This window comes from Mesorhizobium sp. WSM4819 (assembly GCF_055811215.1).
In genome coordinates this window covers 1-51120 of the sequence record NZ_JBVVQO010000047.1, presented here as the reverse complement: position 1 = coordinate 51120, position 51120 = coordinate 1, and the positions used below count along the sequence as shown (strand labels likewise).

General features: G+C 62.2%; 40 protein-coding genes and 2 pseudogenes. 27 read left to right on the top strand and 15 right to left on the bottom strand.

Features of this window, described 5'->3' with window-relative positions; translation table 11 throughout:
• Window positions 1–173, top strand: a pseudogene (tdh, locus tag AC0L18_RS29045) (L-threonine 3-dehydrogenase); the annotation flags it as partial.
• A gap of 63 nt (window positions 174–236) precedes the next feature.
• Here tdh and AC0L18_RS29040 read toward each other — a convergent pair.
• Window positions 237–692 (bottom strand): MarR family winged helix-turn-helix transcriptional regulator, encoded by a 456-nt coding sequence (locus AC0L18_RS29040; protein WP_473495239.1) that lies wholly within the window; start codon window positions 690–692, stop codon window positions 237–239.
• A 79-nt stretch (window positions 693–771) separates the two neighbouring features.
• Here AC0L18_RS29040 and hmgA point away from each other — a divergent pair, with 79 nt between their 5' ends.
• The 4 genes from hmgA to AC0L18_RS29020 all read left to right on the top strand — a co-directional run bounded on the left by hmgA (window position 772) and on the right by AC0L18_RS29020 (window position 4364).
• Window positions 772–2085 carry a homogentisate 1,2-dioxygenase gene (gene hmgA, locus AC0L18_RS29035; protein WP_473495238.1) on the top strand — a complete coding sequence of 438 codons (1314 nt, stop codon included), beginning with the start codon at window positions 772–774 and terminating at the stop codon, window positions 2083–2085.
• An 11-nt stretch (window positions 2086–2096) separates the two neighbouring features.
• Entirely contained in the window at window positions 2097–2987 is an 891-nt protein-coding gene (locus AC0L18_RS29030; RefSeq protein ID WP_473495242.1) for an MBL fold metallo-hydrolase, read from the top strand.
• Window positions 2988–3060: 73 nt separating this feature from the next.
• Window positions 3061–4074 carry a fumarylacetoacetate hydrolase family protein gene (locus AC0L18_RS29025; protein ID WP_473495237.1) on the top strand — a complete coding sequence of 338 codons (1014 nt, stop codon included), beginning with the start codon at window positions 3061–3063 and terminating at the stop codon, window positions 4072–4074.
• Entirely contained in the window at window positions 4071–4364 is a 294-nt protein-coding gene (locus tag AC0L18_RS29020; protein WP_287329494.1) for a hypothetical protein, read from the top strand. The genes AC0L18_RS29025 and AC0L18_RS29020 overlap by 4 nt, the downstream gene beginning before the upstream one ends.
• Before the next feature lie 153 nt (window positions 4365–4517).
• Here the strand turns inward: AC0L18_RS29020 and AC0L18_RS29015 are convergent, their stop codons facing one another.
• The 3 genes from AC0L18_RS29015 to hppD all read right to left on the bottom strand — a co-directional run bounded on the left by AC0L18_RS29015 (window position 4518) and on the right by hppD (window position 6297).
• Window positions 4518–4892, bottom strand: coding sequence for a type II toxin-antitoxin system VapC family toxin (locus AC0L18_RS29015; protein ID WP_095485688.1), 375 nt, complete (start codon window positions 4890–4892; stop codon window positions 4518–4520).
• Entirely contained in the window at window positions 4889–5116 is a 228-nt protein-coding gene (locus tag AC0L18_RS29010; RefSeq protein ID WP_091600557.1) for a type II toxin-antitoxin system Phd/YefM family antitoxin, read from the bottom strand. The genes AC0L18_RS29015 and AC0L18_RS29010 overlap by 4 nt, the downstream gene beginning before the upstream one ends.
• A gap of 68 nt (window positions 5117–5184) precedes the next feature.
• Window positions 5185–6297: a 4-hydroxyphenylpyruvate dioxygenase gene (gene hppD, locus AC0L18_RS29005; protein ID WP_473495236.1), complete on the bottom strand. Its 1113-nt coding sequence runs from the start codon at window positions 6295–6297 to the stop codon at window positions 5185–5187.
• A gap of 140 nt (window positions 6298–6437) precedes the next feature.
• Between hppD and AC0L18_RS29000 the strand changes: the two genes are divergently transcribed.
• Entirely contained in the window at window positions 6438–6905 is a 468-nt protein-coding gene (locus AC0L18_RS29000; RefSeq protein WP_023803215.1) for an Lrp/AsnC family transcriptional regulator, read from the top strand.
• Here the strand turns inward: AC0L18_RS29000 and AC0L18_RS28995 are convergent.
• The 4 genes from AC0L18_RS28995 to aztA all read right to left on the bottom strand — a co-directional run bounded on the left by AC0L18_RS28995 (window position 6902) and on the right by aztA (window position 10014).
• Window positions 6902–7240: a protein tyrosine phosphatase family protein gene (locus AC0L18_RS28995; RefSeq protein WP_473495235.1), complete on the bottom strand. Its 339-nt coding sequence runs from the start codon at window positions 7238–7240 to the stop codon at window positions 6902–6904. The two genes, AC0L18_RS29000 and AC0L18_RS28995, sit on opposite strands and share 4 nt — an antisense overlap.
• Window positions 7241–7386: 146 nt before the next feature.
• Window positions 7387–8307 carry a zinc ABC transporter substrate-binding protein AztC gene (gene aztC, locus AC0L18_RS28990; protein WP_473495234.1) on the bottom strand — a complete coding sequence of 307 codons (921 nt, stop codon included), beginning with the start codon at window positions 8305–8307 and terminating at the stop codon, window positions 7387–7389.
• 19 nt (window positions 8308–8326) lie between these two features.
• Window positions 8327–9202 (bottom strand): zinc ABC transporter permease AztB, encoded by an 876-nt coding sequence (gene aztB / locus AC0L18_RS28985; protein WP_473495241.1) that lies wholly within the window; start codon window positions 9200–9202, stop codon window positions 8327–8329.
• On the bottom strand, window positions 9202–10014 hold the full coding sequence (aztA, locus tag AC0L18_RS28980; RefSeq protein ID WP_473495233.1) for a zinc ABC transporter ATP-binding protein AztA: 813 nt from the start codon (window positions 10012–10014) through the stop codon (window positions 9202–9204). The genes aztB and aztA overlap by 1 nt, the downstream gene beginning before the upstream one ends.
• A gap of 223 nt (window positions 10015–10237) precedes the next feature.
• Here aztA and AC0L18_RS28975 point away from each other — a divergent pair, with 223 nt between their 5' ends.
• On the top strand, window positions 10238–10582 hold the full coding sequence (locus tag AC0L18_RS28975) for a RidA family protein (RefSeq protein WP_473495232.1): 345 nt from the start codon (window positions 10238–10240) through the stop codon (window positions 10580–10582).
• Window positions 10583–10759: 177 nt separating this feature from the next.
• On the opposite strand, the gene hutC is transcribed toward AC0L18_RS28975, so the two are convergent.
• Window positions 10760–11521 carry a histidine utilization repressor gene (gene hutC, locus AC0L18_RS28970; RefSeq protein ID WP_473495231.1) on the bottom strand — a complete coding sequence of 254 codons (762 nt, stop codon included), beginning with the start codon at window positions 11519–11521 and terminating at the stop codon, window positions 10760–10762.
• A complete protein-coding gene (locus AC0L18_RS28965) occupies window positions 11518–12870 on the bottom strand; it encodes a formimidoylglutamate deiminase (RefSeq protein ID WP_473495230.1) in 1353 nt (450 codons plus the stop codon). The genes hutC and AC0L18_RS28965 overlap by 4 nt, the downstream gene beginning before the upstream one ends.
• Window positions 12871–12970: 100 nt before the next feature.
• Here AC0L18_RS28965 and hutI point away from each other — a divergent pair, with 100 nt between their 5' ends.
• From hutI to AC0L18_RS28925, 8 genes are all read left to right on the top strand, one after another.
• On the top strand, window positions 12971–14206 hold the full coding sequence (gene hutI, locus AC0L18_RS28960) for an imidazolonepropionase (protein ID WP_473495229.1): 1236 nt from the start codon (window positions 12971–12973) through the stop codon (window positions 14204–14206).
• Complete coding sequence (hutH, locus tag AC0L18_RS28955) at window positions 14203–15744, top strand: histidine ammonia-lyase (RefSeq protein ID WP_473495228.1); 1542 nt, start codon at window positions 14203–14205, stop codon at window positions 15742–15744. The genes hutI and hutH overlap by 4 nt, the downstream gene beginning before the upstream one ends.
• Before the next feature lie 86 nt (window positions 15745–15830).
• Window positions 15831–16649, top strand: a complete 819-nt coding sequence (gene hutG / locus AC0L18_RS28950) for an N-formylglutamate deformylase (protein WP_473495227.1) — start codon at window positions 15831–15833, stop codon at window positions 16647–16649.
• Between the two features lie 40 nt (window positions 16650–16689).
• A complete protein-coding gene (hutU, locus tag AC0L18_RS28945) occupies window positions 16690–18360 on the top strand; it encodes a urocanate hydratase (RefSeq protein ID WP_473495226.1) in 1671 nt (556 codons plus the stop codon).
• An 8-nt stretch (window positions 18361–18368) separates the two neighbouring features.
• On the top strand, window positions 18369–18959 hold the full coding sequence (locus tag AC0L18_RS28940) for a HutD/Ves family protein (protein ID WP_473495224.1): 591 nt from the start codon (window positions 18369–18371) through the stop codon (window positions 18957–18959).
• Window positions 18960–19203: 244 nt separating this feature from the next.
• Window positions 19204–27762: a glycoside hydrolase family 94 protein gene (locus AC0L18_RS28935; protein ID WP_473495223.1), complete on the top strand. Its 8559-nt coding sequence runs from the start codon at window positions 19204–19206 to the stop codon at window positions 27760–27762.
• A gap of 360 nt (window positions 27763–28122) precedes the next feature.
• Window positions 28123–29895, top strand: coding sequence for a glucan ABC transporter ATP-binding protein/ permease (locus tag AC0L18_RS28930; protein WP_128170259.1), 1773 nt, complete (start codon window positions 28123–28125; stop codon window positions 29893–29895).
• 249 nt (window positions 29896–30144) lie between these two features.
• Entirely contained in the window at window positions 30145–30909 is a 765-nt protein-coding gene (locus tag AC0L18_RS28925) for a heme ABC transporter permease (protein ID WP_473495222.1), read from the top strand.
• An 88-nt stretch (window positions 30910–30997) separates the two neighbouring features.
• Here the strand turns inward: AC0L18_RS28925 and AC0L18_RS28920 are convergent, their stop codons facing one another.
• Complete coding sequence (locus AC0L18_RS28920) at window positions 30998–32056, bottom strand: D-TA family PLP-dependent enzyme (protein WP_473495221.1); 1059 nt, start codon at window positions 32054–32056, stop codon at window positions 30998–31000.
• A gap of 146 nt (window positions 32057–32202) precedes the next feature.
• Here AC0L18_RS28920 and AC0L18_RS28915 point away from each other — a divergent pair, with 146 nt between their 5' ends.
• The gene (locus AC0L18_RS28915; RefSeq protein WP_287283427.1) at window positions 32203–32907 is read left to right on the top strand and encodes a D-lyxose/D-mannose family sugar isomerase; all 705 of its coding nucleotides are present in this window, start codon (window positions 32203–32205) and stop codon (window positions 32905–32907) included.
• Here AC0L18_RS28915 and AC0L18_RS28910 read toward each other — a convergent pair.
• On the bottom strand, window positions 32904–33089 hold the full coding sequence (locus tag AC0L18_RS28910; protein WP_473495220.1) for a hypothetical protein: 186 nt from the start codon (window positions 33087–33089) through the stop codon (window positions 32904–32906). The two genes, AC0L18_RS28915 and AC0L18_RS28910, sit on opposite strands and share 4 nt — an antisense overlap.
• Window positions 33046–33636 carry an RDD family protein gene (locus AC0L18_RS28905; protein ID WP_473495219.1) on the bottom strand — a complete coding sequence of 197 codons (591 nt, stop codon included), beginning with the start codon at window positions 33634–33636 and terminating at the stop codon, window positions 33046–33048. Before AC0L18_RS28905 ends, AC0L18_RS28910 begins: the two co-directional genes overlap by 44 nt.
• Window positions 33637–33704: 68 nt before the next feature.
• Here AC0L18_RS28905 and AC0L18_RS28900 point away from each other — a divergent pair.
• The 11 genes and pseudogenes from AC0L18_RS28900 to AC0L18_RS28850 all read left to right on the top strand — a co-directional run bounded on the left by AC0L18_RS28900 (window position 33705) and on the right by AC0L18_RS28850 (window position 48759).
• Window positions 33705–34360: pseudogene (locus AC0L18_RS28900) on the top strand (ABC transporter ATP-binding protein).
• Window positions 34361–34363: 3 nt separating this feature from the next.
• The gene (locus AC0L18_RS28895; RefSeq protein WP_473495218.1) at window positions 34364–35245 is read left to right on the top strand and encodes a branched-chain amino acid ABC transporter permease; all 882 of its coding nucleotides are present in this window, start codon (window positions 34364–34366) and stop codon (window positions 35243–35245) included.
• A 63-nt stretch (window positions 35246–35308) separates the two neighbouring features.
• Window positions 35309–35938 carry an FMN-binding negative transcriptional regulator gene (locus AC0L18_RS28890; RefSeq protein ID WP_473495217.1) on the top strand — a complete coding sequence of 210 codons (630 nt, stop codon included), beginning with the start codon at window positions 35309–35311 and terminating at the stop codon, window positions 35936–35938.
• Between the two features lie 28 nt (window positions 35939–35966).
• A complete protein-coding gene (locus AC0L18_RS28885) occupies window positions 35967–37031 on the top strand; it encodes an ornithine cyclodeaminase (protein ID WP_473495216.1) in 1065 nt (354 codons plus the stop codon).
• A gap of 330 nt (window positions 37032–37361) precedes the next feature.
• Entirely contained in the window at window positions 37362–41171 is a 3810-nt protein-coding gene (metH, locus tag AC0L18_RS28880) for a methionine synthase (protein WP_473495215.1), read from the top strand.
• Window positions 41172–41340: 169 nt separating this feature from the next.
• Complete coding sequence (locus AC0L18_RS28875; RefSeq protein WP_473495214.1) at window positions 41341–41688, top strand: YybH family protein; 348 nt, start codon at window positions 41341–41343, stop codon at window positions 41686–41688.
• Window positions 41689–41974: 286 nt separating this feature from the next.
• Entirely contained in the window at window positions 41975–42841 is an 867-nt protein-coding gene (locus tag AC0L18_RS28870; protein WP_473495213.1) for a class I SAM-dependent methyltransferase, read from the top strand.
• Window positions 42842–43217: 376 nt separating this feature from the next.
• Entirely contained in the window at window positions 43218–45830 is a 2613-nt protein-coding gene (locus AC0L18_RS28865) for a bifunctional diguanylate cyclase/phosphodiesterase (RefSeq protein WP_473495240.1), read from the top strand.
• A gap of 447 nt (window positions 45831–46277) precedes the next feature.
• Window positions 46278–46505 (top strand): hypothetical protein, encoded by a 228-nt coding sequence (locus AC0L18_RS28860; RefSeq protein ID WP_023803181.1) that lies wholly within the window; start codon window positions 46278–46280, stop codon window positions 46503–46505.
• Complete coding sequence (locus AC0L18_RS28855) at window positions 46483–46896, top strand: hypothetical protein (protein WP_473495212.1); 414 nt, start codon at window positions 46483–46485, stop codon at window positions 46894–46896. Before AC0L18_RS28860 ends, AC0L18_RS28855 begins: the two co-directional genes overlap by 23 nt.
• Window positions 46897–47358: 462 nt before the next feature.
• Window positions 47359–48759, top strand: a complete 1401-nt coding sequence (locus AC0L18_RS28850) for a phospholipase D family protein (protein WP_473495211.1) — start codon at window positions 47359–47361, stop codon at window positions 48757–48759.
• Window positions 48760–48926: 167 nt separating this feature from the next.
• Here AC0L18_RS28850 and AC0L18_RS28845 read toward each other — a convergent pair whose 3' ends face one another.
• Window positions 48927–50009, bottom strand: coding sequence for a histidine kinase dimerization/phosphoacceptor domain -containing protein (locus AC0L18_RS28845; protein WP_473495210.1), 1083 nt, complete (start codon window positions 50007–50009; stop codon window positions 48927–48929).
• A 735-nt stretch (window positions 50010–50744) separates the two neighbouring features.
• On the bottom strand, window positions 50745–51120 hold a 376-nt coding region (locus tag AC0L18_RS28840; protein ID WP_473495209.1), incomplete at its 5' end, for a YihY/virulence factor BrkB family protein.

Sequence of the window (51120 nt, the reverse complement as noted above, 5' to 3'; positions counted from 1 at the left end):
AGGGCATCTATGGCCGCGAGATGTTCGAGACCTGGTACAAGATGATCGCGCTGGTGCAGGGTCCGCTCGATGTCAGTGGGCTGATCACCCACCGCATCGGCGTGGACGACTTCCAGACCGGCTTCGAGGCGATGAAGAGCGGCAATTCCGGCAAGGTGGTGATGGACTGGTGAGATGTTGGCCGGGTGCCGTTCCGGAAACGTTGGAGGGGTGGGAATGATCGCTGCGTAGCAGTTTCATAGCTGCGTCGTTGATCTATCCAATGCCCCCTTAAGTGCCGCCATCCCTTCCGTGACCGCCGCTCGCTCGCTCGCGGTCAGCCTTCCCAGCAAGTCCCGCTCGAACGCTTTTGCCAACGGCACCATCTCGCGATAGGCGGCAAGGCCCGCTCCGGTCAGCGTCAGATGCTCGACACGGCGGTCTTTTTCATCAGGTTTTCGCGTCAGCCAGCGGCGTTGTTCGAGCTCGGCGACGGCGCGCGAAACCTTGGTCTTATGCATGGCCGACTGTTCGCCGAGCGCTGTTGCCGTCATCGTGCCGTGCTGGCCGAGACCGGCCAGCGTGCGCCATTCGGGCCGCGTCAGGCCGTGGCGGTCCTTGTAAACCCTGGAAAATTCGCGGCTGACAGCATCGGCAAGGCGATAGAGCCGGTAGGGCAGGAAGCTTTCGAGTTCGAGGGTGTCAGCCTCCATGGTCTGCTCCATCACGATTGATAGTTACATTTTCAATGGTTACAAACGAAACCAATTTGGTCAATCCAGGGAGGATGCAATGGCCTTTTCCTACATGCCGGGGTTCGGCAACGACTTCGAAACCGAGACTTTGCCCGGTTCGCTGCCGCAAGGGCGGAATTCGCCGCAGCGGCCGGCCTACGGCCTTTATGCCGAGCAGCTTTCGGGCTCGCCCTTCACGGCGCCGCGCGGCACCAACGAGCGTTCCTGGCTTTATCGCATCAGGCCGAGCGTCAGGCACACCGGCCGCTTCAAGGCGGCGAATTATCCGCTGTGGAAAAGCGCGCCGAATGTCGGCGATCACGAACTTGCGCTTGGCCAGTACCGCTGGAGCCCGGTGCCGATGCCGAAGGAACCGACCGACTTCATTGCCGGCATGCGCTCGATCACCACCGCCGGCGACGTGCTCGGCCAGACCGGCATGGCCGCCCATGTCTACGTTGCCAACCGCTCGATGGCCGACGACCATTTCTTCAACGCCGACGGCGAGTTGCTGGTCGTGCCGCAAGTGGGGGCGCTGCGCTTCGTCACCGAGATGGGCGTCATCGAATTGCGACCGGGCGAGATCGCCGTGCTGCCGCGCGGCCTCGTGTTCAAGGTCGAGCTGGTCGATGAAACAGCGCGCGGCTATGTCTGCGAGAACTACGGCGCCAAGCTGACGTTGCCGGATCGTGGCCCGATCGGCGCCAATTGCCTGGCCAATCCGCGCGATTTCAAGACGCCTTGCGCCTGGTTCGAGGACAAGGAGACGCCGTGCCGGCTGATCGTGAAATGGTGCGGGCAGTTTCACGTCACTGAACTCGATCATTCGCCGCTGGATGTGGTGGCGTGGCACGGCAACTACTCGCCCTACAAATATGATCTTGCAACGTTTTCGCCGGTCGGCGCGATCCTGTTCGACCATCCCGATCCGTCGATCTTCACGGTGCTGACCGCGCCGAGCGGCGAAGAGGGCACCGCCAACATCGACTTCGTCATCTTCCCGCCGCGCTGGCTGGTGGCCGAAAACACGTTTCGCCCGCCCTGGTATCACCGCAACATCATGAGCGAGTTCATGGGCCTGATCCACGGCCAGTACGACGCCAAGGAAGAGGGCTTCGTTCCCGGTGGCATCAGCCTGCACAATCTGATGCTGGCCCACGGGCCTGACGCAACAGGTTTTGAGAAAGCCTTCCACGCGGATCTGAAACCGGTCAAGCTCGACAACACCATGGCCTTCATGTTCGAGACGCGATTCCCACAGATGCTGACCCGCTACGCCGCCGAGGTTGAAACCCGGCAGGACAATTACATCGACTGCTGGGCCGATCTGAAGAAGCGCTTCAACGGCACGCCCGAGGGCGACTGGTCTTGAGCGCTGATCCAATGCGGGATCGGCTGGTGCTGCTGGGCTCGAAGGGCGGCCCGGCGCTCCGGCCGGGCGGGCCGTGGCCGAGTTCGTCGCTGCTGAAATTCGGCGGGCGTACCATCGTCGTGGATTGCGGGCTTGGCGTGACGCACGGGCTGGCCGAGACCGGCATCGGCCTGAAGTCGCTCGACTTGGTCTTCATCACGCATCTGCATTCCGACCATGTGCTGGAACTCGGTCCGCTGATCCACACCGCCTGGACGGCGGGTCTGGCGACACCGGTCACCGTGTTCGGCCCGCCCGGCACCGGCCATTACTGGCAGTGCTTTTGCCAGGCGATAGAATTCGACATCGAGATACGCATAGTCGACGAAGGCCGGCCTGATATCGCAGATTTGGTTTCGATCATCGAGTTCGGCGAAAGCCGGGTGATGGAGGAGCGCGGCCTGAAGGTTTTGGCGCTACGCGTCGACCATCCGCCGGTGAACGACTGCTTTGCGCTGCGCTTCGAGCATGCCGGACAGAGCGTGGTGTTTTCCGCCGATACGGCGTTCTTTCCGCCATTGGCGGATTTCGCCAAAGGCGCCGACATTCTCGTCCATGAAGCCATGCTGGAAGACGGCATCGAGCGGCTCGTCGCGAAAACCGGCAATGGCGCGCGGCTGAGGGAGCATCTGCTCGCCAGCCATAGTTTTGCTGAGGAGGCGGGGCGCATCGCCAGTGACGCAGGAGCCAAAAGACTGGTGCTCAACCACCTCATCCCGGCCGATGATCCCGAGATCGGCGAGGCCGATTGGATCGCCGCCGTCAGGAAAACATGGGCCGGAGACTTGACGATCGCCCGCGACGGCCTTGTTGTGGGACTGGAGCATGATCCCGAACCGAAGGACCGCGTTAGCGAAAAGTGAGAACCGGTTTTCGGAAGAGATTATAAGACCAAAATTCAAGCGGCACCAAAGCCGCATCAGGAGAGGAAACCGCATGAAGCTTGCCACATTGAAGGACGGGACGCGCGACGGAAAGCTGGTCGTCGTCTCGCGCGACCTGACGCGGTTCACCGATGCCTCGTTTCTGGTGCCGACGCTGCAGTCGGCGCTCGACGACTGGAACCGGATTGCGCCGCATCTGGCGACAATAGCGGAATCGCTGGAGAACAATGCGGTGCCGTCAGCGCGCTTTCACGAGCATGATGCCCATTCGCCGTTGCCGCGCGCCTACCAGTGGGCTGATGGCTCGGCCTATGTGAATCATGTCGAACTGGTGCGGAAAGCGCGCGGCGCCGAAATGCCGGCAAGCTTCTGGACCGATCCGCTGATCTACCAGGGTGGTTCGGACAGTTTCATCGCGCCGCGTGATCCGATCCGCACGGTCGACGAGGCTCTTGGCGTCGACATGGAAGGGGAAGTCGCTGTCGTCGTCGACGATGTGCCGATAGGCGCAAGCCTCGATGCGGCAAGAGCCGCGATCCGGTTGGTCATGCTGGTCAATGACGTCACGCTGCGCTCCCTCACGGCGCCAGAGCTTGCCAAGGGCTTCGGCTTCTTCCAATCAAAGCCGTCCTCGGCGTTTTCGCCCGTCGCGGTGACGCCGGACGAACTTGGCGAGGCCTGGGATGGCGGTAAGGTCAACCTGCCGCTGCTGGTCGATCTCAACGGCAAGCCGTTCGGCCGCGCCAACGCCGGCGTGGACATGACATTCGATTTTCCGGCGCTGATTGTGCATGCCGCGAAAACCCGGCCGCTGGCCGCCGGCACCATCATCGGTTCGGGCACGGTCTCCAACAAGCTCGACGGCGGGCCTGGCAAGCCTGTCTCGGCGGGCGGCGCCGGCTATTCCTGCATAGCCGAGTTGCGCATGATCGAGACCATCGAGGCCGGCGAACCGACAACCCCGTTCCTGGGCCTTGGCGACATTGTGCGCATCGAGATGAAGGACAGGGTCGGACATTCGATTTTTGGTGCGATCGAGCAGAAGGTCGAGAAATACGGAGAATGACAGGCGAGACTGTCTATCTTCTTTGCGGTGTCTGGGCTCTTCTCATGCTGGCGATCTTCATCCAGGCGGTCCGGCTGAGCTATCGCATCGAGGCGCGCTCGCCCGGGCTTACCAACCGCAGCGGCTTTCCGCGCAACGCGATGATTTTCCACACGGTGACCAACACGAACGTCGCGCGGGACGAGGAGACGCAAGCCATGCGCCGGCGCATGAACCGGCTGCTGCTGATCGTTCTCGCCGGATTCGCACTTCTGTGGGCGGGCGTGTCCTTGGTCCAGTCAGCGGAGTGATCTAGCTTAATCGTTCCAAACGCGGGGGGATCCAAGATGCCTTACACCGCTACTTACCTTTGGTTCGTGGGAATTTCGCGGCAACTCGATGAGTTTTTGCTCGACTATGATTTGAAGTTGAGGTAGGCGGAGGTCGAGCGGCTGAATCTGTGATCAGACCAACGCAACGTCATAGGCTGAAAAATGCCGATCCGCAGTGACCAACGTCAGGCCTTCAATTTGAGCCTGTGCGATGAGCAGACGGTCGAAAGGATCGCGGTGATGGAGCGGCAAATGCTCAAGCCTCGCCGCGTGTAGTTCATTCACACTGAGGATCGGAATGCCGTTCGATCGCAAGATTTCCACTATGTTGCCTGTGAGCGTGACTTTGCCGAGCGATTTCTTGATGGCGATCTCTGCTACCGAGACGGCGCTGACGACCACATCCTCGCCCGCAAGAAAGATGTCGCGATGGTGGTCCGAAAGGCGCGAGTCTGCGTTCAGTACCCAAAGCAGAATATGAGTATCCACCAGATATTGGTGGCTCATTTAATGTACTCGTCCCATTCGGGACCGAGTTCATCAAAATCATCCGATATCCGAATTTGGCCTTTCAGGGCTCCAAAAAGGCCCTTGCTCCCGCCAGCCCGGGCGGGAGCGCTCAAGGTTGCCACAACCTCGCCATGCCGCGTCAGATGGATCTCTTCACCGGCCTGCGCACGTTTCACCAACTCGGAGAGTTGGGCCTTCGCTTTTGCCATCGGAACATTCATGGTCAGACCTCTTATGACCAGAATTTAGGTCATAATTGATCGAACCGCAAGGAATTTGAAGGCGTCGCCTACTCCGCCGCCTGCACCTTCAGCACCCCGCGCTTGATCTGGTCCTGCTCGATCGATTCGAACAGCGCGCGGAAATTGCCCTCGCCAAAACCCTCGTCGCCCTTCCTCTGGATGAATTCGAAGAAGATCGGCCCGATTACGGTTTTCGAGAAGATCTGCAGCAGGATCTTGGTCGCGCCGCCGTCAACCACGCCTTCGCCGTCGATCAGGATGCCGTGCTTTTTCATCCTCTCGATCGGCTCGTCATGGCCGTGCACGCGGGTATGAGACATCTCGTAATAGGTTTCCGGCGGGCCGGGCATGAACTTCAGCCCGTTGGCTGCCAGCCTGTCGGTGGCGCCGTAGATCTCGTCCGTGCCGACGGCGATGTGCTGGATGCCTTCGCCATTGTACTTCTTCAGATATTCGGCGATCTGGCTGGTCTCGTCCTTGGACTCGTTGAGCGGGATGCGGATCTTGCCGCAGGGCGAGGTGATGGCGCGGCTGACCAAGCCGGTGATCTTGCCGTCGATGTCGAAGAAATGGATCTGCTTGAAGCCGAACAGGTCACGATAGAAATCCCACCATTTGTCCATATTGCCGCGATAGACATTGTGGGTGAGGTGGTCGAGATAATAGAAGCCGACGCCTTCCGGCTTCGGGTCGCGCTCGCCCAGCCAGTCGAATTCGGCTTCGTAGGCCGAGCCTTTGTCGCCGTAGACCTCGATGAAATAAAGCAGCGAGCCGCCAATGCCTGATATCGCCGGCACATCGAGCGCCTTGTCGACGCCTTCATAGGGTGTGGCGCCCTTGGCGACAGCATGGTCGAACGCGTGCTTGGCATCGACCACCCGCCAGGCCATCGAGGAAGCGCAGGGGCCGTGCTTGTCGACGAATTTCATCGCATGCGAGCCGAGTTCGGCATTGACGACATAGTTGATGTCGCCCTGCCGCCAGACGGTGATGTTCTTGGTGCGGTGCTTGGCTACCGGTAGATAGCCCATGCGGGTAAAAAGGTCGGCGAGCTTTTCCGGTTCGGGATGCGCGAACTCGACGAATTCGAAGCCGTCGGTGCCGGCGGGATTGGCCTTGCTGATCGTTGCGGGCGGTGCATCGTGCGGGAAGGGACCCATGGTGTTGTCCTCCTAAAGCTGCTTGGCCGCAAAGGGCCATTTTGACGCTACTATAGCGCGGAGCAGGCGCATGGTGCTTGCATTCAAACGCTTTAAACGAATAGATCATGCGGGAATTGTGCATGGTGGATGAAAAAATCATGGATGAGGCGCGCATTGACCAGTTTGACCGCAAGATAATGGCTCTCTTGCAGGGCGACGCACGGCTGACCAACAACGATTTGTCGGAACGGGTGAACCTGTCGGCGTCGCAATGTTCGCGGCGCCGCCAGAGGCTGGAGGAGGACGGCTATATCAGGGGCTATCGCGCGGTGCTCGACCGCGACAAGCTCGGCTTCTCACTGGTCAACGTCATCTCGGTGACGCTCGCCACCCACAACCGCGACAATGCGCGGCGCTTCGGCGAGTTGGTGGCGCGGTTGCCGCAGGTGCAGGAGGCGCACGCGCTGACCGGCGAGATGGATTACATCCTGAAAGTGGTGACGCCCGATCTGAAATCGCTGTCGGAATTCGTCAACGGCGTGCTCCTGCCGCACGAATCCGTGCAGCATGTGAAGACGGCGATCGTGCTGGAAACGCTGAAGGAAACCGGCGCGCTGCCGATTTAGCCCTTCGACTGTTGGATCAGCCCAAAAAGATTGGTGCAGCGTGCGCCGGAACGGCAATAGGCGAAGACCGGGCCTTCGAGCTCATCGAGCGCCTCAGCCTGGTCCTCGACATTTTGGGCCGTGATCTGGCCGCTGATGACCGGGATGTAGCGAAAGGTAAGCCCGGCGGCTTCGACTGCCGCTTTGACGGTGTCCGCCGAAGGCTGGCCGGGCTGCTCGTCATCAGGCCGATTGCAGATGACGCTCTTGAAGCCGGCGGCCTGGATGGCGGCGACTTCTTCGGGCTGGATCTGGCCGGAGACCGAATAGTCCTCGGTGATCTGACGATATTCCATGTTTCCTCGCAAAACTGGTTTGGCCGCAGTCTTAAGACTCCCCGACGAGATCGGCAATCCGCGCAGAATGCAATCCCACTGCGCAGATAGTTATTTTCGACGGAGAATCCAACCGAGCCGACGCGGCCCGGCTGGCCAGGAAGGCATCAGCTTCCGAGGATCGCGCCTTTGATCTGGGCGATGTTGTTGTGCATCAGGTCGATATAGGTCGAGGCCGGGCCGTCGAGCTGCGACAGCGCATCCGAATAAAGCGTGCCGCCAACCTTGGTGCCGGTCTCGCTGGCGATCTGCTCGATCAGCCGCGCGTTGCTGATGTTCTCGATGAAGACCGCCGCCGCCTTGTCCTGCTTCACCTGGCTGACCAGCTTGGCGACGTCGGCAGCGGACGGCTCCGACTCGGTCGAGACCCCTTCGGGCGCCAGGAAGGTGAGGCCATAGGCCTTCTCGAAATAGCCGAAGGCGTCATGCGAGGTGATGACGACGCGTTTCTCCTTCGGGATCGACTGGATCGCCGTCTGCACTTCGCCCTCAAGCGCGTCGAGTTTCTTGGTATAGGCGGCGGCATTGGCCTTGTAGCTGTCGCAACCCCCAGCGTCGGCGGTGCAGAAGGCGTCGGCGATGTTCTTCACATAGATCTTGGCATTGGCGACCGATTGGAAGGCATGCGGATCGGTATCTTCGCCTTCAGCGGCATCGGCATCGGCGAATTCGGGTTTGAAGTTGATCGGCGTGACGCCCATGGTCAAAACGGCGATCGTCGCCTTGGTGGCGCTGGCGTCGACCAGGCGCTGCAAGAAGCCTTCGAAATGCAGGCCGTTGACCAGCACCACATCCGCACCCGCCATCGCCACCGCGTCAGCCGGGCTCGGCTCGTAGACATGGGCATCGCCATCCGGCCCGACGATGGTGGTCAGATTGATCCGGTCGCCGCCGACATTTTTGGCGAAATCGGCAATGATCGTGAAGCTGGCGACCACTTTCAACGGCTCCGCGAGGGCCGACGACGCGCCAAAGGCTGACAATGTCATAACGCCCACTGCCAGGGCGGCGCGGATCGATTTCAGCATGGACAGCACTCCTTTGGGATCAGGCGGTTCTGTGGCGGTGATGGATAATGCGGGCGCGCAGGATGCCGCGCGTGCCGAACAGGATCGAGGCAAAATAGACGACGCCGGTCGACAGGATGATGGCCGGACCGGAAGGCAGCGACACGTGGTAGGACAAAAGCAGCCCGGCGACGCAAGAGGCAAAGCCGATCAGCACCGCCAGCACGCACATCGGCTCGACGCGCATGGTCCAGAAGCGGGCGGCAGCCGCAGGCAGCATCATCAGCCCGACCGATAGCAGCGTGCCGAGCGCCTGGAAGCCGCCGACCAGGTTGAGCACGACGAGGCCGAGGAAGATGAAATGCACCGGGCTGCCCAGCCGGCTGACCGAACGCAGGAACAGCGGGTCGAGACATTCGGCGACGAGCGCCCGCCAGAAGATGGCGAGGCTGACCAGCGTGACCAGCACGATGCCGCCGATCAGCGTCAGCGCTTCATTGTTGAGCGCAAGCACGGTGCCGAACAGCACGTGCATGAGATCGACGCTGGAGCCGCGGATCGACACCATCAGCACGCCGATCGCCAGCGAAATCAGGTAGAAGGCCGCCATCGAAGCGTCCTCGCGCTGGATGGTGAAGCGCGAGACGGCGCCGGCGCCGAGCGCGACGATGATGCCGGCAATCAGCCCGCCGATGGTCATCGGCAGGATTTCCAGCCCATAAAACAGGAACCCGGCGGCAGCACCCGGCAGGATGGCGTGGGCCATGGCGTCGCCGGAAAGGCTCATGCGCCGCAGCATCAGGAACACGCCGACCGGGCAGGCGCCGAGCGACAGCATCAGCGAGCCGGCAAGCGCCCGCTGCATGAAGGCGAATTCGGCGAACGGAGCGATGAAAAGACCGTAGAGCGTGTCCATCATGCGGCCCGCGGCCCGGAGCCGTGATGATGGTCGTGCGCATGGTTGTGCCCAGGGTCGTGCCCGTGATCACCGTGCTTGTCGGGCTCGCACCAGGGCGCGTTCTCCTCCCAGGCTTCGTGGAAGCGGCGCGCGCGCAACAGGTTTTCCGGCCGCAGCGTTTCCCTGGTTTCGCCCCAGGCGATTGGCTGGCGCGCCAGCAGCAGCGTCTCGGGGAAATTCTGGCGCACCAGTTCCAGATCGTGGACGACAACCAGGATCGTACGTTCCTCGCCATGCCAGCACTTGATCAGTGCGATCAGGTCGCCGACGGTCTTGGTATCGACGGCGTTGAACGGTTCGTCGAGCAGAATGAGATCGGCGTCCTGCAGCAGCACGCGGGCGAACAGCGTGCGCTGCAGCTGGCCGCCCGACAGCGTGTCGATCGGGCGTTTCTCGAAGCCGCCGAGGCCGACGGCCATCAGCGCCTGGCTGACCGAATCGCGATCTTCCCTGGTGTAGCGGCCGAGCAGCCCGCGCCGTGGCCACAGGCCGAGCGAAACCAGATCAACGACCCGGGCGGGAAAGGAGCGGTCGAGTTCCGACTGTTGCGGCAGATAAGCTGCGCGCACGCCGGGCGCCCGGACAACCGTGCCGGCCATCGGTTTCAACACGCCGACGATACCCTTCATCAGGGTCGACTTGCCCGAGCCATTGGCGCCGACGACGGCAGTCAGCGACCCGCGGCGGATCGTGCCATCGAGATGATGGATCGCCGGATGGCTGTTGTAGCCCAGCGTCAGGTCGCGGAATGTCAGGCAGGTTTTGGTCATGTGACGATCCGTGGGACACGACTAATACGGCAGCGGCGGTGGATATGTGATGTTATTACATTAGTCAACAAGTTAATCCGGCGGAATTGCGGCGACCGGAGCAATTTGCGTGTGCCTATTTTCGCCCCACGCCTGCTGGCTCAAGAGGATTCGCTCATGCAACCTTGCCCCCAGCGAACCGCGACTCTAAAGAGGCGCGACCCACAAAGGAAGGAAACGTCCAATGAGCATTCGTCGCATCGATGTTGGCCCACGCATGAGCCAGATCGTCATCCACGGCAACACCGTCTATCTGGCTGGTCAGGTCGGCGAACCGGGCGGAAACGTCGGCACCCAGACCAGGGACATCCTGGCGGCCATCGACGAATTGCTGGCCAAGGCCGGCACCGACAAGACCAAGATCCTGCAGGCGATCATCTGGCTGGCCGACATGAGCACCTTTGCCGAGATGAACACGGAATGGGACAAGTGGGTGCCACAGGGCCATACCCCGGCCCGCGCCACCGGCGAGGCCAAGCTTGCCGGGCCGGAATATCTGGTCGAGATTATTATTACTGCAGCGATTTGAGATGCGGCTCTTAACCCTCCCCCTTGAGGGGAGGGTCGCGGAGCAAATGCCGCATGGCGGCATTTAGTGACGCGGGGTGGGGTGGTGCAACTTCGCCGACCCCACCCCGTCTCGCAATCTCCGCTGCGCTCCGACTGCTCGCCGACCCTCCCCTCGAGGGGCCCTCGAGGGGGAGGGTTACCCCTGCGACGGCGTGAACCGCGCGACCAGCGTGTGGCTGTCGGCCGCATAGGTGAAACGGACATGGGTGACCGGGTGCTCGGCGCTCCATGTCCGTCGCTCGACCACCAGGCAGGGGGCGCCGGACTCGATTTCGAGTGCGGTCGCAATGTGTCTGTCGGCGGCGACGGCGCGGATGCGGTGCTCGGCGGCACTCCATGGCACGCGGGCGATCAGCCACGGCCCAGGCGCGACGGCAAAAAATTCCTCGTTGGCAGCCTCGGCCACAGCGGCCAGGTTGATCAGCCGCTGTTCGTGGGCGAACGGCCGCTTGCCAGCGAAATGCCTGCATTCCAGCGCCAGCACCGGCCCGTTGGAGTCGAGTTCCAGCAAGGCGCGATCCTCGGCGCTGCTGCGCCTTTTATGTCGCGCCACACGCTCGTAGCCATAGGACAGGCCGAGCGCCTCGACCTCGATCCTGATGTCATGGATTTCCAACACCGCGGCTTGCGACTTCGGCCGCCGGACAAAGCTGCCAGAGCGGCGGCGGCGCTCTATCAGCCCCGCCTTGGCAAGCTGCGACAGCGCCTTGTTCACCGTCATGCGCGAACATTTGTACTCGGCCGTCAGTTCGTGCTCGAACGGGATGCGGTAGCCGGGCGCCCAGGCGCCGGACAGGATTCGTTCGCTGATGTCGGACAGGATGCGTTGATGCAGCGAGAGGGGCTCGCCGCCGTCCGCATCCCCGACGTCCGCCTCCATTGTCTGGATCATGCTCATGGCGAAAGCGCCGTCATCACCTTGCGAAAACGCTCGGCAATAGAATCGCGCCTTGCATGCCTGCCACTGCTAACGAGTTTCTTGCCATGCACCCAGACACAATCGACCTTGGAACCGTTGGCGAAGATCCAGGTGTCGAGCACTGCATCGCCCGTCTTGCCGGCAAGCGACGGGTGCTTGCCATCGAGCGAGATGAAATCGGCTGGGGCGCCAGCGGCGATCCGCGAGGGACTTGCGCCGAGCGCTGCGCTGCCGCCGTCGAGCGCGGCATCGAACAGTGCGCGCCCGGTCGAACCGCCGGCGACCGCCAGCAGGTTGCGGGCACGGTGGGCGAGGCGCTGCGAATATTCGAGCTGCCGCAATTCGTCCGGCAGGCCGATCAGCACGTTGGAGTCGGAGCCGACGCCGAAGCGGCCGCCATGCTGTTTGAACAAAGGTGCTGCAAAGGTGCCGTCGCCGAGATTGGCCTCGGTGATCGGGCAGAGGCCGGCGATTGCTCCGCTTTTCGCCATGGCCGCCGTCTCGGTCTCGGTCATGTGGGTGGCGTGGATCAGGCACCAGCGACTGTCGACCCTGGCATTGGCGAGCAGCCATTCGACCGGTCGCGCCCTGGACCAGGCAAGGCAGTCCTCGACCTCCTTCACTTGCTCGGCAATGTGGATGTGGATCGGTCCGCCGGGTGCCATTGTCGCGATGTATTCCAACTGCTCCGGTGTCACGGCGCGCAGACTGTGCGGGGCGATGCCAACGACCGCGTGATTCAAGGTGCGAACGGTTTCGTGACATTTCTCAACAAGCCGCGAGAACCGATTCATATCGTTGATGAATCGCCGCTGGCCTCCGTTCGGCGCTGCGCCGCCGAAAGAGGAATGTGCATAGAAGACCGGCAGCAGCGTCAGCCCGATGCCGGTGTCGGCAGCCGCGGCGGTGATGCGGTCGGCCATTTCGGCGACGTTGGCGTAGGGCTGGCCGTCGCGGTCGTGATGCAGATAGTGAAACTCGCCGACGCGTGAGAACCCAGCCTCCAGCATCTCGACATAGAGCTGCGCGGCGACCGCCTCGACCTGATCCGGCGTCATCGACAGCGCGAAGCAATACATCACCTCGCGCCAGCTCCAGAAGCTGTCGGCTGAAGGGCCGCGCAGCTCGGCTAGACCGGCCATGCCGCGCTGGAAGGCGTGGCTGTGCAGGTTCGGCATGCCTGGCAGCAGAATGGCATGGCGTTCGTCGCCGGGCTGGGATGCGGTGTTCGGCTCGACCGTGGCGATGTGGCCATCACTGACGACGATCCGGGCATTGGAATGCCAGCCGTCGGGCAGAAGCGCCTGTTCCGCAAAGATCGCAGTCACGTTTTTCTCTCCGATTCCCAGTGTCCCGTGCAATGATACCACTTGCAGTGCGTTTCAATATGTATATACATAACCGCGGCTGATTGAAACGGAAAAGATGATGGCTGGAGAGAGCAAAAGCCGGGCAGGGGAGATCCGCCTCTGGCGCAATGCGCGACTGGCGACCATGGCCGACAGCGCCGCCGGACTGGGTATCGTAGAAGACGGCGCGATCGCCGCGCGCGATGGCCTGATCGTCTATGCCGGCCCGGAAGCCGACCTGCCGGCAGCGTTCAGCCAGAACGCCAAGAATGTCGATTGCGAAGGCCGCTGGATCACACCCGGCCTGATCGACTGCCATACTCATCTGGTCCACGCCGGCAATCGCGCCAACGAATTCGAGATGCGGCTGGCCGGCGCCACCTATGAAGAGGTCACCAGGGCCGGCGGCGGCATCGTCTCGTCGGTCAAGGCGCTGCGCGCTGCCAGCCAGCAGGAATTGGTTGCGCAGTCACTGCCGCGCCTCGACGCGCTCATCGCTGAAGGCCTCACCACCATCGAGGTCAAGTCGGGCTACGGGCTCGATCTCGAAAACGAGAAGAAATCGCTGCGCGCCGCGCGGCTCTTGGGCGAAAACCGTCCAGTAACGGTAACAACGAGCTTCCTCGGCGCGCATGCCCTGCCGCCTGAAGCGAAAGCCGACAAGGACGCTTTTATCGATCTGGTCGCAAACGAAATTTTGCCGGCCATCACTGCCGAGGACCTGGCCGACGCGGTCGATGGTTTTTGCGAAGGCATCGCCTTTTCGCCCGAGCAGATTTCTCGCGTGTTCGACGCGGCGAAAGCAGCAGGCCTGCCGGTAAAACTCCACGCCGACCAATTGTCCAACCTGCACGGCGCAGAACTTGCGGCGCGCTATGGCGCCCTGTCGGCCGACCATCTCGAATACACTGACGAGGCGGGTGCGGCGGCGATGGCGAGGGCCGGGACCGTGGCGACGATCCTGCCCGGCGCCTACTATTTCATCCGTGAGATCAAGAAGCCGCCGATCGGCCTGTTTCGCCAGTACGGCGTCACAATGGCGGTCGCCACCGACTGCAATCCCGGCACCTCGCCGCTGACCTCGCTGCTGCTGACCATGAACATGGCGGCGACTTTGTTTGGTCTGACTGTTGACGAATGCCTTGCCGGTGTCACCCGCGAGGCCGCCCGCGCGCTCGGACTGCTCGGACGAACCGGCACGCTGGAGGCTGGGAAATCGGCCGACCTGGCGATCTGGGACATCGAGCGCCCGGCCGAGCTCGTCTACCGCATGGGCTTCAACCCGCTTCATGCCCGCATCTGGAGGGGACAATGAGTGAACTCAAACTCAAGCCGGGCAACACGACGCTGGCCGACTGGCGCGAAATCTATCGTGGCGCGATGCCGAAGCTGGACGCGGCCTGCTGGCCAAAGATCAAGGCCAGCGCCGAGGCCGTTGCACGCATCGTCGCCAAGGGTGAGCCGGTCTATGGCATCAACACCGGTTTCGGCAAATTGGCCAGCGTCCGTATCCCCGCCGCCGATCTCGAGACGCTGCAACGCAACATCGTGCTGTCGCATGCCGCCGGCGTCGGCGAACCGATGCCGGTCGCTGTTTGCCGGCTGATGATGGCACTGAAGCTGGCCAGCTTGGCGCAGGGCGCCTCCGGCGTGCGGCCGCAGACCATTGAGCTGCTCGAAGCGATGCTCGCCAACGACGTCATTCCGGTGGTGCCGGCGCAAGGCTCGGTCGGCGCATCCGGCGACCTTGCGCCACTGTCGCACATGACGGCCGTGATGATCGGCGTCGGCGAATGTTTTACCCCGCATGGCCGGTTCCCGGCCAAGGTCGCCTTTGTCTCGCACGGGCTGGAGCCGGTCACTCTTGGCGCCAAGGAAGGGTTGGCGCTGCTCAACGGCACACAGTTTTCGACCGCCTATGCGTTGGCCGCCTTGTTCGACGCCGAAGTGCTCTACCAGTCGGCGCTGGTCGCCGGTGCGCTCTCGACCGATGCCGCCAAGGGTTCCGACGCTCCCTTCGATCCGCGCATCCACCTGCTCAGGAGGCATCCTGGCCAGATCGAGACGGCAGAGGCGCTGCGCAACCTGATGGCCGGCAGTGCCATCCGTGAATCGCACCGGGTCGGAGACGAACGCGTGCAGGACCCGTACTGCTTGCGCTGCCAGCCGCAGGTGATGGGTGCAGCGCTCAGCGTGCTGCGCCAGGCCGCCGGCACGCTGGGCACCGAGGCCAACGGCGTCACCGACAATCCGCTGATCTTCGCCGAGGACGACACAGCACTTTCCGGTGGCAATTTCCACGCCGAGCCAGTCGCCTTCGCCGCCGACATGATCGCGCTCGCCGTCTGCGAGATCGGCTCGCTGTCGGAACGGCGCATCGCGATGCTGGTCGATCCGGCGCTGTCGGGCATGCCGGCCTTCCTGACCCCGAAGCCAGGCTTGAATTCCGGCTTCATGATCCCGCAAGTGACGGCGGCGGCACTCGTCTCGGAAAACAAGCAAAAGGCCTATCCGGCCAGTGTCGATTCGATCCCGACCTCGGCCAATCAGGAAGACCACGTCTCGATGGCGGCACATGGCGCGCGCCGGCTGATCGGCATGATCGAGAATGCGACGGCCGTCATCGGAATCGAATTGCTAGCCGCCACGCAAGGCTGCGATTTCCATGCGCCGCTGGCATCGAGTGCGCCGCTCGAAGCGGTGCGCAGACTGGTCAGGGCCGAAGTGCCGCATCTCGACAATGACCGGCATTTCCATCCCGACATGGAAAAGGTCATCGCCATGGTGCGAGATGGGCGAATGATCGAGGCGGTGGATGGCGTGGCGCTGCCCCCGGTGACGGGAGTGCTGTAATGGATTGTTTCGCCTATGGAGCCGGTATGAACACGCTGGCAGGACAGAGGGGGGCGCCGTAGAGCGCCGTCGCCGGAGGATTTCTCATGACTTTACCCTCCTGGCTCACCGTAACGCCCGGCACCGCCCCGCTGCTGGTCTCGATCCCGCACACCGGCATCGATCTCACCGGCCTCGAGAACCGGCTGGTGTCGCCTTGGCTCGGCCGCCGCGACGCCGACTGGTGGATCGACAAGCTGTATGAGTTTGCCGAAGACCTCGGCGCGACGGTGGTGCATACCGCGATCTCGCGCACCGTCATCGACGTCAATCGCGACCCCTCCGGCGTCTCACTCTATCCCGGCCAGGCAACCACCGGCCTGTGCCCGACCGAGACCTTCGATGGCGATCCGCTCTATCGCGAGGGTGAGGAGCCTGGACCGTCAGAGGTCGATGAGCGCCGCGAAAAGTACTTTGTGCCTTACCATGCCGCCATGCAGGCCGAGATCGGCAGGCTGCGCGCCCTGCACCAGAAGATCGTGGTCTATGACTGCCACTCGATCCGCTCGGTGCTGCCGCGGCTGTTCGAGGGCACGTTGCCGGTGTTCAACCTTGGCACCAATGACGGCAAAAGCGCCGATCCGGGCTTGCAGGCAATGGTCGGCCAGATCCTCGCCGAGACCGGCGAGAGTTTTGTCGTCAACGGCCGCTTCAAAGGCGGCTGGATCACGCGCCAATTCGGCCAGCCGCAAAACGGCGTTCATGCGTTGCAGATGGAACTGTCCAACCGCGGCTATATGCGCGAGCCCGAGGGCAAAGGTACGCCCGACAATTGGCCGGTGCCTCACGACCCGGCATTCGCCGCGCCGATCCGCGCCACGCTGAAGCGGATCCTGGAAAGCGCGATTGCCTGGGCCGGGCGCTGACGCATCGCCGCGCAGCTCATTCGAAAGGAAAAGTGACGCCATGACCGATCCTCGCCACAACATCCGCGAAGTCCGCAGCCCGCGCGGCAGCGAGCTCAATGCCCGCACATGGCTGACTGAAGCGCCGTTGCGCATGCTGATGAACAATCTCGATCCCGACGTCGCCGAAAACCCCAACGAACTGGTCGTCTATGGCGGCATCGGCCGAGCGGCCCGCACCTGGAACGACTTTTATCGCATCGTCGCCTCTCTGAAGACGCTTGGAGACGACGAGACGCTGCTGGTGCAGTCGGGCAAGCCGGTCGGCGTGTTTCGTACCCACACCGATGCGCCGCGCGTGCTGATCGCCAATTCCAACCTCGTGCCGCACTGGGCGACATGGGAGAAATTCAACGAGCTCGATAAGAAGGGCCTGATGATGTACGGCCAGATGACGGCCGGCTCGTGGATCTACATCGGCACCCAAGGCATCGTGCAGGGCACCTACGAGACCTTTGTCGAGGCTGGCCGCCAGCATTACGACGGCAACCTCAGGGGCAAATGGATCCTGACCGGCGGCCTCGGCGGCATGGGCGGCGCCCAGCCGCTGGCCGCGGTCATGGCCGGCGCCTGCTGCCTGGCGGTCGAATGCGATCCCGACCGCATCGATTTCCGGCTGCGCACTCGCTATGTCGACGAACGCGCCGACACGCTCGACGAGGCGCTGGAAAAGATCGAGCGCTGGACCAGGGCCGGCGAGGCGAAATCGGTCGGCCTGGTCGGCAACACCGCAGACATCGTGCCGGAACTGGTGCGGCGTGGCGTGCGCCCCGACCTGGTCACCGACCAGACGTCGGCGCATGATCCGCTCAACGGCTATCTGCCCAAGGGCTGGTCGCTCGCCGAATGGCGCGAGAAGCGCACCAGCGACCCGAAGGCGGTCGAAAAGGCGGCGCGCGCGTCGATGCGCGTACATGTCGAGGCGATGGTGGCGTTCTGGAATGCCGGCGTGCCGACGCTCGACTATGGCAATAACATCCGCCAGGTGGCGAAGGAGGAAGGGCTCGATAATGCCTTTGCCTTCCCGGGTTTCGTGCCGGCCTATATCCGGCCACTGTTTTGTCGCGGCATCGGTCCGTTTCGCTGGGCAGCCCTCTCCGGCGATGCCGAGGACATCTACAAGACCGACGCCAAGGTGCGCGAGCTGACGCCCGGCAACACCCACCTGCACAACTGGCTCGACATGGCGCGTGAGCGCATCGCCTTCCAGGGTCTGCCGGCGCGCATCTGCTGGGTTGGTCTCGGCGACCGCCACCGGCTCGGCCTCGCCTTCAACGAGATGGTGGCGAAAGGCGAGCTCAAGGCGCCGGTGGTCATCGGCCGCGATCATCTCGATTCAGGCTCGGTCGCCTCGCCCAACCGCGAGACGGAATCGATGAAGGACGGCTCCGACGCCGTGTCCGACTGGCCGCTGCTCAATGCGCTGCTCAACACCGCGTCCGGCGCAACCTGGGTATCGCTGCATCATGGCGGCGGCGTCGGCATGGGGTTTTCGCAACATGCCGGCATGGTCATCGTCGCCGACGGCACACGCGAAGCGGCCAAACGCCTGGAGCGGGTGCTATGGAACGACCCCGCAACCGGCGTCATGCGCCACGCCGATGCCGGCTATGATCTCGCCATCGACTGCGCCAGGGAGCACCAGCTCAACCTGCCAGGCATCCTCGGCTGAACCGCGTCTTGCGCATCCTGCGGGCAGCCGAATACCGGTCCATGCCGTGGAAGAACGGCGGCGGGGTGACGACTGAAATCGCCGTCTCGCCCGCAGGTGCTGCGCTCGACGATTTCGACTGGCGCGTCTCCATGGCGCGCGTCGAAAGCGGCGGGCCATTCTCCGAGTTTGCCGGAGTGGACCGAAGCTTGGCCGTGCTGGAAGGCGAGGGGATCATCCTTGAGATCGCCGGCCGCCCGGCGGCTACGCTGACCAAAACGTCCGCCCCGCTTTCCTTTGCGGCCGATGTGCCGACGCAAGCGGCGCTGATCGCCGGTCCGATCACCGATCTCAACGTCATGATGCGGCGTGGACGGATGACTCATGCCGTCGATCGCCTGGTCATTTCAGCTCCGACGGACATCCAGTCAGCCGCCGATGCGACCCTCATCCTGTGTGTTGACGGCGAGGTCACGGTGGCCGGCGCGGCGCTTGTCCGCATCGGACCGCGCGACGCGCTGTTGCTCGGGCCGGACGACGCTCTGTCACAGCGCGTCGAGCCTGCGCGACCAGCGACGCTGTTCGTGATCCGCATCGATCGCGTTGCGGCAAACGATTAACGCCTGTTTCGAAACATGATCACAACACCGGCGAAATATGCCGTAAGCTCAAGCCCAGATCACGAAAAAGCCTGAATCCTTCCGTCGATCAACTCCCGGCGGGAGGGAGGTGGTTCGTCTGCAGGTCTGGTGCGAAAATAAAACTTTCGGCCCTTGTTTCGATGCAACCAATCCATTTCAATCGGTTCTAGGGACATTGCCGTGGCGGTGACGCCGCTAACGCGTCCCCCATGCGGAATTTTCAATGAATATACAGACAGACCCCACCCAATTGGAAAAGACGAGCGCGAGCTTTCCGGCCATCACGGAAGAGCCGATACGCTCCAATTTCCTGCCGGAAGAGCGCCTGCGCACGCTGGGTACAAGCCTCGCCAAGGGTGACGTCAAGGATCTGTTCGGCCTGGAGCCGTTCGATTTCCAGCCACGCGTCCGCGACAGCGCCAGCAAGATCCTCGAAGTCTACCGTTCGACCAATGCCGCGCAGGCGAGAGGCGAGACGATCACGCCGGCGGCGCAATGGCTGCTCGACAACAATTATCTGGTCGAGGAAACCATCTTCCAGGTCAAGCGTGACCTGCCACGCCGCTTCTATCGTCAGTTGCCGACCCTGAAACTGTCCGACGGCGCCAGCGTGCCGCGCGCCCTTGCGCTGGCCTGGACCTATGTCGCCCATTCGGACAGTTCGGTCTCGGCGACCATGTTCAAGGCGATCGTCGAAGGCTTTCAGGCCGTCGAGCCGCTGAAGATCGGCGAGCTCTGGGCGCTGCCATCGCTGCTGCGCTTCGTTCTGATCGAAAATCTTCGCCGGATCGCGGTTCGGGTCAGTCGTACCCGGCAGATGCGCCAGATTGCCAACGAGGTCGCAGACCGCGTGCTGGCACTCGATGAAACCGCCGACCGTCAGGCGATCCTTTCGAACTACGTCGCCCATGCACAAGACACCACCTTTGCCACTCAATTGCTCTACCGTCTGCGCGACGGGTCGCAAAATGCCGGCAGGGCGCTGGAATGGCTGGAGGGCGAGCTTGAAAGGTCCGGCTCCGATGCCGAGGAAATCATCATCAGCGAACATCGCACGTTGTCCAGCGGCAACGTGACCACCGGCAACATCATCCGCGGCCTCAGGCTCATCAACGATATCGACTGGACGGTTTGGTTCGAAGATGTCAGCCGCATCGATACCTTGCTGCGCGAGCGCACCGATTTCGCCGCACTCGATTTCTTCTCGCGCGACCAGTACCGGACCGCGATCGAGGAAATGGCGCGCCGCTCCGATCGTTCCGAATTCCGCGTTGCTGAAAAAGCGATCGAACTCGCCGGCCATGCCGCTGTCGCCGATACCACCGTCACCGGTCCGACCGCTCACGCCGACGTCGGGTTCTTTCTGGTCGGCCCGCGCCGGCTGGAACTGGAAAAGGCGATCGGCTATCGGCCGACGGTCAGCGTCACGATCAAACGGGCGTTCCGCAAGACCGGATGGCTGGGCATTGTCGTGCCGGTGTTCGCGCTGACGGTGCTGCTTCTTGTCCTCTCCGGCAACGCCCTTGCCAGTCTCGGCCTGTCCATACCGTCGATCGTCCTGATGCTGGCGCTGTTTGCCGTGCCGGCCAGCGAAGGCGCGCTTGCCTTCTTCAACACCGTCGTATCGTTGTTCCTAAAGCCGACGCGCCTCGTCGGCTACGACTATAAACGCGGCATGCCGCCCGAGGCGCGCACGCTGGTGGTGGTGCCGTCGCTGATCGGCTCGCGCGACGACGTCGAGGAGAACATCCGCAACATCGAAGTGCACCACCTGGCCAACACGGCGGACGAAATCCATTTCGCTCTGCTTTCGGACTGGCCGGACAGCAAAACCGAAATCGATGCGGCGGATATCGAGATCCTCCAATATGCTCGCGACGAGATCGCGCGGCTGAACGCCCGCTATCCCAGCGAAGGCGCGCCGCGTTTCTACGTCCTGCACCGCCGGCGGCTCTACAATGAATCCCAGGGCGCCTGGATGGGCTGGGAACGCAAGCGCGGCAAGCTCCACGAACTGAATCTTCTGCTGCGTGGCGACAGCGACACCACCTTTCTGCCGCTGGACGTGCCGTTGCCCGAAAACGTCATCCATGTGATGACGCTGGATGCCGATACGCGCACCACCCGCGATGCCGTCGCCAGTTTGGCTGGAAAGCTTTGCCATCCGCTCAACCGCCCGCATTACGATGCGGCAAAGCGCGTCGTCACCGCCGGCTATACCATCCTGCAGCCGCGCATCACCGCGTCGCTGACCAGCGGCGACGACGCATCCTTCTTCCAGCGGGTCTTTTCTGCCAATCGCGGCCTCGATCCCTACGTATTTGCCGTGTCGGACATCTACCAGGACGTCTTCGGCGACGGCTCCTTCACCGGCAAGGGGCTCTATCACGTCGACTCCTTCGAGGCGGCGCTGAAGGGCCGCATCGAAGAAAACACCGTGCTTAGCCACGATCTGCTCGAAGGCGCGTTGGCGCGCGCGGCACTGGTCACCGACGTCGAACTGGTCGAGGACTATCCGACCCGCTATTCGGTCGACGCGTCGCGCCACCATCGCTGGGCGCGGGGCGACTGGCAGCTTCTGGGCTTCATTCTCAATCCGCGTTCGGGCGTGCCGGCGCTGTCGCGCTGGAAGATGGTCGACAATCTGCGCCGGTCGCTGACGCCGATCTTCTGGGTGATGGCCGCGATCGCCGGCTGGACGCTGCTGCCCTTCACCCAGGCCGCGCAATGGCAGGCGCTGCTGATCCTCACACTTTTCATGGCGCCGACGTTCGACATCGTCCACGCCATTCTGCCGAAAAGCGGCGACCAGACGCCGCGCGGTCATTTCTCGGCGCTGGCGCGCGACGTCGTCTTCGGCACCGCCCTGGTGGCTCTGAAGATCGTGCTGATGGCGCATCTGGCCTGGATGATGGGCGATGCCATCATTCGCACGCTCTACCGCCTGTTCGTCAGCCGGAAGAACCTGCTCGAATGGCGCACTGCCTCGCAGGCTCACAAGATCGGCGACAACGATCTCGGCTCCTATTACGGCATGATGTACGGTGCTGTGATCGTCGGCGTCGTCGGCCTCGCCATCCCTGTTGTGGCCGATTCCACCGGAGCTTTCGTCGCCTTCTTCTTCGCGCTGTTCTGGATCGGCTCGCCGGCCTTCGCCTTCTTTATCAGCCGCTCGGCCGAAACCGAGGACCGTTTGCGCATATCGGCGGCGGACATCCATGTGCTGCGCACGATTGCGCGGCGCACATGGCATTATTTCGAGACCTTCGTGACGGCCGAGCATCACAATCTGCCGCCCGACAATTTCCAGGAAAGCCCGGCGCCTGTCGTGGCCCCCCGCACCTCGCCGACCAATATCGGCGTCTATCTCCTGTCAGTGGTTTCGGCGCGCGATTTCGGCTGGATCAGCCTGTCCGACGCCGCCACCCGCATCGACGCGACAATGTCGACGATCGAGAGCATGCCGCGTGAGCGCGGCCATCTCTTCAACTGGTATGACACGACGACGCTGAAGCCGCTCTATCCGCTGTACATTTCCGCCGTCGATAGCGGCAATCTCGCCGGCCATCTGGTGGCGGTGGCGGCAGCCTGTGCCGAATGGGCGGAAGCGCCTGCAGTCCACCTTCAGGGCGACTTCGAGGGTATCCTCGATACGGTGACGATCCTCGACGAAAGCCTGGCGGAGTTGCCTGACGACCGCCGTCAGTTGCGGCCGTTGCGCCAGCGACTTGCCGATCGCCTCGATGGCATGCGACGTGCGGTCGAATCGATCAAGGCACAGCCCGAGATGGCGTCGATCCGCACCATCAACCTGGCCGTTCTGGCCGGCGAGATCCGCAAGCTCGCCATCGCCATCCATACTGAGGCCGCATCGACGCAGAGCGACACCATCGCCGACTGGGCGGCGAGACTGGAAGCCACCTGCGAAGCGCATGTCCATGACGCGCATAGCGACGACACTGCCGTCGAGGCGCTGCGGGCCAAGCTTCTGTCGTTGCGCGAGCGTACGCGCCGCTTTGCCTTCGAGATGGATTTCTCCTTCCTCATGCGCAAGGAACGCAAGCTTCTGTCGATCGGCTACCGGGTCGAGGAGCATCAGCTCGACGAAAGCTGTTACGACCTGCTGGCTTCCGAGGCGCGGCTGACCAGCCTGTTCGCCATAGCCAAGGGCGATCTGCCGACGGAGCACTGGTTCCACCTCGGCCGGCCGATCGTCGAGATCGGGTTCAAGGGCGCGCTGATGTCCTGGTCCGGCTCGATGTTCGAGTATTTGATGCCGCCGCTGGTGATGAAGGAGCCGCAAGGCAGCATCCTCAACCAGACCAGCAAGCTCATCATCAAGCGCCAGATCCAGTACGGCCGCTCGAAGGACGTGCCCTGGGGCATTTCGGAAGCGGCCTACAACGCCCGCGATCGCGAACTGACCTACCAGTACACCAATTTCGGCGTGCCCGGGCTGGGCCTGAAGCGAGGTCTCGGCCAGAACACGGTGATTGCCCCTTATGCGACCGTGCTGGCGGCGCAGTTCACCCCGCGTGAATCGGTGCAGAACCTGGCCAGGCTGCGGCGGCTCGGCGCCCTTGGCCGGCACGGCTTCTACGATGCGGTCGATTTCACGCCGCAACGCGTGCCGGAGGGCACCGACCATGTCGTCGTGCTGAACTACATGGCCCACCATTCCGGCATGTCGATCGCCGCCGTCGCCGACGCCATCTTCGAAGGACGCCTGCGCGACCGCTTCCACAGCGATCCGGTGATCGAGTCGGCCGAGTTGCTGCTGCAGGAAAGAGCGCCGCGCGACATCCCGACCGCCACCGTCAGGACCGAGGCCGACGAACGGTCGAAGGACGAAACGGAAGCCGAAAGCCCCGATACGCGCATCGTGCTCAACCCGCTCAAGGCGCTGCGTTCGACCAGCGTCATGTCCAATGGCCGCTACTCGGTCATGGTTACCGCGACCGGCTCCGGCTATAGTCGCTGGGGCGAGCTTGCCGTCACGCGCTGGCAGCCGGACCCGACCGAGGATCGGCTTGGCTCCTACATCTTCCTGCGCGACTCCGGCACCGGCGACTGGTGGTCGGCCACCGCGGAGCCGAAGCGTGCCACCCACGAAGAGGTACGGACGCTGTTCTCCGACGACAAGGCGAGCTTCGTCAAGTCAGTGGGATCACTGCGTTCGGAGGTCGAATGCATCGTCATTTCGGAAGGAAATGGCGAAGGCCGGCGGGTGACGCTCTACAATGACGGCCCGGTCGACCGGCATATCGAAGTGACCTCGTTCGCTGAACTGGTGCTGGGCTCCGAAGCATCCGACAACGCGCATCCGGCGTTCTCGAAAATGTTCGTGGAAACCGAAATCGCTGCGAATAACGCAGCGATCTTCGCCACCAGACGTAAGCGGGAAACGGACGAGCCTGATGTCGCCATGGTGCATTTCGTCACCGACCCGTCTGGGTCGACGCGCGACGCCGAGGCCGAAACCGACCGGCGCGCCTTCATAGGCCGCGGCCGCACCATTACCGAGGCCGCCGCATTCGATCCCGGCGCCAAGCTTGGCGGCCATTCCGGCTTCACGCTGGATCCGGTCGCGGCACTTCGCCGACAGGTGCGCGTGCCGGCCAACAAGAAGATAGCGCTGACCTTCTGGACTGCCGTCGGCGCCAACCGTGCCGAACTCGAAGAAGCCATTGCGCGGCTTGATCATCCGGAAGCCTTCGCGCGCCAGGCGATGCTCGCCTGGACCCGCTCACAGGTGCAGACCCGGCATCTCGGTCTCAGCCTTGCCGATGCCGCCAATGTGCAGAATCTGGCGCGCTACCTGATCTATCCGGATCCGTTCCTGCGGCTTCCGGCCGAATCGATCGCTTCCGGGCTCGGTAGGCAATCGGGCCTATGGCCGACCAGCATATCCGGCGACTTTCCGATTTTCCTGGTCAGGATCGGCGATGTCGCCGATCTCGAAATCGTTGCCCAGGCGCTCCGCTTCCAGGAATACATGCGCGCCCGAGGTATGATGATCGACTTTGTCGTCATCAACGAGCAGGCTTCGTCCTACGTGCAGGACCTGCAACGGGCGGTCGAGACGCTGTGCGAAAACAGCCGCCTGCGCGGCAAGGAGCTAGGACCCCGCCAGCACATCTTCGCGGTGCGCCGCGACCTCATGGACGAGGCGACCTACAAGACGCTGCTGGCCACTGCTCGCGTCGTTCTGCACACGCGCAACGGCACTATCTTCGATCAGATCGAGCGCGCCGAGGCCGCTGCGCTGCAAGCGCGGGACGCCTTGCAGCCGGCGGGTGCAGCAGCGCTTCGTGAACCGTCTCCGCCGGCGCCACAGACGTGGGCCCAAGCCTCGTTCGACGGCAGTGCCGACGGCAGCGGGCTCAACCAGTGGAACGGTTTTGGCGGTTTCGAGGGCGACGGACGCCACTATGTCGTGCGCCTTGCTGGCCGCCGCACGACGCCGCAGCCCTGGATCAACGTCGTCTCCAACGCCTCGTTTGGTTTCCACGTTTCGGCTGAAGGCGCTGCCTTCACCTGGAGCCGAAACAGCCGCGACTATCAACTGACGCCGTGGGCGAACGACCCGGTCACCAACCGGCCAGGCGAGGGCATCTATATCTACGACCATGCCAGCGGCCGGGCGTTCTCGCCGCTGGCCGCCGTCGTCCGCGATCCCGCCATGACCTACGAAACATGGCACGGGCAGGGGTTTTCGACCTTCCGTTCGAAGCGCGGGCCGCTGTCGATGGACCTTACCCATGTGGTGGATTCCGTCGATCCGGTGAAAATCTCCAGGTTGCGCATCCAGAATTCCGGTTCGGCGCCGGCGCGACTGCGCGTCTATGCCTATGCGGAATGGGTTCTTGGCAGCCATCGTTCGCGCACGGCGGCGACCATCGTTCCGTCCAGGGATGCCGCGACGGGCGCGTTGCTGGCGCAAAATCCCTACGGGCTCGATTTCAGCGAGCGGGTCGCCTTCCTGGCCGCCGACGGCGCGGCACACTCGGTGACGGCCGACCGCGGCGAGTTCATTGGCCGGCACGGCACCAGCGAACTCCCGCAAGCCGTGCTCGGCGGCGCAAGCCTGTCGGGCCGCGTCGAGGCGGGCGACGATCATTGTGCGGCAATTGCACGCGACGTCGACATCCCTGCCGGCGGCGACGTGACGCTGCTCTGGCTGCTCGGCGATGCAGCCTCTGCCGAGGAAGCCAGCGCGCTGGTACAGCATCACTGCAGCAAGGATTTCGATCAGCGGCTGACTGACAATGAACGCACCTGGCGAGGGTTTCTCGACACCATCCAGGTCGAGACGCCGGACAGGGCGCTCAACGCGATGGTCAACCACTGGCTGCCCTATCAGAGCCTTGCCTGCCGCATCCGCGCCCGCTCGGCGTTTTACCAGGCGAGCGGCGCCTTTGGTTTTCGCGATCAGTTGCAGGACACGCTGGCCCTGCTTCTCCATGATCCGAAACTGGCGCGCGACCAGATCCTCAACGCGGCGCGGCGGCAATTCCCCGAAGGCGACGTGCAGCATTGGTGGCTGCCGCGAACCGAGGCAGGCGTCCGCACCATGATTTCCGACGACGTGGTCTGGCTCGCCCACGCCACGGCACATTACTTGCTGGTGACCGGCGATACCGCGATCCTCAGGGAACAATTGCCCTTCATCGAAGGGCCGTCGCTGGAAGAAGGCGAGCACGACGCCTTTTTCACGCCGGAGATATCGAAGAAGACCGCTTCACTCTATGATCATTGTGCGCGCGCACTTGACCTTGCCATCAAGCGCAGCAGCCCCGCCGGACTGCCGCTGATCCTCGGCGGTGACTGGAACGACGGCATGAACCGTGTCGGCGAGCACGGTAAGGGCGAGAGCGTCTGGCTGGGTTGGTTCCTGCTGAAGACGCTGGGCGACTTTGCAGCTGTCGCCAAGGCGGAAGGCGACGCCAAGCGTGCGCAAGCCTGGACAAAACACGCGGGCGTGCTGAAGCGGGCGCTGGAAAGCACGGCCTGGGACGGTGAATGGTACCGTCGCGGCAGCTTCGACGACGGCACGCCGCTGGGGTCGCGCAACTCGCAGGAATGCAAGATCGACTCGATTGCCCAGTCGTGGAGCGTGCTGTCGGGCGAGGGCGATCCGGCGCGATCGACGACGGCGATGCAGCAGGCGATGAAAATGCTCGTCGACGACGAGCTCAACATCGTCAAGCTTTTCACGCCGCCCTTCTCCAGGACGGAACAGAACCCAGGCTACATCAAGAGCTACCCGCCGGGTGTCCGTGAAAACGGCGGCCAGTATACCCACGCGGCGACATGGTTCGTCATTGCGCTCGCCGAAATGGGGCGCGTCGACGACGCCTACCGCTGCTTCTCGATGCTCAACCCGGTCAACCATGCGTTCGACGAGGCCGCTGCCGAGCACTACCGCGTCGAGCCTTACGTCGTCGCGGCGGACGTCTATGCCGGGCAAGGCAAGGGCGGCCGCGGCGGCTGGACCTGGTATACCGGCTCGGCCGGCTGGCTTTATCGCGCGGCGGTCGAAGGCATCCTCGGCATCGAGCGCAGGGGCGAGCGCATCCAGTTCAGGCCGAAACTGCCCAGCCATTGGGATGGCTATGCGGCAACGCTCAAGGTGCTGGGGGCCGAGCTCAGGGTTCAGGTTGTCCGCGACAAGAAGGCCAAAGCCGTCTCGCTCGAGGTAAATGGTAAAAAGACGAAGGCTTCGTCTTTCGAACCGAAAGCCGGCGACAAGGCCGATCTGGTCGTCAGGATACCGGCGTAGCTTCAAGGATTTGGAACGTCTTTGTGCATCTTGAGGATGTGCGTTATTTAAAGTTGCTCGAGCAATTCTATTACGCATGAGATTTCCCAAAAGCCGATGCAGGCTTTTGGGATTCGTACATGCCAAGTTGCTGATTAAAATTTCGGCAGTGCTTCCTGCCTGCCACGATTTTGCCGCAAGGCTGACATTTTACCTTTCTTCTCAAACCGTTAGGTGATCACGACAGATTTCGCAGCGTCGCCATCTTTTGTTCGCGAATTGGGAACTGAAGGGGTACGAGGGCATTGTTTCGCGACACGTCAACGAGTACGAGTCAGAAAATGATGCAGTGCACAATAACAATTTGCCGGAGTAGCTGAAGTGTCCCTTCTGCAAATCTACTGGAGAGCGCTCGGTTATCTCGCTGCCGACAGAAAACGCGTCGCGTTTATCTGTGGGGCGAATGTCGCGCTTGCGATTATCGCCATCCTTGAGCCGATCATGTTCGGACGGGTGATCGATGCCATTTCGGATAGCGGCTCGGTCTTTTCGACGCTCGGCCTATGGGCCGGTATCGGCGTCTTCAACGTCATCGCCTTCGTTCTGGTGGCGCGCGGCGCGGACCGTTTTGCCCATGCGCGGCGCAGCGAGGTTCTTTGCCAGTCATTCGAGCGCGTGATCACCATGCCGCTTGCCTGGCATCATCAGCGCGGCACCTCCAATTCCCTGCATACGCTGCTGCGCGCGGTCGAGACCTTGTTCAGCCTCTGGCTCGAGTTCATGAGGCAGCATTTGTCCACGGTTGTCGCACTGGTTCTGCTGGTGCCGACGGCGCTCAGCATGGATATTCGCATGTCGATGGTCCTGCTGGCGCTGGGCGCGCTCTACGTCGGAATCGGCCGGCTGGTGATGCGTCGCACCAGGGAAGGCCAGGCGTCCGTGGAGCGGCATTTTCACCAGGTGTTCGCGCATGTGAGCGACTCGGTCAGCAATGTCGCCGTGCTGCAGAGCTACAATCGCATCGGCCACGAGACCGACGCCTTGAAGCGCTATGTCAAGAATCTGCTTGATGCGCAGTATCCGGTGCTCGACTGGTGGGCGTTGGCCAACGCCCTGCACCGTCTGTCGTCGACCATTTCGATGATGGTCGTGCTGTTGATCGGCTCCTATCTGGTCATGCATGGCCAATTGCGTATCGGTGACGTCATCGCGTTTACCGGCTTTGCCACGCTGCTGATCGCCCGGCTCGACCAGATGTCGGCCTTCGCCAACCAGATTTCGGAAGCCAGGGCCAAGCTCGAGGAATTTTATCGCCTTGAGGACTCCGCGGCCGAGGCCGCCGAGCCGGACGGGTTGCGTGACCTGGTCAACGTCACTGGTCATGTGCGTTTCGAAAACGTCAACTTCGAATTCGCCAATTCGGGGCAGGGCGTGAACGACGTGTCGTTCGAGGTCCATGCCGGCCAGACCGTGGCCATCGTCGGCCCGACGGGCGCAGGCAAGACCACGCTGATCAATCTCCTGCAGCGGGTCTTTTCGCCGTCCAGCGGCCGTATCCTGATCGATGGCATCGATACCCGCACGGTGACCCGCAAGTCGCTGCGCCACTCGATCGCCACCGTGTTCCAGGATGCCGGCCTGCTCAACCGCTCGATCGAGGACAATATCCGCGTCGGGCGCGCCGAGGCGACCTATGATGAGGTCCACGCCGCCGCCAATGCCGCTGCCGCGCAGGATTTCATCCTGTCGAAGAGCAACGGCTACGATACGGTCGTCGGCGAACGCGGTGGACAACTTTCGGGCGGCGAGCGCCAGCGTATCGCAATTGCGCGCGCCGTGCTGAAGGATTCACCCATCCTGGTGCTCGACGAAGCGACGAGCGCCCTTGACGTCGAGACGGAAGACCGCGTCAAGGAAGCGATCGACGAATTGCGGCGCGGACGCACCACCTTCATTATCGCGCACCGCCTGACCACTGTTCGCGATGCCGATCTGGTCGTCTTCATGGACAAGGGCAAGGTGGTCGAAATGGGTGGCTTCGCCGAATTGTCGATGCGCAATGGCCGCTTCGCCAGCCTGTTGCGCGCCGGCGGCCTGCTCAACGACGAGGAAGTCCGCCGCCTCAGCCGCACCATCACGGACGCGGCCGCCTGAGTTCTTCCCTTCTCCCCTTGTGGGAGAAGGTGTCGCCGAAGGCGACGGATGAGGGGTGTTCCAGCTTGGCGCCGGCCTCACCCCCTCCAGCACCCCTCATCCGGCTCGGCGCTAACGCGCCGATCCACCGCCCGGGGCGAGTCACGGACCTCGCCCGCCCTTCGGGCCCCACAGAGGGAGAAGGGAACGCGCACCTGCGACACCGCCACTCGATTGCCCCAAACGCGTCGCCGGTTTATGTAGAGCCGCATGAGTGACCTGACTTCACGCCTCAGCGGCTGGATGGATTTCGCCAACCCGACGCGGTTTGTCGGGTTGGCCGACAAGGTGGTGCCGTGGCTGGCAACCATCGCCACACTCCTCCTGGCCGCCGGGCTCTACATGAGCTTCACGGCGCCGGAAGATTTCCAGCAAGGCATGACCGTACGTATCATGTACATCCATGTGCCCTTCGCCTGGCTGGCCATGATGTGTTTCACGCTGATGGCGGTTTCCGCATTGGGCACGCTTGTATGGCGCCATCCGCTGGCCGATGTCGCGCTGAAATCGGCGGCACCCATCGGCGCCGTCTTTACAGCGCTCGCGCTGATCACTGGTTCGATCTGGGGCAAGCCGATGTGGGGCACCTGGTGGGTGTGGGACGCGCGGCTGACCTCAGTGTTCGTGCTGTTCCTGATGTATCTCGGCATCATCGCGCTGACGCGGGCCCTCGACGATGCAGCACGCGCGGCCTGGGCCGCCGCAATCATCACCCTGGTCGGCTTCATCAACATTCCGATCATCAAATTCTCGGTCGACTGGTGGAACACGCTGCATCAGCCGGCTTCGGTGATCCGGCTCGGTGGGCCGACCATCGATCCCAGCCTGTTGCGGCCGTTGCTGGTGATGGCTTTGGGCTTTACCGTGCTGTTCTTCGCGCTGCATCTGATGGCGATGCGCACGGAAATCCTGCGTCGCCGGGTCATTGCCATGCGCCGCGTCGCGGCACGGCAGGCCGAACGGCAATCAGCCTGACTCACTTCAGCTTTGCCCCTCGCAGGCTCAGGGGGTCAAAGCTCGAAAGCCAAGCAATTGGCTTTCCGTCCGCTCCGCGGACCGCTTCTCATCCCATGCGGCCGCGCGCCGCCACCGGCAGCGTCTCCAGCACCTGTTCTCCGGCGATCAAGTGAACTTCGTCGAACAGATTGGTGACGACGCAGCAATGGTCGGGCACGATGCGCACGCGCTCGCCGATACGCAGCCTGGCGTCGCCGGAAAGCGTGACGTTGCCGTGCTCCTCACTGAGGCTGGTGACGGTGGCGCCGGGAGTACCCAGCAATTCGCCGAAATCGGGCAGCCCCAGCGTATCGCTGGACAAGGCCTTGCTGCCGGCATCGAGGATGGCCCGTGTCGGCGTCGGATGGCTGACCACCGTCGACAGCACAGTCAGCGCGCAATCGTCGAGGCTGCCGACGCCCTTGGCGACCTGGTAGCGGTCGAGATAGATGTAGGTGCCAGGGCGGTACTCGGTGACGACGGAAGCCTCGCTTGCGCGCCACAAATCCGGCGTGCCGCCGCTGGAGATGCGTTCGCAGGCGAGGCCGGATGCGGCGAGCGCCTGGCGCGCATAGGCGAGCCAAGTCTCGGCCTCGGCGGCGCGGCCTGCAGCCGGATAGGTCATCAGCCCGCCGAAGGCGAGCCCCCTGGCCTTGTCGATCTCCCTGGCCAGCGCGACAGCCTCGCTGGCCGACTGGACGCCGCAGCGGCCCATGCCGGTATCGCACTCCACCAGCATCTGTAGCGGCCGGCCTGGATCGGTGAAGGTGGCGGCGAGACCCGCAAACGTCTCCATGCTGTCTGATGTCACCGACAGCGTCACGCGGCCATGCAGCGCCTTGAGACGCTCCAGCTTGGCGCGGCCGACAATATTGTAAGGCAGAAAAATGTCGGTGAGCCCGGCATCGGCCATCACCTCGGCTTCACCGATCTTCTGGCAGGTGATGCCGACCGCACCTGCTGCGATCTGCTTCTTGGCCCAGTAAGGCAGTTTGTGGGTCTTGATGTGCGGCCTGAGCTTCAGCCCGTGGCGGTCGGCGTGGGCCTGCGCCCGCGCGATGTTGGCTTCGGCGCGGTCGACATCGATCAGGATCGCGGGTGTATCGAGGTCGTCTATGCTCAGCATGGAATTTCACCCTGGGATTTGCCTGGACTTATGGCCTTGATCGGCCCGGATGTCATGAGGCCAGCACGCGGTTTACGTCGACACCGGATCGGTGTTCGGCTATTCGGTTTGGAGATCGCCCAAGCCGACGGGAAGGAACCACAACCATGAAACGCTCCGCTATCAACGACATCATCCGCGACGCCGATGCCTTCATCCGTTCGTTCGGCTACATCATGCCGCCCTTCGCCTATTGGACCCCGGAACAGATGAAGGCGCGCCGGCAGGATTCGTCGGCCATCTTCTCCTCGCGGCTCGGCTGGGACATCACCGATTACGGCCAGGGCAAGTTCGACGAGCTCGGCCTCTTCCTGTTCACCGTCCGCAACGGTCGCTACGAGGACATGAAGAAGGGCATGGGCATGCTCTATGCCGAGAAGATCATGATCTCGCGCAAGGATCAGCTGTCGCCGATGCATCGTCACAACATCAAGGCTGAGGACATCATCAACCGCGGCGGCGGCAAGCTGGTGCTGGAGCTGTTCATGCACGATCGCGATGGCGGCATCGACCCGAAGGCGGAAGTATCGGTGCCGGTCGACGGGACTATCCACCGGCTGCCGGCGGGCGGGCTCCTGAAGCTCGATCCGGGCGAGAGCGTGACGCTGCTGCCGGGCGTCTGGCATGCCTTCTGGGCCGAGGGCAAGGATGTGCTGATCGGCGAGGTTTCGACCGTCAACGACGATCTCACCGACAATGTCTTCCGCGAGCCGATCGGCCGCTTCGCGGACGTCGACGAGGACGTCGCGCCGCTGCACCTCCTGGTGTCGGACTACGAGAAGTGGGTGGGTAAGACGGCCTTTCGTTCCTAACGCTGATGCTTGTCTTCCTTTCGCTTGCCCAGCAGCAGCTTTCGCTCGAGATGGGCTCGCAGGTCGCCGTAATACGCGGTCAGGAACGGGCGGGCATCATGCGCCTGCGGCGTTGAACCGATCTTGCGTCCGATCGTCTCAGCCACCGCCCGCAGCGCGAAATAGTCGTCGCGGCGCAGCACTTCTTCCAGCTTGTGCAGTTCGGCGATGCCATAGGCATCGAGCTGCGCGTGGCTGAACTGAAAAGTTCTGGCGACCGGATCTTTTCGTGCCGACAGATCCCCCCATCAGCGTGCGCTTAGGGGCCTCGACGACCCAGGTTCCCGCCAGGAGGTCGCCAATCCGCAACCGGTCGCGATTGAAAAGCGGGAACAAGGCGAACAGCAGCGCCCATACCAGCCCAAAAACTGTCGTCAGCGTATCGGCGACGCCCATTCCACCGCGTCCGGCGATAATCGACAGCGGCAGAAAGACTTCGATCTCGCGCATCAGATTGCGGGCGATGACCTGATCGACCGATAGGCCGGCTCCGTTGCGTGACGCCACCCTGATGCCGATGATCCGCTTGCCGGGGGTGGCCGCGCGCCGGCCCGCCTCGAAGGCGATGAAATAGACGTTTCGCAGAAAAAAGATCGCGATGATCCAGACGATGAAAAGCGGCTGCAATTTATCAGTGCCGAAACCTGTTACCCCGAACAGCGCAACCATCGTGACCGCGATTGCAGCCATGGCGATAAACACGACATCGAGCAGGAAAGCGACGCCATTGCCGGCCTCAAGGACGCGAGGTCGAGGCGGTGCGCCGCGTCGATCTCGCCGTCGCAGCGGCGAGATCATCGCGCTGGTCGGCGCCAATGGCGCCGGCAAGAGCTCAACGCTTGGCGCCATTGCCGGGCTGGTCCCGGCCGTCTCGGGGAAAGTGGTCTTCGATGGCGTCGACATCACCGGCCTGGCGCCTGAGGCGATCGCCCGCAAGGGGGTGTCGCTGGTGCCGGAAGGCCGGCGCATTTTCGCCGGCCTGACCGTGGCCGACAATCTGCGTCTCGGCGGTGCGATGCACCTGCCGGCGGTGGAGGCGAGGGTGCGCGAAGAGGAGATGCTGGAGCTGTTTCCGATCCTGCGGCGCTACCACCGTGTCAAGGGCGGCAATCTCTCCGGCGGCGAGCAGCAGATGCTGGCGATCGCTCGCGCATTGATGGGCAAGCCGCGCATGGTGCTGCTCGACGAACCGTCGCTCGGTCTTGCCCCGCAATTGATCGACACGGTCTTCGACCTGATCGCCGAACTGCGCCGCAGCGGGCTGACCATCCTTCTCGTCGAGCAGAACGTGGCGCTGGCGCTGGAGGTCGCCGACCGCGCCATCGTGCTTGCCAATGGCGAGGTGGTGCTGTCGGGCACCGCCAAGGAACTCGCCACCTCGGACCTCGTCCGCCAAGCCTATCTCGGAGCCTGAGCCATGATCGCGCAGCAGATCATCAATGCGGTGAGCCTCGGCGGCGTCTATGCGCTGCTGGCACTTGGTTTGGCGATCGTCTTTTCCATCGTCGGCCTGATCAATTTCGCCCATGGCGAACTGATGACATTGTCGGGCTATGCCTTGCTTGCCGCGCTGGTTTTCGGTCTGCCGTTTCCAGCGGCGGTGCTCGTCGCCGTCTCCTGCGGCGCGCTCGCAGCGGTTGCCATGGAGCGTGTTGCCTTTCGCCCGATGCGCGGCGCCAGCGTCACCAGCCTGCTTCTGACCAGCTTCGCCGTTTCGAGCCTGCTGAAGGTCGTCTTCCAGAACGGCATCTCGGCTCGGCCGCAGCCGGTCGCCATGCCCGGCTGGATGACCGGCGCCTTCTCGTTCGGCGACTTCACCATCGGCGTCGGCCCGAGCATCTCCATCGTTGTCTCGGCCCTGGCCTTGATTGCGCTGGAACTCTTCCTGCTCCGCACGGTGACTGGCACCGCCATGCGCGCCGCGGCCGAGGATTTCAACGTCGTCCGCCTGATGGGCATCCCGGCCAGCCGCATCATCGCCACCGCCTTTTTGCTTTCCGGCCTGCTCGCCGGACTGGCGGCGATGCTGTGGGTGGCGCAGCGCGCTTCCGTCGACCCGCTGATGGGCTTTACCCCAGTGCTGAAGGCGTTCATCGCCGCCGTCGTCGGCGGGCTGGGCAGCCTGCCCGGTGCTGTCGCTGGCGGCTTCCTGCTCGGCATCATCGAAGTGTTGCTGCAGGCGACGCTGCCGGCGGCGGTCGCACCCTACCGCGACGCCATCGTGCTGTCGGGCGTCATCGCCGTGCTGCTGGTGCGGCCGCAAGGCCTGATCCCGGCGGTTCGCGTGCAGCGGAGCTAGAGCATGATCCCGAAAAGTGGGAACCGGTTTTCGGAAAAGATCATGCAACAATAAGAAGGTACTATGTACACGAAACCCGAATTCGCACCGCTGTCGCTGGACGAGGTGTTTGGCCTGTTCGAGGCGGCGGCCTTCGCCACGGTGGTGACATCGGGACCACAGGGGATCGTCGCATCGCATCTGCCCTTCGTGCTCGACCGCGAGCGAAGAGCGAACGGCACGCTGGTGTCGCATCTGGCCCGGCAGAACCCGCACAGCGCGCGGATCGCCGAGGGCAGGGAGACAATGGCAATCTTCCACGGACCGCATGGCTATATCTCGCCATCCTGGTATCCGCGCAACCCGGTGCGCGACAGCGCGCCGACCTGGCATTTCGCCGTCGTCCATTGCCATGGCCGGCCGTTTCAGCTCGACGATCACGCCACCGCCCGGCATCTGCAGCGGCTTGTCGACGTGCTGGAAAAGGACCGCGACGATCGCTGGCGCATGCGCGAACTCGGGCCGGGCGGCATGCAGCGGCGCGTCCCGCATATTCTGGGTTTCGACCTGCCGATCGAACGGCTCGAGGCCAAGTTCAAGATGGGCCAGGACGAACGGCTCTACGACACCAATGCCGCGATTGGCACGCTGGAGCAGAGCGATCCGGCACTGGCGACGATGATGAAGGCGCACAACGCGTATCGCAAGGACTGACCGTTGCAGCAATGCGGGCAAGGACAAAATGATCCCGAATCTCAACATCGTTCCCTTCGTCAGCGTCGACCACATGATGAAGCTGGTGCTGAGGATCGGCGTCGAGCGTTTCCTCACCGAGCTCGCCTTCTATATCGAGGACGATTTCCGCCGCTGGGAGGCCTTCGACAAGTCGCCACGCCTCGCCTCGCATAGCGCCGAGGGCGTTATCGAGCTGATGCCGACCAGCGACGGCGAGGTCTATGGCTTCAAATATGTGAATGGCCATCCGAAGAACATGCGCGAAGGCCGCCAGACGGTGACCGCTTTCGGCATGCTCGCCGACGTCCACAACGGCTACCCGGTGCTGCTGTCGGAAATGACGATCCTGACCGCGCTGCGCACCGCGGCGATGTCGGCACTGGCGGCCAGGCACCTGGCGCCGAAAGATGCCGACTGCATGGCGCTGATCGGCAATGGCGCCCAGGCCGAATTCCAGGCACTGGCCTTCAAGGCCTTGCTCGGTGTGCGCGAATTGCGCTTCTACGACATCGAACGCACGGCGACGGAAAAATGCATCCGCAATCTCACCGGGCTGGGCTTCGACATGGTCGCCTGCCGCTCTACCGAAGAGGCCGTCGAGGGAGCCGGGATCATCACCACCGTCACCGCCGACAAGCAGTATGCCACCATCCTCACCGACAACATGGTCGGCTCGGGCGTCCACATCAACGCCGTCGGCGGCGATTGTCCTGGCAAAACCGAACTGCATCGCGACATCCTGCTGCGCTCCGATATCTTCGTCGAATATCCGCCGCAGACCCGCATCGAGGGCGAGGTCCAGCAGCTTGCACCCGATCATCCGGTGACCGAGCTGTGGCGGGTCATTGCCGGCTTGGCTGAAGGCCGCCGCGATGCCAGCCAGATCACGCTGTTCGATTCCGTCGGCTTCGCCATCGAGGATTTTTCGGCGCTGCGCTATATCAGGGACCAGTTGCCGTCGACCGGCCTCTACCAGCAACTCGACATGCTGGCCGACCCAGACGAGCCGCGCGACCTGTTCGGGATGCTGTTGAGAGCGGCGGCTGCGAAGACCGCGCAGGTGGCGTTGTAGCGCCGGCGGGCGGCACTCAAAATTGTCGATGTCGGCGCCCCTCATCCGGCTGCCGGGCACTTTGTATAGTGACGGGGAGAAGGGCGCCATCACCAAGGATTTCGCCAATCTCCAGCGTTGCAGAAAGGGAGCCGAGGCCGCGGCCAGCTTCCCTTCTCCCCGTCACTATACGGGGAGAGAAGCCGGCAGGCGGATGAGGGGCAGCGCAAACATCGAGCCATTGCCCTGAGCCTTCCCGCCCCAGGGGTGACAGCGGCAGACAAATCCCGTATACTCACATAAAGATGTCTTTATGTCGCTTAAGCGCGACCGTCGCCCTGAGGACGAAATATGTCGCAAAACCCATCATCGCTGGACGATCTGTTCGGCCCCGTCGCGGCCAAGCCCGACGGTTCGGAAGTGCTTGCTGCGCTGACGGCGGCGGCGCGCGAACGCATCCTCATCCTCGATGGCGCCATGGGCACGCAGATCCAGGGCCTGGGCTTCGACGAGAACCATTTCCGTGGCGACAAATTTGCAGAGTGCGCCTGCCATCAGCAGGGCAACAACGACCTGCTGATCTTGACGCAGCCCAAGGCGATCGAGGAGATTCACTATCAATACGCCATCGCGGGGGCGGACATTCTTGAAACCAACACCTTCTCCTCGACCTCCATCGCCCAGGCTGATTACGGCATGGAGGACGCGGTCTACGCTCTGAACCGCGACGGTGCACGGCTGGTGCGCAGGGCAGCGGCAAGGGCCGAGCAGGAGGACGGCAAGCGTCGTTTCGTCGCCGGTGCGCTGGGGCCGACCAACCGCACCGCCTCGATGTCGCCGGACGTCAACAATCCCGGTTACCGCGCCGTGACGTTCGACGAATTGCGCCTTGCCTATGGCGAGCAGCTGCGCGGTCTCATCGACGGCGGCGCCGACATCATCCTGATCGAGACCATATTTGATACGCTGAACGCCAAGGCGGCAATCTTCGCGGCAGAAGAGATCTTCATCGAGAAGGACGTGCGTCTGCCGGTGATGATTTCCGGCACGATAACCGACCTGTCCGGTCGCACCCTGTCGGGCCAGACGCCGACGGCTTTCTGGCATTCGGTCCGCCACGCCAACCCCTTCACCATAGGCCTCAATTGCGCGCTGGGCGCCAAGGCCATGCGCGCGCATTTGGACGAAATATCCGGCGTCGCCGACACCTTTGTTTGCGCCTATCCGAATGCCGGCCTGCCCAATGAATTCGGCCAATATGACGAAAGCCCGGAGTTCATGGCCGCGCAGATCGAGGATTTCGCGCGCGACGGCCTGGTCAATATCGTCGGTGGCTGCTGCGGCTCGACGCCCGACCACATCCGCGCCATCGCACAGGCCGTGAAGAAATATCCGCCGCGCGCTGTTCCCGACATCGAGCCGAAGATGCGCCTATCGGGGCTCGAGCCGTTCACGCTGACCGACGAGATTCCGTTCGTCAATGTCGGCGAGCGCACCAACGTCACCGGCTCGGCGAAATTCAGGAAGCTGATCACCGCGGGCGACTATGCCGCCGCGCTCGAAATCGCCCGCGACCAGGTCGCCAATGGCGCACAGATCATCGACATCAACATGGACGAAGGCCTGATCGATTCGAAGGAGGCAATGGTCTGTTATCTCAACCTGATCGCCGCCGAGCCGGACATCGCCCGTGTACCCGTGATGATCGACAGCTCCAAATGGGAAATCATCGAAGCCGGCCTGAAATGCGTGCAGGGCAAGCCGCTGGTCAATTCCATCTCGATGAAGGAGGGCGAGGAGGCTTTTCTGCACCATGCGAAGCTCGTCCGCGCGTATGGCGCGGCGGTGGTCGTCATGGCCTTCGACGAGGACGGCCAGGCCGACACCCAGGCGCGCAAGGTCGAAATCTGCACCCGCGCCTACAGACTGTTGATCGAGCAGGCCGGATTCCCGCCCGAGGACATCGTTTTCGACCCGAACATCTTTGCCATCGCCACCGGCATCGACGAGCACAACAATTACGGCGTCGACTTCATCGAAGCCGCCAGGCAGATCACCGCGACGCTTCCCCATGTCCACATATCGGGCGGCGTGTCGAACCTCTCCTTCTCGTTTCGCGGCAACGAGCCGGTGCGCGAGGCCATGCATGCCGTGTTCCTCTACCATGCCATCCAGGCCGGCATGGACATGGGCATCGTCAACGCCGGACAGCTTGCCGTCTATGACACCATCGATCCGGAACTGCGCGAAGCCTGCGAGGACGTCGTCAACAACCGCCAGCCGAAGGGCGGCGGCAGCGCGACCGAACGCCTGCTGCAACTCGCCGAACGTTTTAGGGGCACGGCGGGCAAGGAAGCGCAGGAACGCGATCTCGCCTGGCGCGACTGGCCGGTCGAGCAGCGCATTTCGCACGCACTGGTCAACGGCATCACCGAATTCATCGACCAGGACACGGACGAGGCGCGGCGCGCCGCCGAGCGTCCGCTGCACGTCATCGAAGGTCCGCTGATGGCAGGCATGAATGTCGTCGGCGACCTGTTCGGCGCGGGAAAGATGTTCCTGCCGCAAGTGGTGAAATCCGCCCGCGTCATGAAACAGGCCGTCGCCGGCCTGCTGCCGCACATGGAGGCGGAGAAGCTGGCGAATGCCGCCAAAGGCGTCGACACCGGCGAGCGCCAGACCGCCGGCAAGATCCTGATGGCGACGGTGAAGGGCGATGTCCACGACATCGGCAAGAACATCGTCGGCGTGGTTCTGGCCTGCAACAATTACGAGATCATCGACCTCGGCGTCATGGTGCCGGCGGCAAAGATCCTGCAGACGGCGCGCGAGCTAAAGGTCGACATCATCGGCCTGTCCGGCCTGATCACGCCCTCGCTCGACGAGATGGCGCACATGGCCGCCGAGATGGAGCGCGAGGGTTTTGACATTCCGCTGTTGATCGGCGGTGCTACGACCAGCCGCGTGCATACCGCAGTAAAGATCCATCCGCGCTATATCAGTGGCCAGACCGTCTATGTCGCCGATGCCAGCCGCGCGGTCGGCGTGGTGTCGGCACTTTTGTCGAACGAGACCAGGGGCGGTTATGTCGACAACGTTCGCGCCGAATACAAGAAGGTCGCCGATGCGCATGCGCGCAGCGAAGCCGACAAGCAGCGCCTGCCGCTGGCCAAGGCGCGGGCCAACGCCCACCGGATCGACTGGTCGGCCTACGCGCCGCCAAAACCGTCCTTCCTCGGCCTGAAAACCTTCGAAGCCTGGGATCTGGCCGAGCTCGCGCGCTATATCGACTGGACGCCGTTCTTCCAGACCTGGGAGCTGAAGGGGCGCTATCCCAAAATCCTAGACGACGAGGCGCAAGGGCCGGCGGCACGCCAGCTCTTCGACGACGCCCAGGCGATGCTGGCCAAGATCATTGCGGAAAAATGGTTCGTGCCAAAGGGCGTCATCGGCTTCTGGCCGGCGAATACCGTCGGCGACGACATCAGGCTGTTCACCGATGATGCCAGGTCGCAGGAACTGGCGACCTTCTTCACGCTGCGCCAGCAGCTGACCAAGCGGGACGGCAAGGCGAACGTCGCGCTAGCGGATTTCGTCGCGCCATTGGACAGCGGCAGGGCCGACTATCTCGGCGGCTTCATCGTCACCGCCGGCATCGAGGAAGCGGCGATCGCCGAGCGCTTCGAACGGGCCAACGACGACTACTCGTCGATCATGGTCAAGGCGCTTGCCGACCGTTTCGCCGAGGCCTTCGCCGAGCGCCTGCACGAGAAGGTGCGCAAGGAGTTCTGGGCCTATGCCCCGGATGAGGATCTGGCGCCGGACGAGCTGATCGGCGAACCCTATCGCGGTATTCGCCCGGCGCCCGGCTATCCGGCGCAGCCCGACCACACCGAGAAAGCGACGCTGTTCCGCCTGCTCGACGGCGAGCGCAACGCCGGCGTCAGCCTGACCGAGAGCTTTGCGATGTGGCCCGGCTCCTCCGTGTCCGGCATCTACCTGTCGCATCCCGAAAGCTATTATTTCGGCGTGGCCAAGGTCGAGCGCGACCAGGTCGAGGACTATGCGCGCCGCAAGGCCATGCCGCTCGCCGAGGTCGAGCGCTGGCTCGGCCCTATACTCAACTATGTGCCGACCCCCTTCGCAGAAGCCGCGCAGTAAGGCAGCAGCTTTTGACCTGGCCATCGCGGCCGATGACCAGGTGCGTCGCTTCGAGAGCAATGGCCTGGCCCGCTCATCATGCGATGAAAGGAGAGCCCTATGCAGACCCCGACTGCAGAAGAAACGAAATCCGCAAAGGCCTGGATGACCTGGTGCAGTAGAAGCCCTGATGGCACACTATGCCGCGGCTACTGTCGTATTCGACATCAGGCCGCCGCTGCGGATCGAGAGCGCCGATGCCTATCGAACGAACTTCGAGGCGTGGTTTGCCTCGGTTGACGGTCCGATCGATTATGAGGTGCTCGAGCTGCTCGTCACGGTCAGAGACGACGTGGCGTTCTGCCATGGTCTGTGCCACGTCAGAAGCAAAAGATCCAACGGCGAGAAGGCCGACTATTGGGTGCGGGTGACGTCGGGTTTGCGCAAGATGAGCGACCGCTGGATGATCACGCACGAACACATATCCATGCCGATCGATCTCCGGACAATGCAGGCACAGCCGGAGTTTCAGTCGTAGCTGCGCGGACGTTTCGCACGACAACAAATTTCTTCCGGCGCTGCCCGTCGACCGACCTCGCCAAGAGGCTTGCCGAAATCGCTGACCCAATCGATCGGGGCCGGTGAAGCGCGAGGCTTGCACAAAGGGCAAAGGTGGGTCGGTCGCAGCACCCTGCGCACACGCGGTTTCAGTTCAGCCCAGGTGGTGCGCCGTACCGCCTCGGATTGACGCGCGACACTTTAGCTGCAAGGTATATTAACGTTCTGTTTACCATATTTTAGTCTCGGGGACTTGAGGGGGCAATTTGGAACCGTTTCTGGGCGCGAACCGCCTTAATTGGGATGATCGGGCCGAACTGCATTCGACCGACACAACGGGCAGCTACCACATCGAAAATGTGCTCGCTGGCGGATCCAATCTCTATGAGCTGGAAACGCGCGAGGTCGGTGACATTGTCGGCAAGGATATGGTCCATTTGCAATGCCATATCGGGCTCGACACGATCAGCTTGAAGAATCTGGGCGCCGGCAGCGTGACCGGCCTCGACTTTTCACCGACGGCGATCGCAGCAGCGCGGGATTTCGCTGCAAAGGCAGGCACTGACGTGCGCTTCGTGGAGGCGCCACTGTTCGAGGCAGTCGAAGCGCTTGGCCGGACCTTTGACATCGCTTACGTTACCTGGGGTTCGGTAAACTGGCTTGACGACGTGTTCCGTTGGGCGCGGGTGGTTGCCGATCTCCTGCGGCCCGGCGGCCGGCTCTATCTCGCCGAGGGCCATCCGTTGATGTTCCAGTGTGACCGCAAGGCTGCGGCGCTGGAGTTCAAGCATGACTGGCGAACGCCAATAGCTCGACCACTCGCATGGAACGAGGAACTCACCTATACCGGCGACGACCGCATCTTGAAACATCCGCGCTACTATGAGTGGATTCATCCGGTCAGCGACGTGGTGAACGCGCTGATTTCAGCTGGGCTGACGCTGGATTTTCTCAATGAGCATGACACGGTTTCGTGGCAGCACTTTTCATTTGCCGTGAGGGCCGGCAAGGATATGTACGGCCTGCCAGAGAACTCTCCCAAGATCCCAATGGCCTATTCCATTGGCGCGACGAAACGTAGCGTCGGCAAGATACCCTACCTGGTCACCGCCAAGGCGATTGAGGGCCACTAATGCATGTCGCGCAAAAGCATGCCCTCGGGCTTGAACCGGGGCTTGAACCGAGGGTGTGCAGCGGTTTTGCGATAACTACATGCATCAAACAAAACCTGAAGCGCATTGCATGATTCCATTCAGCCGCGACGCGCTTTAAGGCGTCAGCGGGAGCCGCAGGTCCGTGTCAGCCGCTCCGGCCACCTCAGGCGGTTAAAGGGTGCAAAATTTTTTAGGACCCGTGAAGGTCAAAATTAAACATTGATAGCTAATATACCTTGGTCGGGTTGGCCCAGAACCTGAATAGTATCTGAGGAATCGCCTATTGGCTCCTTTCCGCGCTAGGTTCGGCGGTATCAAGAAGGCCGTTTTCTCGTCGGCAAATATCCCGGCGGCAATGGCGGTGATCGTTATTGCCGTTGGCGCAGCGTTCGCGGACCACCAGAACAAAGTCGTCTCGGATCAAGCCGCTCGAGCGGATGTCCTGGCCAAGGTCAATCTTATCCGCGCCAAGCTTGAAGGCAACATCAACGGAAACCTTCAACTGGTGCAGGGACTGGTCGCGGCGGTCGTGACTGAGCCCTATATGGGACAGCAACGCTTCGCCTCGCTGGCGAGCAACCTGTTTGGCAGGGGCTCGCAATTGAAGAATATTGCCGGCGCGCCCGATCTGGTCATTTCTCTGATGTACCCGATGAATGGCAACGACAAGGCGATAGGCCTCGATTACCGCAAGGACGAGCGGCAGCGTCTGGCCGCGCTACGGGCGCGAGACAAGCGCGAGCTAATTCTTGCCGGTCCCGTCGACTTGAGGCAGGGAGGGCAAGGCTTCGTCGGCCGTATTCCGGTCTTTGTACGTAGTGCGGGCAACACCGAAAGGTTCTGGGGCATCATTTCGGCCGTTGTCGACGTTCAGCGCCTTTATAAGGCGAGCGGCCTGCTTGACGATGATCTCGGGATTGACATAGCGCTGATCGGTAAGGACGCCCTCGGTCCAGGCGGAGAGCAATTCTTCGGCAATGAGCGCGTCGCCAAGAGCAATCCGGTGACAGCCGACGTCCTGCTTCCGTCCGGTTCGTGGCGGATCGCAGCCATTCCCAAAAACGGCTGGCCTTCGACGCCCGACAACGCGTGGTTCTTGCGCGCCATCATGGCGGTGGCCGGGGCGTTGGTTGTGATCCCATTCCTGGTTACCGGTCGCCTGATTGGCGAGAGACAGCGCAACTATGCGGAACTGAGTCGATTGTCGAGGCGCCTGGAACTCGCTCTGGAAGCGTCGGCTATTGGCGTCTGGGAACACGATCTCGCGACCAACGAACTGGCGTGGGACGAACGCGTCAATGAAATATACGGCAAACCAGTTGGGGAGCACCGCGGCTACCTGGACTGGGCCGGAGCAATCCACCCGGATGATTTGGCTGGCGCCAACGCCGATTTCGACCGCGCGATGGCCGACGGCGGGCCATATTTGTCGGAGTACCGGATTATTCGGCCGGATGGCCAGATTCGCCATGTCCGATCCAAGGCGATAATTTACCGGCACGCAAACGACACCCCAAAAATGATTGGCGCCGAATGGGATGTGACAGCCGACGTCCTGCTGAACAAGGACCTGGTTCGCGCAAAACAGCTTTCCGAGTCGAAAAATGCAGAACTCGAATCGGCCAAGGCGCGCATAGAGCACATTGCGCTCCACGATTCGCTGACCGGTTTGCCCAACCGGCGTTACCTCGACCAGGTGCTGGAAGATTACGCGGCAAACGCCAGGCGGACCGGCGGGTATGCGGCACTGCTCCACATTGATCTCGATCGGTTCAAGCACATTAACGATACGCTTGGCCACGCCGCAGGCGACGCAATGCTGGTTCACGCCTCGACCGTCCTCCGATCCAAGGTCGATGGCGAGGGATTCGTCGCTCGGATCGGAGGAGACGAATTCATCGTCCTGTGCGTGGTGCATGACGATATCGAGCAACTGGCGCTGCTCGCTGACCGCGTCATCAGCCAGATGCGGGAACCGGTCTACTATCAGGGCCATCGATGCCGTTTTGGTGTGAGTGTGGGAATTGCAGTCGATAACGGAAAAGATGTCGAAGCCAAACACCTGCTGGTCAACGCTGACATCGCGCTTTACCGAGCAAAGAGTCGTGGGCGCAATCGATACGAGTTCTTCACCGAGGCGATGCAAAGCGAGATCGTCGAGACAAAACGGATTGCCGACGAAATTCTCGGCGGCCTTGAGCGCAACGAGTTCATTCCCTTTTACCAGCCGCAATTTGACGCAAAAACGCTTGAAATTGTTGGGGTTGAGGCGCTGGCGCGATGGCGGCATCCGGAGAAGGGCATTTTGGCGCCCGACGTCTTCCTAAGGATTGCGGAAGAATTGAATGTCGTCTCGATCATCGATCGAAACATATTGGAGCAATCGCTTTTGGATCTCGAAGGGTGGTCTGCTGCGAATCTCCATATTCCGCGGGTGTCAGTCAACGTTTCAGCACGCCGCCTTCAGGATGAGGAACTCATAAAGAGTCTTAGGGAACTAAATATCAAGAAGGGAACAGTTGCATTCGAGCTCGTTGAGTCAATTTTCCTTGACGAAAATGATGATTTTGTTACCTGGAATCTTGAGCAGATAAAAGAGCTCGGCATTGACATAGAAATAGACGATTTTGGCACGGGCTATGCCTCTATAGTCAGCTTGCTCAAGCTGCAGCCTCGCCGGTTGAAGATAGATCGCCAACTGGTCATTCCTATTGTCAAATCGCCGCAACGAAGGCAGGTCGTCTCATCGATCATTGAAATCGGCAAATCCCTGGGTATCGAGGTCGTAGCCGAGGGTGTCGAGACGATGGAGCACGCACAGACACTCAAGAGCTTGGGCTGCGACATACTGCAGGGTTATGCCTTCGGGCATGCGTTGGATGCCGACGGACTAAAGGCCTTCGTTCGATCTCGGCGTCTGCGCACGGAACGGGTTTTGGATGAACCGCTCCGATTGGGTAGAGTATAAGCGCATAAGCCTCACGTCACAGAGTAGCGCTTCGCTTGAGTCTTGGGATTTGGAGATTGGCGGATCACGGCAGCGAAGTTCTGGGGGCCTATGCACCCGATGAGACCTGGCCCCGGACAAGCTGATCGGCGAGCCCTATCTCGGCATCGGCCCGGCAACGGAGGCAGGACCAAACGCACAATGGCAGCCTTGGCGGTTGTCCAGGCAATGGCGCGGATATGTCGGCAGACGATCGATGATCTACCGGATTAACTGGGAACTAGTCGCGATGTTGCTCGCCGGTTGCGAAGGGGCGCTGTCCTTCATCATGAGGGGGATGTGAAACGTCCGGCTCTTCTGCAGGACGTCGTTGCCGATCGCCCGGCAATCGCAGCGGCCGGCGAAGCAGGCCGAAGTGCACTTGTCACTGACCAGGGAACGATATCGGTCCCCATGTGTTAGAAATCCATGGACACTTTGGAACCCCAGGGCCACGGGACGGTGGCCGACATTTTGACGTCGGAAGTTGCCAATGCCAGGCAGCGCATTCACCGGACCGAGCTCGCGCTTCAACGCACTGAAGAAATGCTGGCCGAGAACCTGGCGCTGCGCAACAGGATACGAACTGCGGTCGAGGCCGCAGACCGCTTGGTGAAGATCGATCCCCCCAGCTTTGAAGGACGTCGCGCGGGTTGAACTGGGCCGGCGCTTCATTCGTCGCGCCCTTCAGGCCACCAGCCCATCACTCTCGCTCCAGAACTTTGCCAACCACATCTACGTCTGGGCTGCACGCTCGCGAACAGCCGGAACCAACGGCGACCACAAGCGGTTTACCAATCAAAGGGACCGCAATGGATTCGGAATAATGGAACTTTTAGATATGGAACTGGCGCGAGCCCGACAGCGGCTTAATCGGGCAGAGCGCTCCCTTGAGCGTGCGAACGAGATGCTGGATGATGACTGCGGTGTTGGCATCAATATCGCGCTGTGCAGCAGGATACGGGCTGCGCAACAGCGCGTAATTGAGGCCAGGTCGCGGTTGACGAAGATCGATCCCACCAGCGCTGACGGAGTTCGCACGGGTTGATCCGGCCCGTCGACGTGCCGCCTCGGGCATATAGGACGATCGGTTCGGCACTCCGGCGGTCGCGCACCAAGCAAGCCAACGCACTGCTTGAGGCGACGCGTTCGGTCCTAAGGCCAACCATTTTGCATGGCGATCTAACGAATGGCGGGTGCACAGCAGATCCTCGTTGCTGGCGCTACTGCCGCATTTTGGTCCAATTCACACCGTGCTGTCCAGTTTCCCTTCGCGATTCCCTTTGCTTGCGCTCGATCGGATCGTGGCCAAACCACCAAGGCTGATTTCCAGCCTCGAAGTGCACCATACATCGCTATCTCGGATCGCCTCCGATCATCTACCGATCATGGCACGATTAAATCTCCAGGGGATTCGACAGCTACATTTGCAACCAGATTACCTTTGTAGGGTTCTTGCTACAAATTTTGAGCAAGGCCGGGTTTCTATCGCTGAAGGGTAGAAAATTTTATGGAAGTATCCATTACGCGGATTGCACACGACAACATCAAAGCAGGCAAGAGCGGCTTGCTGCTGGTTCCGGACAATTATGACGCCTTCGCCGGGCGCGTTCTGGCGGCAAGGAGTGCCGTTCGCAGTCTCGATCTCATGTACTACCTTTGGCACGATGACCACACTGGCCGCTTGCTCTTGCAGGAAGTTTTCCGGGCCGCTGAGCGCGGCGTGCGAGTTCGCATGCTCCTGGATGACGCCAATCCGCGAAAGAACGATGCGGCCTATCTGGCTTTGAGCAATCATCCAAACATCGAGTTGAAGTTGTTTAATCCGAGCGGCGTCAGGCAACGCAGCGTCATGCGCGGTGTGGAAATTGTATTGCGACTATTTGCGTTGACCCGGAGGATGCACAACAAGGCATGGATCGCTGACGACAACGTTGCTATCGTAGGCGGGCGCAACGTTGGCGATGCCTATTTCGACGCAGCAGAAACCAACTTTCGCGACTTAGACGTGCTGCTCCTCGGTCCTGCCGTGCAGCAAACCGCCCAAATATTTGAGGCATTCTGGGCTTGCGAGGACGCGAAATCAATCAGTGTCCTGGGTCCAGCCGCGGGGAACGAGCATTCCGATTTGTTTTCAGGAAGCGATCTCGAAACCGAATCAATGCTTTTGAACGGGATCGGTGACCGAGGGTCCATCGCAGAGTTCATCGCGGCCAGCAACGACGTGCATTGGGTGGATCGAGTTCGGGTGATTTCCGATCCTCCAGAGAAGGTGAGAGGTTGGAGACGTCGCAGCTGGCTTACCAAGGAGTTGCTTCCCCTCATAAAGTCGGCGCGCAACAATCTGGAAATTGTATCTCCCTATTTCATCCCTGGCAAAAGGGGCTCCGCGGTCCTGATGGACCTCGTCAGCAATGGGGTTGACGTTTCCGTTTTGACCAATTCCTTGGCCGCTACAGACGTCGCCGCGGTTCATGGGGCTTATGCAAACTATCGCAAGCGATTGCTGAGGAAAGGCGTAAGACTGTTCGAGCTCCAGCCCTTCACTCGCGGTCAGGGAATTTCGGTTTTTGGCTCCAAGGGTGCCAGTCTGCACACCAAATCGTTCACGGTTGACGACAGGGCTGGGTTCGTCGGTTCCTTCAATTTTGATCCCCGGTCAGTGTCTTTGAACTCGGAGATGGGCGTGCTCTTTGAGGATGCCGAATTAGTCGGTGAACTTCGGCGCTTTTTTCAAGCGGAGATATCACTAGAAACCAGCTATCGGCTGGAACTAAAGAACAATGTGCTGCACTGGCATGGATGCGAAGAAGGCAAACTCCAAGAATACACACACGAACCAGAGGCCGGAATTTTTCGCCGGGTTCTGGCGGCCTTGGTCCGCCACCTTCCGGTTGAGTCTCAGCTTTAGCCAGACCCACTAAGATAGCATAGGTGCTAACGGCGGGATCGACGCGGCGTTCTTGCCGCGCCCGGTACGGCATACCTGAAGAACGGCGACGTGAATGTGCCAAGCACAGCGCCCCGGGGCCGCGGTGGAAAGGCCGGGAGCATGAAGCATCCCCCCTCTGGCAATTGTCAGCTTGCTGCCGCCAATCGCGTGAAGACGATGGTGACCTTCGTCCCTTCGCTGGCGCTCGAGGCGACGTTGAACTTTGCCTTGGCGTTCTCTGTCAGCGAGCGCGCGATCAGCGCGCCGAGCTTGCCGGGCTTGGGCCATGTCTCCCCTTCCGGCAGGCCGATACCGTCGTCCGCAACTATCACCAGGCAGCCGTCCCCATCGGCGATGCTGTGCAGCTTTATCGTCCCGCCTTCACGCCCTTGGAATGCATGCTTGAGTGCATTTGTGAGCAATTCGTTCACGACCAGTCCCGTTGGCATGGCGACGTTGATCGATACCGGATAGGTATCCACCTTCATGTCGAGGCGGATCCCCTCAACTGCATGCGACCCCATCACCGCGGAGGCGATCTGGCTAAGATAAACGCCGAGATCGACCTCATCCTTCTGCTCGTCTGCCGATAGCGTCTGGTAGAGGATCGCCAGAGCCTCGACGCGGCCGGCGAGCCTCTCAAATCTTTTCTGGTCGGGCTCGGTCGCGTTACGGGTTTCTAGACGGATCAATGCGGTGATCATCTGTAAGTTGTTCTTCACCCGGTGCTGCAGTTCGCGCAACAGGGTGTCCTTCTCGCGGACGCGATCCTCCACCAAGCGCGCTTCTTCAGATTCGCCATGGGATGAGACGTCGACCAGAGCCACCAGTCGGAAGCAGTTCGTGCCGTTATCGTCCACGATGATGTTTGAATAAACGTCGACAAGAGCCGGGTTGGCCCCGACGGGCTCCAGCCAGAAAGTGCCGACGAAATCGGTTTCCTCGACCAAGGCCTCGGGCAGAGGCCGGCCCTTCTGCTGGTGGATGCCAATGCCGGAAAGTGCTCCCCAGTTTTGCCGGGTAAGCTCGGCTGCCTTCAGGCCTGACACTTTTTCGAATTCTGGATTAGCATAGACGACGCGCTCCTTCGCGCCTAAGTCCGACACGGCGATAGCGATCGGCACCTGGTCAAGAAATTTTTTGAACTGCTCGCTTTCCAGCGCGGTGGCAAGGTCCGGTGTGTCGAGCAATTGCTCAACTGCCTCAGCCTTGTCTGAATCTGATGTCATCTTGGTCGCCTGTGCTTTGCGTGGGAGCCTCAGTCTCAGTCATGCACTTTGCTCGATACCGACAACGCTGGAAGCGGCTGCGCGATGTCAGGAGCAGGACGAGCCCGCGTCACGGAGCGGCAGAGCCATGGGCAACACAGGCCGTCTTGCTGAGAGTTCAGTCAACCTTGCGTCACTTTGCACGGCCACGACCTTTTTTCCAACAGCGTTGTGCCAAAATCCCGTCTCTGCCAATCGAAATTGACGATCTGCACGTCGCCGGAACTGCCGACAGAATATTTCCGCCATTTGCAATGGGCTCACCTGGCAGCGGCGGCGCCGGTGGCGGCATGCGGTGGCCAAACCGCACCCCGCATGTGCTCATCCAGGTCTGGCTGCTTCGCCGCGACACGATCGGGCGAAACGGTATGCTGCGCCGGTTCCGGCCGCCTTGGAGTTGCCCGGGTGGCTCGCGGGACCTATCGGGTCATCGCCTGGGATACCGCGGCCGGCAGGCAAACGGGGGAATGGCAAGCGAATTCCGACATGGCTGAAACTTGATGTGCCGCCGTTCTCTGCCAATGTCGCGCTTGCCATTCGCCGAACCTGAGCAGGATGGAGACTGCGCCTGAAGGTATTCATTTGCTCGCTGATCTGACTTGTCATTGCCCAAGGTCTTTGCAACTTCGTCGCCAATGCCGATGTCAGTGATCTGCGCCAAGCGAAGTTGCGCGGAGATCTCACGAGATCTGCGCATTAGGTGTTGCGCTCTCCCGAACGCGACTGCTGGTTGGCAGCATCGGCCGATCCGCCCAGCGTGTCGGCGACCGTGGCACCTCGCGCACCCATTGGCTGCTGCGCACCTGTGGTGGTGTCCTTGGCTGTCTGGTGCTCCATCTCGGCATTCAGCTCCGCCCCCACAATCAGGACAATCACAGAGATCCAGGTCCACATCATCAAGCCGATGACTGCCCCCAGGGCTCCATACGTCGCGTTGTAGTCGGCGAAGTTCTCAAGATAATAGGAAAACCCTATCGAGACCGCGATCCACACCCCAGCCGCGAGGAAGGCGCCCCATGTCGCCCATTGCCACTTTGCCCTTTCGCGGCTGGGGCCGTAGCGGTAGATCAGC

Coding starts and splice junctions, on each gene's coding strand:
- AC0L18_RS29040 (WP_473495239.1), bottom strand. CDS start 692: ATGGAGGCTGACACCCTCGAACTCGAAAGCTTCCTGCCCTACCGGCTC.
- hmgA (WP_473495238.1), top strand. CDS start 772: ATGGCCTTTTCCTACATGCCGGGGTTCGGCAACGACTTCGAAACCGAG.
- AC0L18_RS29030 (WP_473495242.1), top strand. CDS start 2,097: ATGCGGGATCGGCTGGTGCTGCTGGGCTCGAAGGGCGGCCCGGCGCTC.
- AC0L18_RS29025 (WP_473495237.1), top strand. CDS start 3,061: ATGAAGCTTGCCACATTGAAGGACGGGACGCGCGACGGAAAGCTGGTC.
- AC0L18_RS29020 (WP_287329494.1), top strand. CDS start 4,071: ATGACAGGCGAGACTGTCTATCTTCTTTGCGGTGTCTGGGCTCTTCTC.
- AC0L18_RS29015 (WP_095485688.1), bottom strand. CDS start 4,892: ATGAGCCACCAATATCTGGTGGATACTCATATTCTGCTTTGGGTACTG.
- AC0L18_RS29010 (WP_091600557.1), bottom strand. CDS start 5,116: ATGAATGTTCCGATGGCAAAAGCGAAGGCCCAACTCTCCGAGTTGGTG.
- hppD (WP_473495236.1), bottom strand. CDS start 6,297: ATGGGTCCCTTCCCGCACGATGCACCGCCCGCAACGATCAGCAAGGCC.
- AC0L18_RS29000 (WP_023803215.1), top strand. CDS start 6,438: ATGGATGAGGCGCGCATTGACCAGTTTGACCGCAAGATAATGGCTCTC.
- AC0L18_RS28995 (WP_473495235.1), bottom strand. CDS start 7,240: ATGGAATATCGTCAGATCACCGAGGACTATTCGGTCTCCGGCCAGATC.
- aztC (WP_473495234.1), bottom strand. CDS start 8,307: ATGCTGAAATCGATCCGCGCCGCCCTGGCAGTGGGCGTTATGACATTG.
- aztB (WP_473495241.1), bottom strand. CDS start 9,202: ATGGACACGCTCTACGGTCTTTTCATCGCTCCGTTCGCCGAATTCGCC.
- aztA (WP_473495233.1), bottom strand. CDS start 10,014: ATGACCAAAACCTGCCTGACATTCCGCGACCTGACGCTGGGCTACAAC.
- AC0L18_RS28975 (WP_473495232.1), top strand. CDS start 10,238: ATGAGCATTCGTCGCATCGATGTTGGCCCACGCATGAGCCAGATCGTC.
- hutC (WP_473495231.1), bottom strand. CDS start 11,521: ATGAGCATGATCCAGACAATGGAGGCGGACGTCGGGGATGCGGACGGC.
- hutI (WP_473495229.1), top strand. CDS start 12,971: ATGGCTGGAGAGAGCAAAAGCCGGGCAGGGGAGATCCGCCTCTGGCGC.
- hutH (WP_473495228.1), top strand. CDS start 14,203: ATGAGTGAACTCAAACTCAAGCCGGGCAACACGACGCTGGCCGACTGG.
- hutG (WP_473495227.1), top strand. CDS start 15,831: ATGACTTTACCCTCCTGGCTCACCGTAACGCCCGGCACCGCCCCGCTG.
- hutU (WP_473495226.1), top strand. CDS start 16,690: ATGACCGATCCTCGCCACAACATCCGCGAAGTCCGCAGCCCGCGCGGC.
- AC0L18_RS28935 (WP_473495223.1), top strand. CDS start 19,204: ATGAATATACAGACAGACCCCACCCAATTGGAAAAGACGAGCGCGAGC.
- AC0L18_RS28925 (WP_473495222.1), top strand. CDS start 30,145: ATGAGTGACCTGACTTCACGCCTCAGCGGCTGGATGGATTTCGCCAAC.
- AC0L18_RS28920 (WP_473495221.1), bottom strand. CDS start 32,056: ATGCTGAGCATAGACGACCTCGATACACCCGCGATCCTGATCGATGTC.
- AC0L18_RS28915 (WP_287283427.1), top strand. CDS start 32,203: ATGAAACGCTCCGCTATCAACGACATCATCCGCGACGCCGATGCCTTC.
- AC0L18_RS28905 (WP_473495219.1), bottom strand. CDS start 33,636: ATGGCTGCAATCGCGGTCACGATGGTTGCGCTGTTCGGGGTAACAGGT.
- AC0L18_RS28895 (WP_473495218.1), top strand. CDS start 34,364: ATGATCGCGCAGCAGATCATCAATGCGGTGAGCCTCGGCGGCGTCTAT.
- AC0L18_RS28890 (WP_473495217.1), top strand. CDS start 35,309: ATGTACACGAAACCCGAATTCGCACCGCTGTCGCTGGACGAGGTGTTT.
- AC0L18_RS28885 (WP_473495216.1), top strand. CDS start 35,967: ATGATCCCGAATCTCAACATCGTTCCCTTCGTCAGCGTCGACCACATG.
- metH (WP_473495215.1), top strand. CDS start 37,362: ATGTCGCAAAACCCATCATCGCTGGACGATCTGTTCGGCCCCGTCGCG.
- AC0L18_RS28875 (WP_473495214.1), top strand. CDS start 41,341: ATGGCACACTATGCCGCGGCTACTGTCGTATTCGACATCAGGCCGCCG.
- AC0L18_RS28865 (WP_473495240.1), top strand. CDS start 43,218: ATGGCGGTGATCGTTATTGCCGTTGGCGCAGCGTTCGCGGACCACCAG.
- AC0L18_RS28860 (WP_023803181.1), top strand. CDS start 46,278: ATGGACACTTTGGAACCCCAGGGCCACGGGACGGTGGCCGACATTTTG.
- AC0L18_RS28850 (WP_473495211.1), top strand. CDS start 47,359: ATGGAAGTATCCATTACGCGGATTGCACACGACAACATCAAAGCAGGC.
- AC0L18_RS28845 (WP_473495210.1), bottom strand. CDS start 50,009: ATGACATCAGATTCAGACAAGGCTGAGGCAGTTGAGCAATTGCTCGAC.